This window comes from Leifsonia sp. LS1 (genome assembly GCF_020521355.1).
Lineage (GTDB): Bacteria > Actinomycetota > Actinomycetes > Actinomycetales > Microbacteriaceae > Leifsonia.
The window spans coordinates 617,267-674,937 of the sequence record NZ_BPER01000001.1; the positions used below are offsets into that span (position 1 = coordinate 617,267).

Below are 57,671 nucleotides of genomic sequence, written 5' to 3' on the forward strand. Positions count from 1 at the left end.
GGCCGCGGCATCCCGGCCAGCGCTCCGGTCGCCGCCGCGAACAGCAGCGACGACAGCGGCGTGACCAGCCGGGGGAGGACGACCTGCGTCTCCGGGTCGCCAAAGCGCGCGTTGAACTCGATCACGCGGATGCCGCGCTCCGTCACGATGAGGCCGCAGTAAAGGAGCCCGATGAACGGCGTCTGCTCGACGGCCAGCCGGCGCACGGTCGGCAGCGCGACGGTGTCGATGACCTCGTCGACGAAGGTCTCCGGGAGCCAGGGGAGCGGCGAGTAGGCGCCCATCCCCCCGGTGTTGGGGCCGGCGTCGCCGTCGAGGAGGCGCTTGTAGTCCTGGGCCGGGCTGAGCGGGAGCACGGTGTGGCCGTCGCTGACGAGGAAGAGCGAGACCTCCTGGCCGTCGAGGAACTCCTCGATCAGTACACCGCCCTGCGTCAGGTAGTGCTCGGCGTGCGCGAGCGCGGCGGCGCGGTCCTCGGTGACGAGCACGCCCTTGCCCGCGGCCAGCCCGTCGGCCTTGATGACGTACGGGGCTCCGAGATCGTCGAGCGCGGATTCGACGTCGGCGAGGGTGGCCGCGCGCACGGCGCGGCCGGTCGGCACCCCGGCGGCCTCCATGACGCGCTTCGCGAAGGTCTTCGACCCCTCCAGCTGCGCCGCCGCCTTGCCCGGACCGAAGACCGGGATGCCGCGGGTGCGCAGCGGGTCGGCCACCCCGGCGACCAGCGGGGCCTCGGGACCGATCACCACGAGCTCGATGCCGTTCTCGATCGCGTACTCCGCCACCGCCGCACCGTCGAGCATGTCGAGGCCGGTCTCGACCGGCACATCCGCGGCGATGCCGGCGTTGCCGGGGGCGGCGACGATGTGGTGGCCCGCCTCCTCCGCGAGGAGCGCGGTGATGATGGCGTGCTCGCGGGCACCGGAACCGAGGACGAGAATCTTCACGCGACCATGCTAGAGGGCCGGGAGGGGCGTTACGGCCCGGCCGTGCTCCGGGGCCGCTTCCGCCGGCTCCCGGATGCGCACGGTGGGAGGATGGGGTCATGGCCCGAGCGAAGATCCCCGACTCCGAGGGCGGTCCCGCCGTGCGCGCCGCGCTCGCCGAGGGCGCCGACCGCAACACCACCGCGACCGCCGTCCGCTACCTTCTTCAGCTGCTGGCCGAGCGCGCCCCGGGCAACACCGTCGAGGTGCGCGTCCCGCCCTTCGGCGCGACCCAGTGCATCCCGGGCCCGCGGCACACGCGCGGCACCCCGCCCAACGTGATCGAGACCGACCCGCGCACGTGGCTCGCCCTCGCCTCCGGTGCGCTGAGCTGGGACGAGGGCCTCGCCTCCGGAGCCGTGCACGCCTCCGGCCAGCGCGCCTCCCTCGAGGGCCTGCTCCCGCTCCGGTACTGACCGCGCCCCGTATCCCGGTGCCGACGACGGGCGTTCGCCCAGGCGGGGTAGGGGAGAATGGGGGGATGAGCGTTGATCCGGAGGAGCAGGCGTCCGTCACCGAGGCGGAGGTGCGGGTGCACCGGTCGCCGCGGTACTTCCGCTTCATGCTCACCGGCGCCGTCCTGTTCGCGATCGTCGCCCTCGTCCTCACCTTCTCGTTCCCCGAGAACCCGACCTACGACCGCGGGAGCGTCTTCGGCTTCCTGCTGGCGATCGGCGTGGCCGTCGGCGTCGCGGTCGGCAGCGTCGTCTCGCTGATCGTCGACCGCTCCACCTCCCGGCGCGCGCGCAGCGTCCAGGCGGATAGAATCGACGTGCACATCCCCGTGGAGGAGCCCGAGGACGCCGAGCCCGGCGAGACCCCGCGCACCGGTGTCGAGCCCGACGGTGAACGCCCCGCCTCCCACCCCGAGAGCTGAACACACGACACACCTCGAGAAAGGGGTCCGCTGTGGCCGGAGGCGACGGTCTTCTCAGTCATGATCTGCTGCCCGGTGAGAAGGGCCCGCAGGACGCGTGCGGCGTCTTCGGCGTCTGGGCCCCCGGCGAGGAGGTCGCCAAGCTCAGCTACTTCGGCCTCTATGCGCTGCAGCACCGCGGGCAGGAGTCGGCGGGCATCGCGACGAGCGACGGCGACAAGATCCTCATCTACAAAGACATGGGCCTGGTCTCTCAGGTGTTCAACGAGAACGCGCTGAACTCGCTCCCCGGCCACATCGCCGTCGGTCACACGCGCTACTCCACGACCGGAGCCTCCAGCTGGCAGAACGCGCAGCCGACGCTCGGCCGCACGACCAGCGGCACCGTCGCGCTCGGCCACAACGGCAACCTGACCAACACCGCCGAGCTGATGCAGCTCGTCCACGAGCGCTACCCCGAGCTCGACGGCGAGCTCACCCGCGGCAACACGACCGACACGGCCGTCGTGACCGCACTGCTCACGGGCGACCTCGACCACACGCTCGAGGCCACTGCCCTGGAGGTGCTCCCGCGTCTGCGGGGCGCCTTCTGCCTCGTCTTCATGGACGAGCACACGCTCTACGCCGCCCGCGACCCGCAGGGCGTGCGCCCGCTGGTGCTCGGCCGCCTCGACCGCGGCTGGGTCGTCGCCTCCGAGACCGCAGCCCTCGACATCGTCGGCGCCAGTTTCGTGCGCGAGGTGGAGCCCGGCGAGCTCGTCGTGATCGACGAGAACGGACTGCGCACCGCGCGGTTCGCCGCCGAGAAGCGCGCCGGCTGCGTCTTCGAGTACGTCTACCTGGCCCGTCCCGACACCACGATCGCCGGTCGCGGCGTCTACGAGGCCCGGGTCGAGATGGGGCGCCAGCTCGCCCGCGAGCACGAGGTCGAGGCCGACCTCGTCATCCCGACCCCCGAGTCCGGCACACCGGCGGCGATCGGCTACGCGCAGGCGTCCGGCATCCCGTTCGGGCAGGGCCTGGTCAAGAACTCCTACGTCGGCCGCACCTTCATCCAGCCCTCGCAGACCATCCGCCAGCGCGGCATCAAGCTCAAGCTGAATCCGCTCAAGGAGGTCATCAAGGGCAAGCGCCTCGTGGTGGTCGACGACTCGATCGTGCGCGGCAACACGCAGCGCGCGCTCGTCTCGATGCTGCGGGAGGCCGGCGCGGCCGAGGTGCACGTGCGCATCTCCAGCCCGCCCATCACCTGGCCGTGCTTCTACGGCATCGACTTCGCCTCCCGTGCCGAGCTCATCGCCACCGGCCTCGGCGTCGAGGAGGTGCGCCAGTCCATCGGCGCCGACAGCCTCGGCTACCTGTCGGAGGACGGCATGATCGACGCGACCGAGCAGCCGCGCGAGCGCCTCTGCACCGCCTGCTTCACCGGCCAGTACCCGATCGAGCTCCCGGACGCGCACCACCTCGGCAAGAACCTCCTCGAGCGCACCGAGCAGGCAGCGCCCGCCGTCGCGATCGCCGAGACGGACACCGGCGCGGACGCCGCCTCCGACGGCTGCGAGCCCGGCCCGGACTCCGAGTACGAGCGCCTGCTCTCGTTCGGCGATCCGGGGCGCCAGGAGTAGCGCACCCGGGCGACCGGGGTGACCGGGGAGCCGCCGCACCCCGGGTACGATTGGCGGGTGACCGACTCCACCGCATCCTCGTCCTCCTCCTACGCCGCCGCCGGCGTCGACACGGCCGCCGGGGACCGCGCGGTCGAGCTCATGAAGACCGCCGTCGCGCGCACGCACGGTCCCGAGGTCTTCGGGGGAGTGGGCGGTTTCGCCGGGCTCTTCGACGTGTCGTTCCTGAAGGACTTCCGCCGCCCGCTGCTGGCGACCTCCACGGACGGCGTCGGCACCAAGGTCGCGATCGCCCAGGCGATCGACAAGCACGACACCATCGGGCAGGACCTCGTCGGCATGGTCGTCGACGACATCGTCGTGGTCGGTGCGCGCCCGCTGTTCATGACCGACTACATCGCGTGCGGCACGGTCGTGCCCGAGCGCATCGCCGCGATCGTCGCCGGCATCGCCGGGGCGTGCGAGGCGACCGGCACGGCGCTGGTGGGCGGCGAGACCGCCGAGCACCCGGGCCTGCTCGGCCCCGACGACTACGACGTGGCCGGAGCCGCCGTCGGCGCGGTGGAGGCCGACGAGCTGCTCGGAGCCGATCGCGTGCGCGACGGCGACGTGGTGCTCGCGCTGGAATCGTCGGGACTGCACTCCAACGGGTACTCGCTGGTGCGGCACATCCTCGCGCAGCGGAACATCGGCTTCACCGACCACTCGGAGGACTTCGGCGGCTCGGTGGGCGAGGCGCTCCTCGAGCCGACGCGCCTCTACACCTCGCCGCTGCTGCGCGTGCTCCAGGAGCCGTCGCTCCGCGGGGCCGTGCACGCGCTGAGCCATGTCACGGGCGGCGGCATCGCCGCCAATCTGGCTCGCGTGCTGCCCGTCGGCTCGTGGGTCGAGGTGGATCGTTCGACGTGGTCGCCGAGCCCGGTGTTCCGCATCCTGAGCGACCTCGCCGGAAGCACGCTCGAGTCGTCCGAGGGCACCTGGAACCTCGGCATCGGGATGTTCGCGGTCGTGGCGTCGGAGGCCGCCGACGCGGTCGCTGCGGCACTCGCCGCCGACGGGATCCCGACCTGGCGTGCGGGCACGGTCTCGACCTCCGCCCGGGACCTCGCCGGGTTCGAGCAGGGAACGAAGGGCGTCGACGGCGGCGCGGTCCGCCTGGTCGGCTCGTACGCGGGATGACCCCTCGCCCGCCCGGGAGGCGGGCCTTCCGCGCTGCCCGGCGTGCCCTGTTCTGGTCGGAGCGGCGCTTACGGGCCAGCGGATAGAGTGGCCGGGTGACCCGCTCGTCTGCCCACCTTCGCGTGGCGTGCGGAGTCGGGGTCGCCGTGCTGGCCCTCCTGCTCGGCGCGGCCCCCGCCGCTCTCGCGGAGCCCGCTGCGAGTGCGCCCGCCGCAGACGGAGCGATCGTCCCTGTCGTCGACTGCGTGCAGGATGCGCCCCTCGGCGCGGTCGTGTCGCGCACGGTCGTCCTGGGCTACCGGTCCACAGCCGATCGGCCCGTCACCATCCCCGCCGGCGGCGGCCAGAACGATCTGACCTCCGGCGCCCCCGATCGTGGGCAGCCGAGCACGTTCCTTCCCGGTGAGCACCACGGCGTCGCCCTCCTCACGATCGACGCGCAGTCCGAGCCGACGGTCGGCTGGCGGGTGCGCGATGCCGTCGCCCCCATCGATGCCGCCGCCCCGGCCTGCACGGCCGCGACCGCCGTCACGCTGAGCGCGCCCGCCACCGTGGAGCCGGGCCGGGCCGTCGTCGTCACGGCGGCCGTCACGCGCCTGCTGCTCGGACCGGCCGACGGCGGCGCGGTCGCCTTCTCCCTCGATGACGGGGACGAGACCGTCATCCCCGTCGCGGGAGGATCGGCGCGCGCGACGCTGGTGGCTCCCCCTGCGGGCGTGCACACGCTCACCGCCCGCTACGTGCCCGCGGAGGGATCCGCGCTCCGCCCGTCGTCCGCCTCGACCGCGCTCGCCAGCGCGAGCGCGGTCGGCCCGTTGACGGTCGCCGCGAACAGCGTCGTCGCGGGCAGCACCTCCGCGATCGTCGTGGTGTCCCGGGGCTCCGCCGCAGGCGAAGCCACTGTCGACTACACGACGGCCGACGGCACCGCCCGCGCCGGCCTCGACTACGCCGCCGCCTCCGGCACCGTCGTCCTGGCGGACGGCATGCGCGAGGCGACGGTGCGCATCCCGCTCCCGGCGCGTGTCGCCGGGGCGCCCGCGGTGTCGTTCTTCGTCCTCCTGCAGCGGGCCTCCACGACCGTGTCCACCGCCTCCGCCGTGGTGCTGCTCCCCGCGGTCCCGGCCGCGCCGGCGCTCGCCGTGGCCGATCAGCCCGGCGGCTCTTCCGGCGCGTCCGGCGCGCGTCCGGCCACCGGCGACCGCGGCGGCCCCGCCTCCGCCCTTCCCCTGGCGGACCCCACCGCCCGAGTCGACGGCGGTGCCGGCCAGGATCTCCTGCTCCTCATCGTCGGCGCCCTGCTCACGGCCGGAGGTATCGTCGGGGTCGTCAGCGTCATCCGCGGGATGACGATGGAGCGGGCGCGGGCCTGACGCGCCGTTCCTGTCGTTGTCCATTTGGACCGAATGTGGGGAAAGCCGCGGACATACGCGACATTTGGGCTGAATGTCCGGCCGCTTCGCGGACGGCGGCGCGTGCCGTGACATTCGTCACGTCGAGCTCCTGACACCCGCTCTGCACACCGCGACCCGCTCGGCGCGACGCTGAGAAGGTGAATCAGACACCCGCCATCCGCCTCGACGGGCTGCGCAAGTCCTTCGGCCCGCTCACCGCCGTCGACGGCGTCGACCTCACCATACGCCCCGGCGAGGTGGTCGCGCTGCTGGGCCCGAACGGGGCAGGCAAGTCGACGACCATCGACCTCGCCCTCGGCCTCGCACGGCCCAGCTCAGGAACCGCGGAGCTGTTCGGTGCCGAGCCGATCCGCGCGATCCGCGACGGACGCGTCGGCGCCATGCTGCAGGGTGGCGCGCTGTTGCCGACCCTGACCGTGGGGGAGTGCGTCGCGCTCGTCGCCTCCGCCCATCGGCAGCCCCTGAGCGTCGCCGAGGCCCTCGATCGCGCCCGCTGCACCGAGATCGCCACGCAGCGGGTCTCCAAGCTGTCCGGCGGTCAGATGCAGCGCGCCCGGTTCGCCGTCGCCGTCGTCTCCGACCCGGACCTGCTGTTCCTCGACGAGCCCACCGCCGCCATGGACGTGGAGGCACGACGCACGTTCTGGCAGTCGATGCGGGAGTTCACCGAGGAGGGCCGCACCGTCGTCTTCGCCACGCACTACCTCGACGAGGCGGACACCTATGCCGATCGCATCGTCATGCTGGCCCGCGGCCGGGTCGTCGCCGACGGCACGCCCGCCGAGGTGAAGGCGGTGGTGTCGGGTCGCCGCATCCGGGCGAATGTGGACTTCCCCTGGAGCCCCACGGTCGAGGCCGCACTCGCCGGATTGCCCGGAGTGCGCAGTGTCGAGCACCGCGCGGGGACCGTCGCGCTCGTCAGCGACGACTCCGACGCCACCCTCCGTGCGCTCCTCGCGGCGCACGACGACATCCACGACATCGAAGTGACCGCGCACACGATGGACGAGGCCTTCCTCGCCCTGACCGAGGCGCACGAGACGGACGGAGCGACGCGATGAGCATCGCCTACCTGGGGCGCGAGTCGCTCCGCCAGCTGAAGAACATGCGGTCGATGGTGTTCACCCTCGCCGTCCCGCTCGTCATGCTGATCGCCTTCGGCGGCACCTTCGGGGGCCGCGGCCAGGTGGACACGGTCACGCACCTCCCCTGGATCGTGGTCACCACCATCCAGGTCGCGGCCTACGGCGGCATGATGGCGGCGCTCTCGCAGGCGTTCGGGATCGTCACCGAGCGGTCGATCGGCTGGAACCGCCAGCTGCGGGTCACCCCGCTCTCCGGCACCGGCTACCTCGTGTCGAAGCTGGTCGCCGCCCTCGCCCTCGCGCTGGTCAGCATCGTGGTCATCATCGGTGTCTCGTTGGCGCTCTACCACCCGGTGCTCTCGGCGGGGAGCTGGATGCTTGCGGCACTCGGGATCTGGTGCGGCGTCATCCCGTTCGCCCTGCTCGGCATCCTGATCGGACAGTTCGCGAAGCCCGAGTTCGCCCAGCCGCTCTTCATGGCGGTGTTCATGGGGATGGCCGTGCTCGGTGGCCTGTGGATCCCGCTCCAGATCTTCCCCGCCTGGGTCGCGAATGTCGCGCAAGCGGTTCCCTCCTACTGGCTCAACCGCGTCGGGCAGCTCGGCGCCCTGCAGAGCGGCGACGCGCTGACCCCGGCGCTCGTGCTCACCGCGTGGACCGTCGCTCTCGGGGCGCTGATCGTCTGGCGCTACCGCCGCGACGCAGCACGCGGCTGACCGGCCGCTGATTAGGGTAGGGACGTGTTCAGCAACGAGCTCGACGCGCGGCGGCCGGTCGGCCTCGGCGCCCGGTTGGCGCACGCGGCGGCGCTGCGCTGGTACCCCGGGGCCGTGATCGGCCTCGTGTACCAGGTGTCGGTCCTGTTCGGACTCTGGGGTTCCGACGGGTCGACCGCGTCGAAGGTCGTGGCCACTCTGCTCCTCGCGCTCGTCTATGCGGGCTTCCTCGCCCTCCCGCCGCTGCTGTGGTGGGAGGGCGAGCGCACGCGGTTCGTCGCGATCGCGGCGTACTTCGCGCTGACCCTGCTGCTCGTCCCGTTCCTCGGCATCATCACCTGCTGGACCTGGGTCTTCGTCGCGTGCGTCATCGGGATGGTCGTCGCGCGCCCCGTCCTGTCGACCGCTCTGATCGTGGGGCTCGGGCTCCTGCAGCTGGTGGTCTTCCTGATCGCGGGCGGGTTCGACGATTACTGGTACATCGCCCTCATCACGGTGTCGATCGGCGTCATGATGAGCGCCTTCGCCCGCCAGATCCACGCGCTGCGCCGGCTGCGGGCCGCCCAGGGCGAGATCGCGCGGCTGGCGGTGGTCGAGGAGCGCTCGCGCTTCTCCCGCGACATGCACGACGTGCTCGGCCACTCGCTCACGGTCGTGACCGTGAAGTCGGAGCTCGCGCGCCGACTCGTCCCGGTGGACCCGGCGCGCGCGGAGGCGGAGCTCGCGGACATCGAGCGCCTCGCCCGCTCGGCGCTCGCCGACCTGCGCGCCGCCGTCGCCGGCTACCGAGAGATGAGCATCTCCACCGAGCTCGCCGCCGTGCAGGCGAGCCTCGCCGCCGCGGACATCACCGCGCACCTGCCACGCAACGGCGAGGAGGTGGCGCCTGACCTGCGCGAGCTCTTCGGCTGGGTGCTGCGGGAAGGGATCACCAACGTCATCCGGCACTCCGGATCCCGCAACTGCTGGGTCACCGTCGGGCCGGAGACGCTCGCCATCGAGGACGACGGGCAAGGCCCCGCGCCCGTCGGGTCGGCGCCGGCGGCCGCCGCCGTCCGCGGATCCGGCCTCGCCGGTCTGTCCGAGCGGGCGCGCGACGCGGGCGCTGTGCTGGAGATCTCCGCGGGCACCCGCGGGGGCACCCTGCTGACCGTCCGGAGGACCGCATGACCATCCGCCTCTTGCTCGCCGACGACCAGGCGCTCGTGCGGGGCGCGCTCGCCGCGCTGCTCGACCTCGAAGCCGACCTGCAGGTGGTCGCGCAGGTCGGCCGTGGCGACGAGGTCGTCGAGGCTGCGCTCGCATCCGCGGCCGACGTCGCCCTGCTCGACGTCGAGATGCCCGGTCTCGATGGCATCCAGGTCGCCGCAGCGCTCCGCGTGACGGTGCCGGAGTGCCGGTCGCTCATCGTCACGACCTTCGGGCGCCCCGGCTATCTGCGGCGGGCGATGGAGGCCGGCGCGTCCGGCTTCATCGTCAAGGACACGCCGTCGGGTCAGCTCGCCGACGCGGTGCGCCGAGTCGCGTCCGGCCTGCGCGTGGTCGACCCGACGCTCGCTGCCGAGTCGCTCGCCTCCGGAGTCTCTCCGCTGACCGCACGGGAGGCGGAGGTGCTGGCGCTCGCGGGCGACGGAGGGACGATCGCCGACATCGCTGGACGGCTCCACCTCAGCGAGGGAACGGTGCGCAATCACCTGTCGAGCGCGATCGGCAAGACCGCCGCGCGCAATCGTTCGGACGCGGTGCTCATCGCCACCCGCCAGGGGTGGCTGTAGGCGCCGAGCCCCGGCCGCCGCGACGTCGGCGGAAAGCTCTGTCCAGCGTGGTCGTTCTGGTGCACCGAGTTGGGATACCAAAGTGGTGTACCATCCTGGTATCCCAATTCTGTTGGGGGTCGATGCCTGGCCCGACGAGCTCTGTCATCGCCCGCCACCGCCCGCGTCCCGCGAGACCTCGAGTAGGAGGACCACGAATGACAGCCATGACGCTGATCGACAAAGTCTGGAACGAGCACGTCCTCCACCAGGCGGAGGGCGACCTGCTCTATGTCGACATGCATCTCATCCACGAAGTGACCTCACCGCAGCCGTTCGAGGGGCTCCGGCAGGCCGGGCGACGGGTTCGCCGCCCCGACCTCACGGTGGGCACGGCCGACCACGACGTTCCCACCAGCGGCCTCGATCTGCCCCTGGCGGACGCGCTCGCCGCCGAGCAACTGCGGCTCCAGCGTGAGAACTGTGCCGAGTTCGGCGTGGAACTGCACCCGATGGGATCGGCGGGGCAGGGAATCGTGCACGTGATCGGTCCCGAGATGGGTCTGACCCAACCGGGCATGACGATCGTGTGCGGGGACAGCCACACGGCGACCCACGGAGCCTTCGGGGCCATCGCCTTCGGCATCGGCACGAGCCAGGTCGAACACGTGCTCGCAACCCAGACGGTCCGCGTCGACCGGCCGAAGACGATGTCGGTGACGCTGGTGGGCGCACCCCACGCGGACGCCACCGCCAAGGACCTGGCCCTGCCGATCATCGCCCGGATCGGCCATGGCGGGGCGACCGGTCATCTGATCGAGTTCCGGGGCGACCCCGTGACCGCGCTGACCATGGAGGGGAGGATGACACTCTGCAACATGGCCATCGAGGCCGGCGCACGCTCCGGCCTGGTCGCACCCGACGAGACCACGTTCGCGTATCTGAAGGGCCGCGACCGGTCCCCGCGCGGAGAGCTGTGGGAGCAGGCGGTCGCCTACTGGCGCTCCGTGCGGACGGATGACGGAGCGGCATTCGACCGAGAGGTCGTCGTCGACGTGACCGGCGTCGGTCCGATGGTCAGCTGGGGCACCAACCCGGGACAGTCCGTCTCCGTCGGTGGCGCGATCCCCTCCGAGTTCCCCGACGCGCAGCAGCGCGCCGCTGCGGAATCGGCGCTGGCCTACATGGGCCTGCGACCGGGGCAGGCGATCTCCGACATCCCGATCCACACCGTCTTCATCGGCTCCTGTACCAACGGCAGGATCGACGACCTGAGATCGGCGGCCCGAATCGTCGACGGGCGCTCGATCGCCGAGAGCATCCGTGCGATCGTCGTCCCCGGTTCCGCGCAGACCAAACGGAGGGCCGAAGAGGAAGGTCTCGACCGGATCTTCCTCGACGCAGGCTTCGAATGGAGATCCCCGGGCTGCTCGATGTGTGTCGGGATGAACGGCGACACCGTTCCGACCGGGATGCACTCCGCCTCGACCTCCAACCGCAACTTCGAGTCACGGCAGGGGCCCGGCGCCCGCACCCATCTCGTCTCCCCCGAGACCGCGGCCGCCACGGCCATCGCCGGGCACCTCACCACGCCGAGCACCCTGTCACCCATCGGAACGCACTAGGAGCCGCGACGATGCACCCCGTCACCACCGTCACCGGGACAGCCGTCGTGCTGCGCCGTGAGAACATCGACACCGACCAGATCATCCCCGCACCGTGGATGAAACGGATCCACCGCGACGGCTATGGGCCAGGGCTCTTCCAGAACTGGCGAAAGGATCCCGACTTCCCCCTCAACGACCCCGCCCGCGCCGGCGCCAGCATCCTCGTCGCCGGGCCCAACTTCGGCTGCGGTTCCTCGCGTCAACACGCCGTCTGGGCGCTCCGCGATGGTGGTTTCCGAGCGGTGATCAGTTCACGCATCGCCGACATCCACCGCACGAACCTTCCGCAAGAAGGGCTCGTCCCCGTCGAAGTCGAGCCCGACGTCCTCGATCGGATCATGGATGCGGTGGAGGCCGACGCGGCAGCGCCCGTGCGCATCGATGTCGTCACGCGAACTGTGACCTGCGAACCAGCCGGCATCAGAGACGCCCCGTTCCGCCTCGATGACGCACCGCACCACAACCTCGTGAACGGACTGGACCCGATCGCCGTCACGCTCACGCTCGACGACATCATCCGCCGCCATGAGACCCGCAGGCACGCCTGGCTGCCCGCCGGACGCCCAGAACGATCACCGCGACAAGGAGACCATCGATGACCTGGGAACGCACCCGCCCACCGCACCCCTACGACTTCATGCCGAGGCGACCGGAGTTCACGGTCACCACCACCGCGGGGCGCGACGGCGACCCCATGCCGCTCCCGCAGAAGGCCGCGGGGATCGGCGGTGCCGACTCCAGCCCGGCTCTGACCTGGCGTGGCGCCCCGCCGGAAACGCAGTCCTTCGCCATCAGCTGCTTCGACATCGACGCGCCGACCCCGTCTGGGGTCTGGCACTGGATCGTGACCGACATCCCTGCAGAGACGGATGCGCTGCCCGAGAATGCCGCCGCCCTCCCCGACCTCGGCGTGGGAGCTCGCACGCTGCGGAACGACCTCGGCAGCGAGACCTACGACGGCGCCGCGCCCCCGGAGGGAGATCACCCTCATCGCTACCTCTTCACCGTCCACGCTCTCGCCGTGCCGCGACTCGAGATCCCTCCGAGCGCTTCGGCCGCGGTCGCGACGTTCATCATCGGCGCGAACACGATCGCACGGGCACACACCACGCTCGTCGCATAGCTCACGCCGGGGGCGCGCCACTCGGCGGAGCGGGCGCCCTCACGCGCCCGCTCGCTGTGTCGCCGTGTCGACTACGTGCTCGACCCGGGGAGTTCGCGAAGCTGCGGCGTCCGCCGCGTCATCGGCAGGTGATCCGGGCATGCGCCCGCGGGTGGAGCCGCTGTTGCCCGGTCGTTGCCGGCCCGCACAGCAGGCGTTGCCGTCATGCACGGCAGCGCAGGGGATCGATCAAGCGCGCTTCGGCGTCTCGGTCTCTTCGTCCTCGTATTCGTCGCCGGCGTCTTCCGGCTCGTAGTCGGCCCACGCGGCGTACTGGTCGTCCTCGTGGTGTGAATGTCCGGTCAGCTCGCGCTCGAGAGCGTCGTAGTTGACAGTCGGGCTGAACGACTTCAACTCACGTGCGATCTTGGTGTGCTTTGCCTTCTGACGGCCGCGCCCCATGCGTGACCCCCTTTTGGTCCCAGCCCGGGGGCTGGGCTCCCGGGGATCCGAACAGAAACAATAAAAACTAGCATCGAGTTTAGCATGCGGGACCTCCGGGACCCGGAGTATGCGCACAGCGCGACATGATGGGATGGCAGTGTGACCACGACCAGGACCGAGACCCAGGTGGTCATCATCGGTGCCGGCCAGGCGGGCCTTGCAGTGGCCTACTATCTCCGCCGTTTCGAGCTGGTTCCCGGTGAGGATTTCGTGATCTTCGACCGCGGCCCCCACACCGGCGGAGCGTGGCAGCACCGCTGGGACGCGCTCAAGCTCGGCAGCGCCCATCACGTCAACGACCTTCCCGGTATGGCCGAGATCGGGCTCAGTTTCGAGACCGCCGACCGCTCCCTGCCTGCGAAGGACATCGTCGCCGGCTACTACCGCCGCTATGAGGAGCATTTCGGCCTGCGGGTGCAGCGGCCGGTCGCGGTCGCGAGCGTCTTCGATCGCGGTGCCGACCTGGTCGTCGCGCATTCCGTGGGGGAGACGGCGACCCGGGTCGTGGTGAACGCCTCTGGGACCTGGGGCGCGCCGTTCGTCCCGTGGTACCCCGGGATGAACACATTCTCAGGACGGCATGTGCATACGTCCGGCTATGTGTCGGCCGACGAGTTCGCCGGCCAATCGGTCGTCGTCGTCGGCGGAGGCACCAGCGCCATCGGCTTCCTCCTCGAGCTGGAGGGCGTCGCGGCCGACCTGGCCTGGGCGACCCGACGTCCGGTCGACTTCCGGGACGAGTCGGAGCTCACCATCGAGGGAGGGGTGGCCGCCGTGCAGCAGCAGGATGCCGCCGCACGGGCCGGCGCGGCCCTCCCGAGCATCGTCAGCGGCACCGGGGTGCCGCGCACGCGCCGCATCGCCGCCGGCATCGACCGCGGCCTGCTGGTGGAGCGGCCGATGTTCAGCGCCATCGAGGCCGACGGTGTCCGCTGGCCGGACGGCACGTTCACCAGAGCCGATGCGATCATCTGGGCAACGGGCTTCCGTCCGGAGCTGCGGCATCTTGCGCCGCTCAAGCTCCGCGAGAAGGCGGGGGGCCTCACGGTCGCCTCAGGCGCTTCCTGGCAGGACAGCCGCATATTCCTCGCCGGCTATGGCCCGCAGGCGAGCACGATCGGCGCCAACCGTGCCGGCCGCGTCATCGCCCGCCAGATCATGGCCCAGCTCTAGCCCAGCCCGCCCAGCCCTAGCCCAGCCCGCCGAAGTTCACGTCGTTGCGCCCATTCGCGCGAAATGGCGACAACGACGTGAACCTCGCCGTCCGTGCAGTGCCTAGGCGACCTCGATGTCGCTCGGCTCGCCGGCGAACCGGATGCCGTGGACGCGCGTGTTCGCTGCGGCGGAGCCGGGCGTGACGTCGAGGCGGCCTGCAGGAGCGTCCGCGGTCAACCCGAGACGTGCCGTCAGGACCGCGACGGCAGCGGCCGCCGACCACGCCTGCGGTCGGCACGCGGCCGGGTAGGGGATGGGCGCTGCCGTCTCGGCGCTGCTGTCGCCGGAGTGCAGCTCGGGCATGCGGTAGCCGAAGCCGTCCGCTGCGGCGAGCAGGCCGTCCGAGAGCTGCTCGGCCTCGGCGGCGAAGCCCTCGCGGGCGAGGCCTGTGATGGCGATCGCGGTGTCGTGCGCCCAGACGCTTCCGCCGTGGTAGCTGAGCGGCCAGTACCCGCCGGCGGCGCTCGACATGGTGCGCAGGCCGTAGCCGGACGACAGCTCGGGGGAGGCGAGGCGGCGGGCGATCAGCTCGGCCTGTCCATCCTGCAGGATGCCCGTGCCGAGCAGGTGCCCGATGTTGCTGGTCACGGTGTCGACCCTGCGTTTGGCGGCGTCGAGCGCGATCGCGGGGTAGGCGCCCGCCGGGTCGTCGATCCAGAAGGAGGCGGCGAAGCGATCCTTCAGATCGGCGGCCCACGTGCGCCACTCGTCGGCGCCGGTGCGCCCGAAGGCCTCGAGGAGCTCGGCGCCGCCGATGGCGGCCTCGTAGGCGTAGCCCTGCACCTCGCAGAGTGCGATCGGACCGTCGGCGAGAGTGCCGTCGTTCCACTGGATCGAGTCGCCCGAGTCCTTCCAGCCCTGGTTCGCGAGCCCGTGACCGGTCGTGTCCCGATACTCCAGGAAGCCGTCGCCGTCGCTGTCGCCGTGGTCGCGCATCCAGACCAGGGCGGCCTCGAGCGCCGGGAGCAACTCCTCGACCTCGGCGGCGGGCATGCCCCAGCGCCAGGCGTCGTGCAGGAGGGCGATCCAGAGGGCGGTGGCGTCGACGGTGCCGTAATAGAGCGGGGGGAGCACGACGCCCTCGCCCGGGATGGTCAGGGCGGAGGGACGCAGCTCGTGCATGATCTTGCCGGGCTGCTCAGCGGTCTCCCCGACGGTATCCGTGCCCTGCAGAGCGGCGAGGACGCGCAGCGTCGAGGCCGCGATCTCGGTCCCGAGGGGCAGCAGCATGCGGGCGGCCCAGATCGAGTCGCGGCCGAACAGGGTGAAGAACCACGGGGCACCTGCGGCGAGGAAGACATCGTCGGGGCGCGCGGTGGTGGTCATCCGCAGCGATTGGAGGTCGGCGAGGGCGCGCTCGAGCCAGGAGGCGAGCCGCGAGTCGCCGGTCGAGATCGTGAACGCCTCCCACTGGGCCGACGGACCTGCCCCGGCGACCACAGCGGTCGGGTCGTCGACGGAGATCTCCCACGAGAGGGTCGCGGCGGAGGCACCGGCGAGCTCCACGTCCCAGTCGAGCGTCGCGGCGGCTCCGTCCGTGGCGATGCGTGCGCCCCCGGCACGGAGCACGGCCGTGACCGGACCGGAGGTGTACGTCAGGGTGGATCCGTCGACAGCGGCCTCGACCGGGTGCTCCGCCCCGGTCATCCCGGCCTTGACGACCTGCATCGGCGTGAAATCGCCGCGGACGGAGATCGAGACGGTCGTCGAGATCGGCTGCTTCAGCGCGTTGCGGACGACGATGGTCTCGCGGAGCACGCCCGCGCGCACCTCGCGGGTGCGCTCGACCCGCACACGCGGGTCGGCAGTGGTGTCGTCCAGCCCGCGCGCGAGCGCGGTGAACACGGCGGTCGCCGCATCCGTCCCGGCCGTGGCGAGGTGTTCGAGGGCGGACCCCGCGACGGTGAGGCCGACGCGGTCGAGCACGCGCAGGTCGGAGTGGAAGAACCCGTGGATGCCGACACCGTCGATGTCGCCGTCGGCGGTCGACCAGGCCTGACTGGGCGCGGTCAGGACTACGACGCTGTCGTGCAGCAGGGGTTGGAGCGGATGGGTCATCGCGGTTGTCGCGCCTCCTCGATAGGGGGTGTGAGTGTGGTTCGGTCGGAGGGGTCGGTGGGGGCCGAGCTGTGCCCGACGACCCGCGGAGTCACGCGCGTCTCGGTCACCTCGCCCGCGGAGGCGGTCAGGCGCCAGGCCGCGGCGCCGTGGCGTTCGGACACGACATCGACGACGTCGGTGCCGCGGTAGACGAGGCCGACACCCTCCTCGAGAGCGTGACCGTCGCCGAGGGTGCCGGCGGCCATCGCCGCGAGGTGGGCGGGCCGGCGCTGCGGGTCGGAGTCCCAGTGGACGCCCAGCGAGCCGGGCAGCAGGCGGAGACCGTCGGGCACCGCGCTGATGCCCGGGCCGAAGGAGGCGGTGGTGCCGCCCTCGTGCCAGCAGAGTGCCCCTGCGGATCCGCCGGCGAGTACGACGCCCGCCTGCCAGGCCTCGGCGAGCAGACGGTCGAGGCCGTGCGCGCGCCAGACGGCGAGCAGGTTGATCAGGCTCCCCCCGCTCACCCAGACGACGTCCTGGTGCAGCAGGTGCGCGCGCAGGTCGGGGATGTTCGGGTGCGGGAAGAACCGCACATGGCTGGCGTCGACTCCCGCGAGACGGGCGGCCTCGAGCTCGGCGCCCTCGACGTGGCGCTGGTCGCCGCCGGCGGTGTTGATGTGCGTGAGCCGGGGCGCTCGTCCCTTCACCCGGGCGAGCTCGATCGCGTGCAGCAGCAGTGGCCCGTACACGGAGTCGGACCAGTCGCCGCCGTTCAGGCCGCCGCAGGTGGCGACGATCGTGGGGGCGTCGGCGGTCACTCCTTCACCGCTCCCTCGCTCGAGTTCATGATGCGGCGCTGGAAGATGAAGAACATCACGGCGACGGGGATCGTCATGAGGGCCGCGGCGGCGAGCTTGAGCGGGAACTGGTTGCCCTGGCTCAGCTGGCCGCTGGCGAGACCTGCCACACCCTTGGTCAGGGTGGTGAGGGCCGGATCCTGTGTGGAGACGATGAAGTGCGCCAGCTCGTTCCACGATCCCTGGAACGACAGGATGACGATGGTCACCAGCGCGGGGCGCGCCATCGGCAGCACGATCGACCAGAACACGCGGAAGGTGCCGGCGCCGTCGATACGGGCCTGCTCCTCCACGCTGGCGGGGATCGACTCGAAGAAGTTCTTCATGATGAAGACACCGGCGGCGTCGGTCAGCAGGGGCAGGATCATGCCGGCGTAGGAGTCGTAGATGCCCAGCTGGTTGATCACCAGGAACTTGGGGATGAGCAGCACGACCATGGGCACCGACATCACGGCGACCAGCCCGGCGAAGATGACGCCGCGGCCGCGGAAGTGCAGGCGGGCCAGCGCGTATCCGGCGAGCGAGTTGAAGAACACGCGCCCGAGCGTCACGAAGACCGTCACGATCACCGAGTTCGCGAACCATGTCGGGAAGTCGGAGTTGAGGAAGAGCTTCGTGTAGGCGGCCGTCGTCCACACCTGCGGGATGAGCGAGACCGGGTGCGCGGTGGCGTCGGCGTCGGTCTTGAACGAGGTGGCCACCTGGATCAGGAACGGCAGGATGTAGACGACCGCGAGGACGATCAGGACGGCGTAGCTGACGGACGTGGCGGCGATCGTGCCGGTGGAGTGCCGGCGCGGCGGCCGAGCCGGGCGCACGGAAGCAGGGGAGGCCGAGGCGGCCTCGGCTCCCGAGGGGGCGGTGGGGGCGGTCGCGGTCATCGCTTCGACTCCTTCTCGGCCGGGGCGGTCGCACCGGCCGGCACGGAGCCGCTCGCGGCGACGGCGGCCGTGTACAGGCGCATGCGGCGCTTCGACACCGAGCGCTCGCGCAGCACCCAGCGCTGGAAGATGGTGAACAGCACGATGATGACGAACAGGATGAACGCGATCGCCGCGCCCTGACCCCAGTTCTGGTCGACGAACGAGGTCTTGTACGACTGGTAGGCGGGCGTGAGCGTCGTCTTGCCCGGGGCTCCCTTGGTGCCCGTGTAGATCGCGTCGAAGACCTGCCAGCAGCCGATGAGGCCGAGCGTGAGAACGGTGAACAGGGTGGGGCGCAGCTGCGGCAGCGTGATGCGCCAGAAGCGCTGCCAGCCGTTGGCGCCGTCCATCATGGCGGCCTCGGTGACGTCGCCGCCGAGGTTCTGGAGGGCCGCGATGAAGAGCAGCATGAAGGTGCCGCTGGTGGTGAACACGGCCATCACGATGTACGCGCTCATGGCGACGGAGGGACCGCCGAGCCAATCCCACCAGGAGACGCCGAGGAGCGTGTTCTGGGTGAGTGCGGCCGGCCCCTGCTTCACCCCGAAGACGCCGAGCAGGTTGTGGACGAGGCCGTCGGGGTCGTTGAACCAGTTGGGGCCGTTGATCCCGATCCAGGACAGCATCTGATTGACGGCGCCCGTGGTGCTGAAGAGGAAGAGCCAGAGCACGGTGATCGCGACCGAGCTGGTGACCGACGGGAAGTAGAAGGCGGTGCGGAAGAATCCGCGGCCGCGCAGGACGGCGCGGTTGACGAGAACCGCGAGGCCGAGGGCGACCGCGGTCTGGATCGGGACGACGAGCACGACGTACCAGGCGTTGTTCTTGAGGGAGATGCCGAAGTCCTGTTCGGCCAGGCCGCCACCCGCGAGGATCGACGTGTAGTTCTTCAGTCCGACGAAGTTGACATCGCTGGAGAAGGGGCTGCCGCGCCCGCCCCAGTCCGAGAAGCTCACCCACAGCGCCATGAGCACCGGGACGACCAGGAACACGCCGAGCAGGATGATGACCGGGGCGGTGAACAACCACCCCGAGGCGGCCTCGCCGCGCCGGATTCCGGAACGGCGAGACCGACTCGTGGTTTGCGACATGGGAGTGATCGCTCCTACTTCAGCAGTGCTTCGAGGTTCTTCTGGGTCGCGTCCAGGATGGCCTTCGGGTCACCCGTGGCCAGCGACTCCAGCTTGCTGTTGAGGTCGGTGACGACATCGGCCGAGCCCTTCGCGGTCGGCACGCCCTTGGCGTAGTCGGCGGCGGAGAGGAACGGAACGAGCTCGGGGTTGGCCGACTTCCACTCGTCGGCGGCCGACTTGATGGACGGCATCGGGCCGAACGCCTTCGAGAAGGCGAGCTGGTCGTCCTTGCTGGTCAGCTTCTCGACGAGCTTGAGCGCGGCAGCCTGGTTGGGGCTGTCGGCGGCGATGCCCCAGCAGTTGGTGAACTGCAGAGTGCCCTGGCCGGCGGGGCCGGCGGGCAGCTCGGCCACCTGGTACTTGATGCCGGGGTAGTCGGCGGTCATCGCACCGGTGATCCAGTTGCCCTCGATGGTCATGGCCGCGAGGCCCTTGCCGAAGGCCTCGCCGCCCCAGCCCGCGCCGAGGTCCTTGGCGTACTTGAGCTCGCCGCCGTCGAGCAGCGTCTTGACGTAGTCGAGCGCCTTCACGTTCGCGTCGCTGTTCGCGGTCGCCTTGGTGGAGTCGTCGTTCATGAGGTTGCCGCCGGCCTGGACCATGAAGGACCCGATGCGGGCGTACTCGCCGGAGATGCCGAGGCCGACGTGGTCGGCGGTGGTCAGCTTCTTGCTCACGGACTCGAGCTGGTCCCACGTCTTCGGGATGTCGGCGTCGGTCAGGCCGGCCGCCTTCCACATGTCCGTGTTGATGATGAGCTGGAGGGTCGAGAAGTCCTTCGGCGCGCAGTAGAACTTGCCGTCGTAGGTGAAGGACGTGACCAGGCTTGGGTAGAAGTCGTCCTTGTTGCTCAGCTGGTCGCCGTAGGCGAGCAGCGAGCCGTTGGACGCGTAGCCGGCCAGGGCGTCGGTCGAGAGGTAGAAGACGTCCGCCGGCTTCTTCGCCGCGAAGCCCTGCGAGAGCTGCTGGTTGAGGTCGGTCGCCGCCACGACGGACGCCTTGGTCCCGGAGCTCTTCGACCAGTCGGAGACCGCGGACTTGACCGCGGTCGTCTCCGCGTCGCCGGACGAGCCGATCATGACGGTGAGCGCCTTATCGGACGACGTGAGCTTGCCCGAGTCGCTGCTGCTGCTGCCGCTGAAGCCGGACCCGCAGGCCGTCAGCGCCAAGGCGGTCGCGACGGCGACGGCGCCGCTCGCGATCCACCGGTTGGTGTTCTTGCGCATGTGTTTTCTCTCCTTGGTGTGAGCGTGCCAGCCAGGCGGGCACGCAGAGGGTGGGGTCGGGAAAGTGTGGAGGGGTCAGGTCGGCGACGGGGCTGTGGAGCACGCCGTGCCAGAGGGCGCGGCGCCGCCGACAGTAGCCCAGCGGACCCGCGAAGAATCCGGCGGCATGGATGCGGCCAGTGTGTGTGCCAGGGGAGGGACGCTGCGCCTCGGTGCGGGCATCCGACCTCCTCTGGTCCGTGGTGCAATCGTCCTTGAACGATCAAATCTCGTCGTGCTAGCGTCCATTTGAACGATCAAATTGGAGTGTTGTCACCATAACCATGGGCCTCCTGACCTGTCAAGCGGGCGGACGGTAGGGTCTAGGACAGCCAGCACCGAGCCGAGAGGAGGCCGCCATGGGGTCCCAGCCCACCGTCAGCGATGTCGCCGACGCGGCAGGCGTCTCCCGTCAGACGGTCTCGAACGTGCTCAACGCGCCCGAGGTCGTCCGCCCGGCGACCCGGGAGCGCGTGCAGGACGCGATCGTGCGCCTCGGCTACCGCCCGCACGCCTCTGCCCGCCGCCTGCGCACCCAGAAGAGCTCGACGATCGGGATCCGCCTCGATCCGATCACGCAGGACGGCATCTCGGGCAGCATCCTCGACCGCTTCCTGCACGCGCTCACCGAGCAGGCGGACCGCAAGGGCCTGCGCGTCCTGCTGTTCACGGCCGACAGTCCCGACGACGAGATCAGGCAATTCCGCCGCCTCTCCGACGCGGCGGACGTCGACGGCTTCGTGCTCACCTCCACCTTCCATGGCGATCCGCGCACCGAATGGCTGATCGAGCACGGCCAGCCCTTCGTCACGTTCGGGCGCCCGTGGGGCATCGACGACATGACCGATCCGGAGCACCTCTGGGTCGACGTCGACGGACGCTCCGGCCTCCGGGATGCGACGGCGCACCTCCTCCAGCACGGCGCGCGCCGCGTCGGCTTCCTCGGCTGGCCGGACGGCTCGGGCACCGGTGACGACCGTCGGGCCGGATGGCTCGAGGCGATGCGCGACGCAGGCACCGTACCGGAGGCGGACCTCCCCGCTCTCCAGGCGATCGCGGAGGACGGCGTGACCTTCGGCGCGGAAGCCATGCGACGGCTGGAGGTCGCCGCGGGCGCCGAAGGCGTCGACGCGGTCGTCTGCACCTCCGACTCCCTCGCCCTCGGGGCGCTGACGGTGGTCGGCACCCGTGTCCCCGTCGTCGGGTACGACAACACGCCCGTCGCCGCATCGCTCGGCTACTCCAGCGTCGAGCAGCCGCTCGAGGAGGTCGCCGGCGGCGTGCTCGAACTGCTGACGGGTGTGCACGGAGGCCGCGTCACCGCCGGCAGCGATCTCTCGGATCCCCGCCACCGGCTCGTGGCCCCGCGCCTCGTGGTCCGCGATGGCCCCGCTCTCATCGCTCCGCGCTGAGCAGCGCCGCACCGCGCTCGTCCACTCCCCGAAACACCGGTGTAACGCGCGGCGGAGACAATGGAGGCATGTCTCCACAAGAGTCGCTGCGGGATGCGCCACAAGCGCACCGCCTCCCGATCACCGTGTCCATCACCCGTCGCGTGGACGGCAATCGCCTGCCCGAGGTCACCCGGTGGGTGCAGTCGGGCGTGAACCTGGCCAACACCTACGACGGCTTCCTCGGTTCGGGATGGGTGCGCGCGCACGCCGACTCCGACGAGTGGCACATGCTCTACCGTTTCGCCGATGCGGAGACGCTCGAGGCCTGGGAGGCATCCGACGACCGCACGTCCTGGCTCTACGACGGCCGTGAGCTGGTCGAGGTCTCGCGCGTCGAGCGCCGCACCGGGATCGAGGGATGGTTCGACGCGCCCCAGCCGGGTGTGCCCGCGGCGCCTCCCCGCTGGAAGCAGGCCGTGACGATCTGGCTCGGCTTCTTCCCGCTGTCGCTCCTCTTCACCTGGCTGACTGTCACGTTCGTCCCGGGCTGGCATTCGCTGTGGCCGCTCGCGACCGTGCTGATCAGCACGCTGTGTCTCACTCCGACGATGACCTACCTCCTCCTGCCGTTCGTCACCCGGCTGCTGCAGCCCTGGCTGCGACGCGAGCCGCGCGCCTAGGCCGGCCGGCGTCCTCCGCGGGCCCAGCGGTCAGCGGGGTCGCATTCCGCCGTTTTCCCTCCGACATTCCGGCCATGTGCGACCCCTGGAAGGCGCAAGCACCGCCGCTGGCGCGACCCTGAGCGAACCCTGATCCGACCCCGAATCCCTGCGCCGGGGTTGCAGGAGACGCGAGTCGCGATATATCGTGAGTCTCGTCAACATCGCGATATATCGCGAGTCACCGAGGGCCCGGGAGATCCGGCCGGACCCTCCTCAGCACCGCCGCGTGGCAGCGGCACAACGGAGAGGTCAGGACGATGGCACAGGAGAAGTGGCTGGTTCAGCCGGGCGAGAGCCGCACGATCGACGTGGAGCTGGTCCGCGCGCTGAAGGTCGGGTTCATCGGCGGGCAGATCGACGTGATCGGGCACGACGAGCCGGGAGCGCGCATCGAGGTGCACTCGGTGCAGGGACGGGATCTGAAGATCTCGATCGACGGCGACCGGCTGGAGGTGGACCACCCGCAGCTGCGCTGGGACAACTTCATCGAGGTCTTCAAGTCGATGCGGTCCAACGCCAAGGCCGACGTCAGCGTGCTGGTGCCGCGCGACGTCGCACTCAAGTTCGGCGTGGTCTCGGCGACGGCACTCGTCTCGGGCCTGCGGACGGACGCGCGCCTCAGCACGGTCTCGGGCGACGTGGTCGCGGATGGGCTGGTGGGGGACATCGAGCTCAACTCGGTGAGCGGTGAGCTCTCCGTGCGTGACCACACCGGCCGCATCAACGCGCACACGGTCTCGGGCGACGTGACCGTGAGCGGCGCCATCCGCAAGCTCGCGGTCGACGGCGTCTCCGGCGACGTGATGGCGGACATCTCGGGCACGCCGGACGAGATCGCGATCAACACGGTCTCGGGCGACTCGACCATCCGCATCCCGGAAGCCGTCGGCGCGCGCTACCGCGCCAACACGGTCTCCGGCCGTGTGCAGCTGGACGACGTGGTCGTCGTCGGATACGGCGGCAAGGGATACACCGGCACCTCCGGCACGCTCGACGGCACCTGGGTCGACATCAACGTCAACTCGGTCTCCGGCGGCGTCTCGGTGCTCCGCAGCCCACGGGAGGCTCAGGAGGGTGCGGGCCGCAACGGCGAGGCGGCGTCCGCGTGACCCCCGTCTTCGCCCACGGCAGCCTCCGCTTGTATCTGCTCAGCCTCCTCGCGGAGTCCCCGCGGCACGGGTACGAGCTGATCCAGGCGCTCTCCGACCGATTCGGCGGCACGTACACCCCGAGCGCCGGCACGATCTACCCGCGCCTCGCCAAGCTCGAGGAGGAGGGGCTGGTCACCAAGCAGGCGGACGGCCGCAAGACCGTCTACGCCATCACCGACGCGGGCCGGCGCGAGCTCGCCTCCCGGGAGCACGAGCTCGACGCGATCGAGGACGAGGTCACCGACTCGGTGCGCCGGCTGGCCGACGAGGTGCGCGCGGGCGTCGATGACGCCATGCGCACGCTGCGGGCCGAGCTGGCCTCCGCCGCCCGGCAGAATCGGCGGGACGCCACGCGAGTTGACCCGCGACGGGAGGCACGCGACGCCGCCCGCGAGGCCACGCGCGATGCCCGGATGGCGGCCGGCGCGGCCGTCCGCGAGGCCGACGTCGCCTTGAACGACTTCCGGCAGGAGCTTCGCACCGAGCTGCGGCTGCAGGCCTCGCGCGGCACGCTGCCGGATGACGTGGTCGCGCTGCTGAAGGACGAGCTGGTGCGCGTTCGCCGCTCCGTCCTGGAGGCGCTCGCGCGCCGCTGACGGGGGACGCGATGTCGTCGCTGAGGTTCTACCTGCGCGGAAGCGTGCCCGTGAGCGGATGCACAGCAACTCCCGGCGAACATTCTGAGAGGTCTCAGAGAGAGTGCCGGGCCCCCGTTCCGCCGCGTTTTTCCGCCGATCCGGAGAGGACGGGGAGGCGAAGCCCGAGCCTTGCGGAATCGCAAGCCGACGCCGCCCCGACGCGCCGACTTGACAGGGTATTGGCAGCGAGTAATCTCGTCCCTCGTGACAAATGAGGGGAGATCCCCGAAGCGCTGGTTGATCGGCGACCCGCTTCCGAGTGAGAAACTCGAAGGACAGCTGCTCCCGAAGCACCTCGCCCTACCCATCTTCGCCTCCGACGCCCTGTCGAGCGTGGCCTACGCTCCGCAGGAACTGCTGATGATCCTGCTGCTGGGCGGGCTCTCGTTCCTGACCTTCGCCCCGTGGGTCGCCGCGGCCGTCGTCGTGCTCCTCGTCACCGTCGTCCTCAGCTACCGCCAGCTGGTCAAGGCCTACCCGTCGGGAGGCGGCGACTACGAGGTCGCGCACAAGAACCTCGGCGAGAAGGCCGGCCTCATCGTCGCCTCCGCGCTCCTGGTCGACTACGTGCTCACCGTGGCCGTCTCGGTCGCGTCGGGCGTCGACAACGTCATCTCGGCATTGCCGTTCCTCGCACCGTGGCGGGCGGAGCTCGCGGTGCTGTGCGTGGTGCTCATCGCCGCGGTGAACCTGCGCGGCGTCCGCGAGTCGAGCAAGGCGTTCGCGCTGCCCACCTACATCTTCATCGGCAGCGTCTTCCTCATGATCGTGACGGCGCTCGTCCGCACCGTGCTCGGCGACGCCCCCGTGGCCGAGTCCGCCGGCTTCCAGGTGCACGCCAGCAGCCTGACGCAGGCCGCGATGGTGCTCCTCCTGCTCCGCGCGTTCTCCAGCGGCTGCTCCGCCCTCACCGGTGTGGAGGCCGTCGCCAACGGGGTGCCCGCCTTCCGCACCCCGAAGATCCGCAACGCCCGCGTGACTCTCGGGCTCATGGGCGGCATCGCGATCGTCCTGTTCGCCGGGCTCACCGCGACCGCGCTGATCAGCGGCGTGCACTACGCCGAGAACCCGTGCGACCTGCAAGGCTGGGCGCAGTGCGCCACCTCCCCGCAGCGCAGCCTCATCGCGCAGATCGCCGCCGCGACCTTCGGCAACAACACCTTCTTCTTCTTCCTCATCCAGGCCGCCACTGCGATCGTCCTGCTGCTCGCCGCCAACACGGCCTTCAACGGCTTCCCGTTGCTGGGTTCGGTGCTCGCCCGCGACTCCTACGCCCCCAAGGCGCTCAACACCCGCGGCGACCGCCTCGTCTACTCGAACGGCATGATCCTCCTCGCGCTCGCCGCGACGGCCCTGCTGCTCGTCTACCAGGCGAACCTGACCCAGCTCATCCAGCTGTACATCATCGGGGTGTTCGTCTCGTTCACCCTCGGGCAGTCCGGGATGGTGAAGCACTGGATCACGCTGCTCCGAGAGGGCGGCCAGACCGCCCGCGAGCGCAGCAGCATCGTCCGCTCGCTGTGCATCAACGCGTTCGGAGCCTGCCTGACGGCGATCGTGCTGATCGTCGTCACGATCACGAAGTTCACGCACGGCGCGTACCTCGTCTTCATCTTCATGCCGATCCTGTGGTTCCTCATGCTCGGCGTGAACCGCTACTACCGCGACGTGGAGAAGGAGATCGAGGTCGACCCGATCACGACCTTCGGCTCCGTGGGCGACCACGCCATCGTGCTGGTCGGCAAGATGCAGAAGCCGGCCCTCAAAGCGCTCGACTACGCCATCGCCGCCCGCCACGACTCGATCGAGGCGATCCACGTCTCGATCGAGGAGGAGGCGACGGAGCTGCTGCAGAAGCAGTGGGTCGAGCAGAACATCCACGTGCCGCTCACGATCATCGAGTCGCCGTACCGCGAGTTCGGCGTCCCGTTGGTGAAGTACCTCAAGCACCGTCGCGAGGAGCACGGCTCGGAGGTCACGACCGTCTACCTGCCCCAGTACATCGTCGGGCACTGGTGGGAAGGGCTGCTCCACAACCACCGCGCCCGCCGGCTCGCCAAGATGCTGATGCTCTGCCACGGTGTGACCGTCGCGCTCGTGCCCTGGCTGCTCGACTCGTCGTCGCTGATCTACGGCCGCCGGTCCCGCCCGCTCCCCGGGCAGGACCGCCGCGGCGAACCGGTGCGCGCCATCGCCCGCCGCCCTCTGGTGCCGGCCTCGAAGCCGCACGCGCGCGTCCACATCCACTCCACGCCGCTCGCGGTCGGGCAGCCGGATAACGACGCCCCCGCGCCTCCCGCGCCGCACGACTCACCGGGACCCGCTCCCGCGGCGTCCCCCTCCGGCCCGGAGCCCGCCGCGAAGGTGCCCGCCCGCGCCAAGCGCTGACCCGTTCCCGCTCTGTACACTGTGTCGGTCTGAGCCCTCGGACTCGGACGCGGTGTCGAGGCGATCCTCGCGGATCCCGCGTAGGGTCGCTAGAGGGCCGCAGGCCATTCATCGGAGAAGAGGAGCGCCATGAACTACGCCGTGACCAATCCCGCCACCGGCGAGACCGTGAAGACCTACGAGCCGATCGGCGACGCCGAGCTCGAGGCTGCCATCACCGCCGCCAGCGACGCCTACCGCGGCTGGTCGAAGTCGTCCACGGTCGAGGAGCGCGCCGCCCTCATCCGCCGCGTGGGCGAGTTGCACGTCGAGCGCCGGCAGGAGCTGGCCGACATCATCGTGCGCGAGATGGGCAAGCCCGTGGAACAGGCGCTGGGCGAGGTCGACTTCTCCGGCGCGATCTACGAGTACTACGCGGACCACGCGAGCGAGTTCCTCACGGACGAGCCGATCACGCTCCTCGACGGCGACGGGTCGGCCGTCGTGCGCCGCTCGGCCCTCGGCGTGCTGCTGGGCATCATGCCCTGGAACTTCCCGTACTACCAGGTCGCCCGCTTCGCCGGACCGAACCTGGTCATCGGCAACACCATCCTCCTGAAGCACGCGGAGCAGTGCCCGGAGTCGGCGGCGGCCATCGAGAAGATCTTCCTCGACGCGGGCTTCCCGGTCGGCGCGTACGTGAACATCTACGCCGGTCACGACCAGATCGAGAAGGTCATCGCCGATCCGCGCGTCCAGGGCGTCTCGCTTACCGGCTCCGAGCGCGCCGGCGCGGCGGTCGCCGAGATCGCCGGGCGCAACCTCAAGAAGGTCGTGCTCGAGCTGGGCGGCTCCGATCCGTTCATCCTGCTCTCCACCGACGATCTCGACGCGACCGTGCAGAACGCGGTGGACGCCCGCCTCGACAACAGCGGCCAGTCCTGCAACGCGGCGAAGCGATTCGTCATCGCGGACGAGCTCTACGACGCCTTCCTCGAGAAGTTCACCGCGAAGCTGGCCGAGGTGGAGGCCACCGACCCCACCAGCACCGACTCCGCCCTCGGCCCGCTCTCGTCGCTCAAGGCCGCCGAGAACCTCGACGAGCAGGTCAAGCGCGCCGTCGAGAACGGCGCCACCCTGGTGCGCGGCGGCGGCCGCAACGGCGCTTTCTTCGAGACGACCGTCCTGACCGACGTCACGCCCGAGAACCCCGCGTCGAAGGAGGAGTTCTTCGGCCCGGTCGCCCAGGTGTTCCGCGCGAAGGACGAGGCCGACGCCGTCCGCATCGCCAACGACACCCCGTTCGGTCTCGGCTCCTACCTCTTCACCACCGACGAGGAGCAGGCGAACCGCGTCGCGGACCAGATCGAGGCCGGCATGGTCTTCGTCAACCTCGTCCTCGCCGACGGCGCCGAGCTGCCGTTCGGCGGCGTGAAGCGCTCCGGCTCGGGCCGTGAGCTCGGCCGTTTCGGCGCCGACGAGTTCGTGAACAAGAAGCTCATCCGCATCGGCTGACCCGCCGCGCATACGAACGGCCGTCCCGGGATTCCGGGACGGCCGTTCGTGTTTCCCCCGGGCAGCTCGGCGGCTCGGGATCGGCCGACGCCCGCAGCCCGCGGCTCGCCATCCTGTCGATCCGCGGCCTCCCGATTCGACACCATGTCGACCACCCTCCCGCCCGGGTCTCCGTACCGTGGCTAGCACACGAGAGCTTGAGGAGGAGCCGTGGCCCTGACGTTGGATCGGACGGAAGCGAACCCGCTGGAGGAGGCGATCGCCCAGCTGGACGGGGCCATCGCGACCCTCGGCTACGACCAGGGGATCCGCGACATGCTCGCCACCCCACGTCGCGAGATGACCGTGGCCGTGCCGTTGCGCGCCGACGACGGGTCCGTGACGGTGTTCACGGGCCACCGTGTGCAGCACAACTTCTCCCGCGGGCCCGCCAAGGGCGGCCTCCGCTACAGCCCGAACGTCACGCTCGAAGAGGTGCGCGCACTGGCGATGTGGATGACGTGGAAGTGCGCGCTCGTCGACATCCCGTACGGCGGCGCCAAGGGCGGCGTACGGATCGACCCGCGTCTGCACTCCGAGGCGGAGCTCGAGCGCGTCACCCGCCGCTACACCAGCGAGATCCTGCCCATCCTCGGGCCGGAGCGCGACATCCCGGCGCCCGACATCGGGACGTCGGAGAAGACCATGGCGTGGATCATGGACACCTACTCGGTCGTCTCGGGCTACACCGTGCCCGGCGTCGTCACGGGCAAGCCGCTCAGCCTCGGCGGATCCCTCGGCCGCGCCAGCGCCACCTCCCGGGGCGTGGTACACATCGCGCTCGCCGCGCTGCGACACCGCGGCATCGCCCCGGCCGGCGCCACCGCCGTCGTGCAGGGCTTCGGCAAGGTCGGCCGCGACGCCGTCTTCTTCCTGCACGAGGCCGGCGTGCGGGTCGTCGCGGTCGCCGACCAGTACGGTGCGGTGCACAACCCCGCCGGGCTCGACCCCGAGCGCCTGGCCGCTCACGTGGATGCCACCGGCTCGGTCGTCGGCTACATCGGCGCCGACGCCGCCGACAGCGGCCGGGTGCTGGAACTGGACATCGACCTCCTGGTCCCCGCCGCGGTCGAGGGTGTGCTCACGGAGGAGAACGCGCCGCGCGTCACCGCTCGTGTCATCGTCGAAGGCGCCAACGGCCCCACCACCGCCGCCGCCGACGCGGTCTTCGCCGCCAACGGTCAGCTCGTCGTCCCCGACATCGTCGCCAACTCGGGTGGCGTCATCGTCTCGTACTTCGAATGGGTGCAGGCGAACCAGGCGTACTGGTGGCGCGTCGACGAGGTGGAGGCCCGCCTCGAGGAGCGCATGCTCGCGACCTGGCGCGACGTGCTGGAATCCGCCCGTTCGCGCGATCTCACGCTGCGCGCGGCCGCCACGGCGCTCGCCGTGGAGCGGGTGGCGGAGGCCCACCGCCTACGCGGTCTCTACCCCTGAGCGTGTTGCGCGCCGCATCCCCTGACAGGTGCGGCGCGCGGCGCCCCGTCGTCAGACCTCGCGCGCGAAGAGATGGACCACGATCTCGTGGTCGTCGTCGTGGATGCGGATGTCCCGGTCGGGGTCCGACACGAATCCGAGTCCCCGGTACAGCGCGTGCGCGCCGGTCATGTGCTCGCCGCTGTTGAGCACGACCACGCGGTAACCGCGTCGCCGGGCCTCGTCGAGGGTGAAGGTCGTCAGCCGGGCGCCGATCCCGCGCCGCCGGGCGTCCGGGCTCACGGCGAGGAGCCGGAAGTACAGCTCCCCCTCCCGCAGTGCGCCGCCGAGGTCGAAGCCGGCGCGCAGGATGGACACGGTCCCGAGCAGCGTGCCGTCGGCCTCCGCGGCGACCCAGACTTCGTACTCGTCGGTGCGGCCCGCGGTGTCGACCAATTGGGCGCGGTAGCCGTCGCTGATCGTGTAGTCGTTGCGGTAGGCGGCATAGCTGAGCGCACCGACGGCCTCGTACTCGTCCGGCTCCGCGAGCCGGATGACGAGGTCCTCACCCGGCGTCGTGGGGGAGGTCGGGGGTGTCTCGGTCGTGCTCATCGCTGCCGTGGTGCCTCTCTCATCGCCGTCGCGTGACGTCCTCCTCCGCAACCGTCGCACGGCCCGCTTTCTTCCCGCGCGGACGTGAGCCGTCGCGGGTGGGACGGCGTGCACACCCGCAACGACTCACGTCTCTCGGAGGCTCAGCGGTAGAGCGGGGCTCCGTCGGGACCGGCGGGGACGGGGGTGCCGTCCACGTGCAGCGGCCAGCCGAGCTGCTTCCCCGCCGGGACGGCGTGGAAGTCGGGCCGGCCGTCCGGACCGGCGGCGAGCGGAGTGCCGTCGGTCAGGCGCGGCCAGGCGAGCGGCTGGGACGGGGTGGCCGCGGGGGCGGGTGCCGAGGAGGCGGGTGCCGCGGGGGCGGGTGCCGAGGAGGCGGGTGCCGCGGGGGCGGGTGCCACGGGGGCGGGCGCCGCCGGGGAGGTCGGAGCGGGGCCAGCCGGGGAGGCGGGCGTTGCGGGGGCTGCCGCGGGAGCCGCCGGAGCCGCGGCAGCCGCCGGAGCACCGGGGGCGGGGATCGGAGCGGCCGCGCTGGCGGCCTGCCCGTACGGTGCCTGTCCGTAGGGTGCCTGTCCGTAGGGTGCCTGTCCGTAGGGTGCCTGTCCGTAGGGGGCGCCCGCGGAGGGGGCCTGCCCGTATCCGGACCGAGCCGCGGCCTGCGCCTGCGCGGCGGCGACGCGCTGGTCGCGGGAGCCGAGGAGGCCCCACAACGGCACGAGGACGAAGCACACCGCGGCGACGATGCTGACGGCGCCGATGACGCGGCCGTAGAACTCGTAATCCCACAGGTCGTTGAGCGAGTGCGGCGCCGGAAGCGTCACGAGCACGGCGACGACGGCGATGGCGACGAGCGCGATGACGGCGAAGATGTCCGTCGGGCGGCTGCGCCAGCGGTTCCAGATGAGGCGCAGCAGGTCGCCGAGGCCCAGCATGGCGCGCACCCACAGCAGCGTGCCGATCGCGAGGAAGAACGAGGCGAACTGGTCGCCGACGGTGAAGGGTCCGAGCCAGATGATCCCGATCCAGAGGAGGAGCAGGTAGGCGTCCGCTGCGAGCGACGCGAACTCGAACCAGGAGGGGCGGAACCGGCCGATGAGCGAGTCCACCCACACGAGCAGGGCGAACACGACCAGGGTGATGTTGGTCGCGATCACGCGTCCCAGGGTCTCGCCGCTCACGCCGAAGAGCACGAACCCGATCGACAGGAGCGCCGCCAGGATCACCGCCCCGATGAGCACGCGCGGGGCCCACCCGCCGATCGCACTGTTCCGGATGCCAGGTGTCGTCACGTCGTACGCCTTTCCACGGTTGGCGGAGGCCCGTCGCCCCCGCCAGTCACGCTAACAGAACGCGGCCCACGCGCATCCGGGCCTGCACCGAATACCGTGCAGCGGCGACTTGAGATTGACGTTACGTCAAGTTATAGCGTGGCAGCGAACGAGAGGAGGGTCGCCATGGACTGGTCCATCCAGGACATCGCCCGTATCGCCGGCACCACCAGCAGGACGCTGCGCCACTACGACGCCATCGGCCTGCTGCGACCGAGCCGCGTCGGCTCGAACGGGTACCGGCACTACGACCGGGATGCACTGGTGCGGCTCCAGCGCATCCTGCTGCTGCGGGAGCTCGGGTTGAGCCTCCCGGCCGTCGCCCGCGTGCTCGCCGACCGTGACGACGCGGTGCCCGCGCTGCGCGACCACCTCGGGTGGTTGCGGGGCGAGCAGGCACGACTGGCGCGGCAGATCGCGTCGGTCGAGACGACCATCCACGCCGTGGAGAGAGGAGAAGAGATCATGGCGGAAGACATGTTCGACGGGTTCGACCACACCCGGTACAAGGAGGAGGTCGAGCAACGCTGGGGGAGCGAGGCGTACGCCGCGTCGGATCGCTGGTGGCGGGGGATGACCCCGGAGCAGCGTCAGGGGTGCAAGGAGCGCCAGGAGCTGCTCGCCGCCGACTGGACGGACGCGGCCTCCCGCGGGCTCGCGCCCGACTCGGACGAGGCCCAGGCGCTCGCCCGGCGTCACGCGGAATGGCTGGCCGACATCCCCGGAACCCCGGGCTACGGCACCGGCACGCCGCCGGCGGGCTACTTGACGGGCCTCGGCGACATGTACGTCGCCGACGCGCGCTTCGCCGCGAACTACGGCGGCGCCTCCGGTGCCGAGTTCGTCCGCGACGCCCTGCGAGCCTACGTGGCTGCCCGCCCCGCGTAGGCGCGCACGCCGGGTGCCCGCGCCGTCGAGGCGGCCCACAGTGGGCCGTCTCGACGCGATTCGTGCGATTTCGAGCCGTCTCGGCGAGAGCGCCGGAGGCGGCGCGGGTCAGGCGCGGCGCGCGCGGGCGCGGCCGGTGAGGCGGTCGTCGAGCCAGTGGGCGGCGACGAGGCGGGAGGGGCGGCGGTCGGAGTCGGCAGGGGGAGTGGACTCTCCGGCGTCCGCGGAGCGGGCGGCGGGCGTCGCGTCCGCCGGCGCCCGGTCGGGCTGCGCCCGGCGCACGAGCGGGCTGCGCGCGTGGTCGGCGAAGCGATGGCGTGCGGCGGCGTCCGATTCGAGCAGGATGCCGTCGCGCACGTCGACACGCGCGGCATCCTGCTCGTCGCGAAGGCCGGCCGACTGCTCGGCCGTGCCCTCGAGTTCGCTCTCCAGCGGCGCAGTCGTTGCAGCGTCCTGCGGCAGCCGGATGGCGAAGAAGGGGATCGTGATGGCGCAGAGCGGCCCGATCAGGAGGGCCTCGGCGAGGGTGCCGACGCCGACGTTGCCGCCGAGGATCCAGCCGATCACGAGGACGACGATCTCGATACCGGTGCGGACGGCCCAGATCGGCCATCCCGTCCGCGCGTGCAGGCCGGTCATGAGGCCGTCTCGGGGACCGGGGCCCAGTTGGGCTCCGATGTAGAGGCCGGTCGCGACGGCGAGCAGGGCCAGCCCGGCGAGGAAGAGCAGCACCTGCAGCCACAGCTCGGTCTGCTGGGGAATGATCCACAGCCCGAACTGCGCGCTGGGCCCGACGAGCAGCACGTTGAGCACCGTGCCGAGACCCGGGCGCTGTCGCAGTGGGATCCAGAGGAGGAGCACGGCGAGGCCGACCACGTTCGTGATGAGGCCGAACGCCCAGCCGCTGTGGATGGAGAGACCCTGGGCGAGCACATCCCACGGCGACACCCCGATGGCAGCGCGCACCATCAGTGCGATGGCCATCCCGTAGAGGAAGAGGCCGATCAGCAACTGGACGAGGCGCCGGGTCAGGAGGAGTCGAGTGGTCACCTTCACAATCCAATCGTCCGATTGGCCTTCCATCAAGATGCCAATTCAGTTAAGGTGGCTTGCATGTCGGATGCGCATCTCACGGCCCGCTCCCTGGAGGCCCTGCTCGGGCAGTGGCGGGGGAACGGCTCGCAGTACCAGGACCTCGCCGACCGGGTGCGCCTCCTGGTGCTCGACGGCCGCATCCCGATCGGCACACGCCTGCCGGCCGAGCGTGATCTCGCCGCCCGCCTGGCCCTGAGCCGCACGACGGTCGCCGCGGCGTACCGCCACCTGCGCGAGGGCGGCTTCGTCGACAGCGTGCGCGGGTCCGGCAGCGTGACCCGCCTCCCCGGACCCGCGCTCGCCCTGCCGATCGGCGGCGGCGAAGGGATGCTCGACTTCACGAAAGCCGCACTGCCGGCGGCGGCGTCGCTCCCGGCTGCCGCGCGCGCGGCCGCCGAAGAGCTGCCCCACTTCCTCCCCGACTCCGGCTACGACCCGGTCGGTCTGCCGCACCTCCGGCAGGCGATCGCCGACCGCTACACCGAACGCGGGCTCCCGACCGATCCGGACCAGGTGCTGGTGACCCTCGGCGCGCAGCAGGCCATCGCCCTGATCGCCCGCACCTTCCTCGGCCGCGGCGACCGGGCGCTGGTCGAGATGCCGACCTATCCCCACGCCACGGAGGCGCTCCGGCTGGCGGGCGCGCGGCTCGTCCCGATCACGGTGACGCCGCCGGAGGAGGGGCCGCATCCCCTCGGCGCGGAGAACGACGGGTGGGACGTGGACGCGATCGAGCAGACGATCCGCCGGGCGAACCCCGCCCTCGCCTACCTCATCCCCGACTTCCACAACCCGACGGGCGCGTCCATGTCGCCCACCACGCGCGAGCGGGTGCTGGCCGCGGCCGCGGCCCAGGGGACGATCGTCGTGGCGGATGAGACGACGGGCGAGCTCGACATCGACCGCCTCGGTGCGCACCTCCCGCTGCCGCACTATGCGGAGCCCCACGCGGGAGGGGCCCCCGTGCTGCTGATCGGCTCGGCCAGCAAGAGCCTGTGGGGTGGTCTGCGGATCGGCTGGATCCGCGCCGACCGACCGCTCGTGCAGCGGATGATCGCCGCCAAACCCGCCACGGACCTCGGAACGCCGATGCTCGAGCAGCTCGTCGTCGCCCGCATGCTGCCGCAGACGGCGGAGATCGTGGAGGAGCGTCGGGTGCAGCTGCGGGAGGGGCGCGCGACCGTGCAGCGCCTGATCGCCTCCACCTTCCCCGACTGGACGATGCCGCGCCTCCACGGAGGACTCGCGGCCTGGGTCGGCATCGGTGCGCCGGTCAGCTCGGCGCTCGCTCTCGCCGCCCGCAACCACGGCCTCCTGATCGCCGCCGGCCCGCGCTTCGGACTCGACGGGGCCTTCGAGCGTTCGCTGCGCATCCCGATCACCTACTCGGTCGAGGAGACGGAGCGCGCCTTCGCGGCCCTGCAGCGCGCATGGGCCGTGGCGGCGAACGAGCCCGCGCCATACTATGACGCCCCGGCGCTGCCCAACGTGGTCTGAGCCGCCGGCGTCCGCGCCGCTGCCCTTCCCGCCGAGGGGTCGCATCTTGCCGCTACGGCGCAACCAATCCGGCGTTTCGCGACCCCGTCGTTCGACCCGGCGCCGGGCGCCGGAGGGGATGTAGTACCACGGCATGAGGATTGTGCAGTCGCTGCAATGCGATACTCGGCATGCGCCGTCGCTGTCGCACGTCCAGTAACAACCACCCGCTGAGGGGAACATCCGTGCACTTTCTCGCTGTGCTCAGCATGAAGAATCGCGCGCTGATCGCGCTCGTCACGATCGTGGCGGCCGTGTTCGGCGGCCTCGCGCTCGCGAACCTGAAGCAGGAGCTCGTCCCGTCGATCTCGTTCCCGCAGCTCGCGATCGTGTCGACCTACCCCGGGGCGTCGCCGGAGGTCGTGAACAACGACGTGAGCACGCCCGTGGAGGCCGCGATCCAGGGCGTCCCGGACCTCGAGAGCACGTCGGCGGTCAGCAGCACGAACCAGTCGATCATCACGGCGAAGTTCACCTACGGCACCGACCTGGCGACGGCCGAGCAGAAGATCGACCGTGCCATCAACCAGATCTCGTCGACGCTCCCGTCGGGGGTCGAGCCGCAGGTCGTCTCCGGCAGCATCGACGATCTCCCCGTCATCCAGCTCGCCGTCAGCAGCAGCGGCGACCAGCGCACGCTCGCCGACGACATCACCAAGGTCGCCCTCCCGGACATCAAGGACGTCACCGGCGTCAACGACGCACAGCTCGTCGGCGAGGTCGGCCGCCGCATCACGATCACCCCTGATGCGGCCAAGCTCGCCGCCGCGGGCGTCAGCAGCTCGGCGGTCAAGGATGCGCTGCAGCAGAACGGCGTACTGCTTCCGGGCGGCTCGATCACCGAGGACGGCAAGACTCTCTCGATCCAGTCGGGCAAGCAGCTCGCCTCGGTCGACGACATCGCGGCGCTGCCGCTGGTCCGCAGCGCGACATCCGCGAGCGGCGCGTCGGGTGCGAGCGGATCGAGCAGCGGCGCGGGTGCGGGTGCCGCGGGTGCGGGCGCCGCGGGCGCTGGTGCCGCGGGTGCCGGTGCCGCGGGTGCCGGCTCCTCAGCGTCCGCCGCTGCCGCCGCGGCCGACGCGGCGGCCACCCCGCCCACCATCGGCGACGTCGCCACGGTGGCGGAGACCGACGACCCGATCACCTCCCTCTCCCGCGTCGACGGCAAGCCCGCCCTGACGATCGCGGTGACCAAGCTCCCGTCGGCCAACACGGTCGAGGTCTCGCACGGCGTGACGGCGCTCATCTCCGACCTCGAGAAGAAGCTCGGCTCCGACGCGAAGATCACCGTCGTGTTCGACCAGGCTCCCTTCATCACGCAGTCGATCAACTCGCTCACCGAGGAGGGTCTGCTCGGCCTCGTGATGGCGGTCATCGTCATCCTGGTGTTCCTGCTGTCGGTGCGCTCGACCCTGGTGACGGCGATCTCCATCCCGACCAGCGTGCTCATCACCTTCGTCGTGATGTGGGCGACCGGCTACACGCTCAACATCATCACTCTCGGTGCGCTCACGATCGCGATCGGGCGCGTGGTCGACGACTCCATCGTGGTCATCGAGAACATCAAGAGACAGCTGGTGCCCGGCGCGGACCGGGCGGTCACCATCGTGCGCGCGGTCCGCGAGGTCGCCGGCGCGATCACCGCGTCCACCATCACGACCGTCGCGGTGTTCCTGCCCCTCGCGTTCGTGGGCGACGTGACGGGCGAGCTGTTCCGGCCGTTCGCGCTGACCGTCACGATCGCGCTGCTGTCGTCGCTGCTCGTGGCGCTGACGATCGTGCCGGTGCTCGCCTACTGGTTCCTGCGCGCTCCGAAGGCGCGCAAGCACGAGGGCGGCGCCCACGACGACGATGCCGCGCACCTGACGGTCGAGGAGGCCGCCGCGTCCGGTCACGACGAGCTCGAGCATCCCTCGCGACTGCAGAAGGGCTACCTGCCGATCATCCGGTGGACGCTCAAGCACTCGGCGATCACGGTGATCCTCTCGATCCTCGTGCTGATCGGCACTCTCGCGCTCGCCCCGCTGATGAAGACGAACTTCCTCGGTTCGAGCGGCCAGAACTCGCTGACGATCACGCAGACGCTCGAGGCGGGCGCGAGCCTCCAGGCCAAGGACGACGCGGCGAAGGCGGTCGAGCAGAAGCTGCTCGACACGAAGGGCGTCGAGACCGTGCAGGTCTCCATCGGCTCCAGCGGCTCTGCGCTGCGCGACGCCTTCGCGGGCGGCGGCGGAGGCGGCACCACCTTCTCCATCACGACCGACCCGGACGCCGACCAGGAGAAGCTGCAGAACACGATCGAGAGCGAACTCGGCTCGATCAGCGGCGCGGGCACCATCCAGGTGTCGTCGCAGAGCGGGTTCGGCGCCTCCAGCGACATCGAGGTGGACATCTCGGCGACGTCCAGCGCCGATCTGCAGACCGCGACCGACTCCGTCGTCGCCGAGCTGAAGAAGCACGACTCGCTCAAGCAGGTCACCGACAACCTGAGCGCCTCGCTGCCCTACATCGCCGTGACCGTCGACCGCACCAAGGCGGCGGAGGCCGGGCTGAGCGAGGTCGCGGTCGGCACGATCGTCTCCCAGGCGATGCAGCCGACCCAGGCCGGCACCGTCGCGATCGACGACACCAGCCTGAAGATCTACATCCAGAACGCCAACCCGCCGACGACCGTCGCCGGGCTCGCGGACCTGCAGATCCCGACGGCCGCCGGCATCGTGCCGCTCAGCTCCCTCGCGACCGTCGAGGAGGCCAAGGGCCCGGCGACGGTCACCACGGCGCGCGGCCTGCGCACGTCCACGGTGACGGCGACACCCGCGACGGACAACCTCACGGTCGCCAATGCGGACGTGACGAAGGCGCTCAAGGCTGCCGACCTCCCGAACGGCGCGACCGCCGTGATCGGCGGTGTCTCGTCGAGCCAGACCGACGCGTTCGCGCAGCTGGGGCTCGCGCTGCTCGCAGCCATCCTGATCGTGTACATCGTGATGGTGGCGACGTTCCGTTCGCTGCGTCAGCCGCTCCTCCTGCTCGTCTCGGTGCCGTTCGCGGCCACCGGCGCGATCCTGCTGCAGCTCGCCTCGGGCATCCCGCTCGGCGTCGCCTCGCTCATCGGTGTGCTGATGCTGATCGGCATCGTCGTGACGAACGCCATCGTGCTCATCGACCTGGTGAACCAGTACCGGAGGCGAGGGCTCTCGGTCGCGGAGGCGGTCGTCCACGGCGCCTCCCGCCGTCTGCGCCCCATCCTGATGACCGCGCTGGCGACCATCGCAGCGCTGACCCCGATGGCGATCGGACTCACCGGCCACGGCGGCTTCATCTCGCAGCCGCTCGCGATCGTGGTGATCGGCGGCCTGATCTCGTCCACCGTGCTCACGCTCGTCGTGCTGCCGACGCTCTACAACCTCGTCGAGGGGGCGCGGGAGCGCCGGCAGGCGAAGAAGGCGGCGAAGGGCGGCGGCGCGTCCGGGGACGCTGGGCCGGGCGACGGCGGCCCGGGCGGCGGCGGCCCGGGCGACGGCGGGGCTCCCCGCGGTCCCGGCGGCACCGGAGAGGTCGACGCGAGCACCCCGCAGCCGCCCGTGTTCACCTCCCCGGTCGGGGGCAAGCAGCTCTGACGATGTCCCGGGCGATCGACACGTCGTCCGGGATCCCAGACGGGGGATGCGTGGCCGCTCCGGTCCGCGCATCCCCCGCTCGGTATCGTCGCGCTATGAGCACCGCAGCGCTGTCCGTCGATCCGCTCTGGCCGCGGGCCGGTGACTGGCCCGCGCTCGAGACGCTCGGGGACGGCGCGCATGCGGACCTCGCCCTGCTCGGACTCCCGACCTGGCGCACCTCCCTCTCGCCGACCGGGGCGCACGCGACGCCTGCCGCGGTGCGATCCGCGCTGAGACGCTATTCGACCCACACCGCAGGCGCGGCGGTCGACCGCCTGCGGCTCGTCGACGAGGGCGATGTCGTGGAGCCGGACGGCCCGGAGGGCGAGGCACGCGCTATCGCGGCGATGCGGGCCGCCGCGGCCCGGTCGACCGTCACGGTGGCGGTCGGCGGCGACAACTCCCTGACCGTTCCCGCCGCTCTCGGCGCATTCGGCGATGACCTGCCGACGGCGGGGCTCATCACCCTCGACGCCCACCACGACCTCCGAGACGGCGTCTCGAACGGCTCGCCCGTCCGCCGGCTCGTGGAGGCGGGGCTCGCCGGCACCCGGATCGTCCAGATCGGGATCGCCGACTTCGCGAACTCGGCCGCCTACACGCGCCGGGCCGAGGAGCTCGGCATCACGGTGGTCCCGCGTGACGCGCTCCACGGCCGTCCGCTCGACGATGTCATGGCGGAGGCGCTCGACATCGCCGGGGCATCCGCAGGCCCGGTCCACGTCGACCTCGACGTGGACGTGTGCGACCGTTCCGTCGCTCCCGGCTGCCCGGCCTCTGTCCCCGGTGGCCTCGCGGCGTGGGAGCTGCGCCGCTTCGCACGCCTCGCCGCGGCCTCCCCGCGCGTCCGGTCGCTCGACATCGCGGAGGTGGACGCGACCGCCGACGCCGCCGACCAGCGCACGGTGCGGCTGGCCGCGCTCCTGGTGCTGGAGGCTGCGGCTGGGCTCGCGTCCCGCGCATCCTGACGCGATCGGCGCCGCGCAACAGCGGGGTCGCATTCTGCCGCTGTGGGGTGGTCTTTCCGGCGGTTTGCGTCCCCTGGGGTCGCGGTGCGTGCGCGGCTTGCAGGGTGTGAGTGGCGTGAGCGGTGTGAGCGTGAGAGGGGTCGCGCTCTGCCGCTTTGGTGCCCTAATACCGGCGGTTTGCGACCCCTGAGTGGCCGGCGGGCGGCGCGCGCGGGCGCGCGGCTACGCGCCGCCGATGACCGTCTGCGCGACGAGGGGGACGCCGGGGCGGTAGGCGAGGTGGACGTACGAGGGCGCGTCCAGGACGACGTAGTCGGCCCGGGCGCCGCGGCGGAGGTGACCGACGTCGTCGCGGCGGAGGGACTCGGCGCCGCCGAGAGTGGCCGCCCGCAGCGCCTCCGCGACGGTCATGCCCATGTCGCGCACCGCGACGGCGATACAGAACGCCAGGGACGAGGTGAACGACGACCCAGGGTTGCAGTCGCTCGCGAGGGCGACCCGGACGCCGGCGTCGAGGAGCCGGCGGGCGTCGGGGTAGGGGCGCCGCGTCGAGAACTCGACGCCGGGAAGGAGCCCGGCCACCGTGCCGGAAGCGGCGAGGGCCTCCACATCGGTGTCCGTGAGGTAGGTGCAGTGGTCGACGGCGGCGGCGTCGAGCTCGACGGCCAGGAGGATGCCCTCGCCGGGACCCAGCTGGCTTGCGTGTACCCGCACGCCCAGCCCGCGCGCCGCGCCCGCCGTCAGAATGCGGCGCGACTGCTCCGGATCGAAGGCGCCGGTCTCGCAGAACACGTCGATCCAGCGGGCGTGCGGCGCGCACGCGTCGAGCATGGGGCCGACGACCAGGTCGACATAGGCGGCAGCGTCGTCCGCGTACTCGGCGGGGACGACATGCGCGCCGAGGAATGTGGTCTCCGTGGTGACCTCCCCCGCGACGCGCAGTGCGCGTTCCTCGTCGGCGACCGTGAGGCCGTAGCCGCTCTTGACCTCGAAGGTCGTGGTCCCCTGGGCGCGCAACTCGGCCGTGAACCGGGTGAGGCGGTTACGCAACTCGTCGTCCGAAGCCGCGCGCGTCGCCGCGACCGTGCTGCGTATTCCGCCGGCGGAATACGGCTGCCCCGCCATGCGCGCCTCGAACTCGGCGGAGCGGTCACCGCCGAAGACGAGATGAGTGTGGCTGTCGACGAACCCCGGGATGACGGCTGCGCCGCCCGCGTCCACCTCGCGGTCCGCGTCTCCCCGGGGTGCGCGCGATGCCGGGCCCGTCCACTCGATCCGGCCGTCGACGGTGAGCAGGGCCGCATCCCGGACGAGTCCGAGGGGCCCGTCGTGCTGCGGGTCGAAAGTGACCAGTTCACCGATCCCGGTGAGGAGCGTCGGGGAAGACGGCTGCCGTGACATCAGCCGCGGGACCCCTCCCGGGCCGCGTGCTCCCGCATCGGGACGCGCAGGCCGCGCTCGTCGGCGACCTCCACCGCGCGCTCATAGCCCGCGTCCACGTGCCGCATGACCCCGGTGCCCGGGTCGTTGACGAGCACGCGCTCGATCTTCTCCGCGGCGAGCGGCGTACCGTCGGCGACGATCACCTGTCCGGCGTGGATGCTGCGACCGATGCCGACACCGCCGCCGTGGTGGAGCGAGACCCAGGTGGCGCCCGACGCGGTGTTGAGCAGGGCGTTCAGCAGCGGCCAGTCGGCGATGGCGTCCGAGCCGTCGGCCATCGACTCGGTCTCGCGGTACGGCGAGGCGACCGAACCGGAGTCCAGATGGTCGCGGCCGATGACGATCGGGGCGCTGAGCTCGCCGCTCGCGACCATCTCGTTGAACCTCAGGCCGGCGAGGTGGCGCTCCTTGTAGCCGAGCCAGCAGATCCGCGCCGGGAGGCCCTCGAACGGCACCTTCTCGCCCGCCTGGGTGATCCAGCGGCGCAGGTGCTGGTCCTCGGGGAAGAGGTCCAGGATGGCGCGGTCGGTCGCGGCGATGTCCGCCGGGTCGCCGGAGAGCGCCGCCCAGCGGAACGGCCCCTTGCCCTCGGCGAAGAGCGGCCGGATGTACGCCGGCACGAATCCGGGGAAGGCGAAGGCGCGGTCGTACCCGCCCAGCTGCGCCTCGGTACGGAGGGAGTTGCCGTAGTCGAAGACCTCGGCGCCGGCATCGAGGAAGCCGACCATGGCCTCCACCTGGGCCGCCATGGAGGCGCGTGCGGCCTGCGTGAACGCCTCGGGGTCGGCGGCGGCGCGGTCGTGCCACTCGTCGACGGAGACGCCGACGGGGAGATAGCTGAGCGGGTCGTGCGCGCTCGTCTGATCGGTCACGATGTCGATCGGAACGGCCCGGCGCAGCAGCTCGGGGAAGACCTCGGCGGCGTTGCCGACCACGCCGACGGAGAGCGCGCGGCCCTCCTCCTTCGCCGCGACCGCGCGGGCGACGGCGTCGTCCAGGTCGTCGGCGAGCTCGTCGAGGTAGCCGTGGTCGACGCGGCGCTCGAGGCGGCTGCGGTCCACATCGACGATGAGCACGGCACCACCGTTCAGCGTGACGGCGAGGGGCTGGGCGCCGCCCATCCCGCCGCAGCCGCCGGTCAGCGTGAGCGTCCCCGCGAGGCTGCCCCCGAACCTGTTGCGGGCGACGGCGCCGAAGGTCTCGTACGTGCCCTGGAGGATGCCCTGCGAGCCGATGTAGATCCATGAGCCGGCCGTCATCTGGCCGTACATCGTGAGGCCGAGGGCCTCGAGGCGGCGGAACTCGGGCCAGGTCGCCCAGTCGCCGACGAGGTTCGAGTTGGCGATGAGCACGCGCGGCGCCCACTCGTGCGTGCGGAAGACGCCGACCGGCTTGCCCGACTGCACCAGCAGGGTCTCGTCGGGCTCCAGGTCGCGGAGGGTCTCGACGATCGCGTCGAACGCCTCCCAGCTGCGGGCTGCGCGGCCGGTGCCTCCGTAGACGACCAGGTCGTCGGGACGCTCCGCGACCTCCGGGTCGAGGTTGTTCATCAGCATCCGGAGGGGTGCCTCCGTCTGCCAGCTCTTCGCGGTCAGCCGGGTGCCGCGCGGGGCGCGCACTGCTCTCGCTCCATCCATGGTGTCGGCTCCTTCGTCGTGGTCGTGGTCGTGGGCTCAGGTCAGCGGAGGGGGTGGCCGAGGGCGCTCTCGGCGGCGTCGGCGAGGGTGCCGGAGGCGACGAGCGCGACCGCGGCCTCGATCTCGGGGGAGAGGTAGCGGTCCGGCCCGGGACCGGCGACGGCCTTCCGCAGTGCCGCGGTGACCGCACCGGTGGCGGGAGCCTGACCGAGGGGCGCCCGGAGGTCGGCGCCGCGCGAGGCCGTGAGCAGCTCGATCGCGAGCACCCGCGTGAGCCCGTCGACGGCCCGGCGGAGCTTGCGGCCCGCGGCCCATCCCATCGACACGTGATCCTCCTGCATGGCGGACGACGGGATGGAGTCGGCCGAAGCCGGGGCCGCGAGCCGCTTCAACTCCGAGACGATGCCCGCTGCGGTGTACTGCGCGATCATCAGGCCGGAGTCGACCCCCACCTCGTGGGCGAGGAACGGTGGGAGGCCCTGGTTGCGGGCCGGGTCGAGGAAGCGGTCGGTGCGCCGTTCGGACATACTCGCGACGTCCGCCACGACGATGGCGAGGAAGTCGAGCACGTAGGCCACGGGCGCGCCGTGGAAGTTGCCGTTCGACTCCACCCGGCCGTCGAGCGTCAGGACGGGGTTGTCGATAGCGGAGGCCAGTTCGCGCTCGGCGACGGTCGTGGCGTGTGCTGCGGTGTCACGGGCTCCGCCGTGGACCTGCGGGGCGCAGCGCAGAGAATAGGCGTCCTGGACGCGCGTGCACTCGGGGCCTTTGTGGCTGGCGACCAGCGGCGAGCCGGCGAGCAGGTCGCGCAGATTGCCGGCCGAGACGGCCTGCCCGGTCTGCGGGCGCAGCCGCTGCAGGTCGTCCGCGAAGACCGCGTCGGTGCCGAGGAGCGCCTCGACGCTGAGGGCGGCCGCGATGTCGGCGGTGGTGAGGAGGCGCTGGAGGTCGTGGAGGGCGAGAGACAGCATTCCGAGCATCCCGTCGGTGCCGTTGATGAGCGCCAGGCCCTCCTTCTCGGCGAGAACGACCGGCTCGATGCCGGCGGCGGCCAGGGCATCCGCGGCGTCGACGAGCTCGCCCTCGACCCTGACCTGCCCCTCGCCCATCGCCGCCAGCGCGCAGTGGGCGAGCGGCGCGAGGTCTCCCGAGCAGCCGAGCGAGCCGTACTCGCGGACGATCGGCGTGATGCCCGCGTTGAGCACGGCGGCGTAGGTCTCGACCGTGCGCGGGGTGGCGCCGGTGCGGCCGGTCGCGAGGGTCGCGAGGCGCAGCAGCATGAGCGCGCGGACGACTTCCCGCTCGACCTCCGGTCCGCTGCCCGCGGCGTGCGAGCGCACGAGGCTCGCCTGCAGCTGCGCGCGCCGCTCGGCCGGGATGAACGTGGTCGCGAGCGCGCCGAAGCCGGTCGAGATGCCGTAGTGCGGCTCCGTGTCGTCGGCCAGCGCTTCCACGATCGCGCGGGAGGCGGCGACGGTCTCGAGCGCATTCGGGTCGAGCTCGATGCGGGCATCATGGCGGGCGACGGCGACGACGTCCGCGATCGTGAGCGGTGCGCCGCCCACGGTCACGGCGCTGATGTCGGTGGAGGTGGTGACGAGCATGCTCCGATCCTCGCCGCGGGGGCATGCGCTCGGGCCGGCTGTACACTCATCCGTGTCCGGGATCCCAGACGGCGCCCGGGAGGCAGGGCCGCCTCCCCCGCCGCTCGCCCGCGAGAGGATGGGTCGATGAGCAAGGTCCCCGCTGCAGAGAACACCCTCCGCATCCTCGGCCACCTCGCCGCACAGCGGGGACCGGTTCCGGCGGCGAGCATCGCGACGGCGCTCGCTCTGCCGCGCTCCACCGTCTACCACCTGCTCACCGTGCTCGGAGACCACGGGTTCGTCCTCCACTTCCCGGAGGCGCGCCGCTACGGTCTCGGCGTCGCCGCCTACGAGCTCTCGAGCGCCTTCTCACGCCAGCAGCCGCTGAGCAGGCTCGGCCGCCCGATCGTCGCCGGTCTGGTCGACGCGATCGGCGAATCCGGACACGTGGCCGTGCTGCACGGGCGCGACGTCGTGTACATCGTGGAGGAGCGTGCGCCCCGCCGGCCGCGGCTCGTGACGGATGTGGGGGTGCGCCTTCCGGCTCACCTGACCGCCAGCGGCCGGGCGCTGCTCGCGACCCTCCCTGCCGGGCAGCTGCGCGCCCTGTACCCCGACCGAGACGCCTTCGAGGAGCGCACCGGCGCCGGGCCGCACACCTACGGCGAGCTGCGCCGGGTGCTGGCGGAGGTGCGCGAACGCGGGTTCGCGACGGAGGACGGAGACGTCACGCCCGGCTTCGCGTCCGTCGCCGTGTCGGTGCGCGACCACGCCGGCTGGCCGGCTGCGGGGATCGCGGTGACCTTCCCGCGCGAGAACGTGCCTCACACGGAATGGGAGACGCTCGCCGCGCGGGTGCGGGATGCGGCGGCGGAGCTGTCGCGGCGCATCCGCGGGAGCTGAGGGCGGGAGGCGTCCGGCGACACGGCGCTCCGCTGCCGCACAGGGGTCGCACTCTGCCGCATTGCGCCGATCAGAGCGGCGGAGTGGGACCCCTGTGGCGGGAGGTGGGGCCGTTCAGCCCTCGGCGAGGGTGAGGGTCGTGTCGTGCGAGCGGCCTCCGCGCACGAAGGTGACCGCGACCTCGTCGCCGGGCCGGGAGGTGATCTGCACTGCCGTGAGGACGTCGACGCTGCTGGCGGGCGTCCCGTTCAGGGCGGTGACGACATCCCCGGCCTGCAGCCCGGCGTCGGCCGCCGGGCCTCCCGCGTCGATGGACTGCACGAAGAGGCCGTCGGCGATGCCGTAGGCGGCGGCGACGCCGGGCGGGATCGGGAGGACGGAGAGGCCCGCCGTGGGGTACGAGACCTTTCCCTTGTCGATGAGCTCGTGCGCGATCCGCATCGCCGAGGACTCCGGCACGGCGAAGCCGATGCCCACACTGCCCGTGCTGCTCTGGCCTCCACTGCCCGGCACGGTCGCGATCGCGGTGTTCACGCCGACGAGACGCCCGCGGCAATCGACGAGCGCGCCTCCCGAGTTGCCCGGGTTGATGGAGGCGTCGGTCTGGATGGCGCCGACCAGCACCGCATTGCGGTCGTCGTCGCTCGGGACGGGGACGGTGCGGCCGAGCGCGCTGACGATGCCGGCGGTGACGGTGCTCGACAGCCCCAGCGGCGCGCCGAGGGCGACCACGGGCTGCCCGACGGACAGGGCGCCCGAGTCGCCGATCGAGATGACCGGCAGCGGCTCGTCGTCGTCGACCTTCACCACCGCGAGGTCGGTCTTCGGGTCGCGGCCGACGAGCCGGGCGTCGAGGTCGTGCCCGTCGCTGAGGCGCACCGAGAGGGAGCCTCCGGAGGCCGCGGGCGAGATGACGTGGTTGTTCGTGAGGATGTAGCCGTCGTCCGTGATGATCTGACCGCTGCCGTTACTGCGGCCGCCCGAGGAGGAGGTGACGGAGATCGTGACGATCGTGGGCAGGACGCCGTTCGCGACCGAGGAGGCGTCGCAGGCTCCGGACGCACCCGCCGTAAGCGCGGTCGTCGTGATGGTGCCCGCGATGAATCCGCCGGCGATGAGGGCGAGGGCCGAACCGGTGACGAGGAGGGCGGTGGCCCGGGAGGCGCGGGATGCAGGGGTCGGCGCGAGGTCGGCCGGGGTCGTGGTCGTCGGCGCGGTGCTCACCCCGTCCGGTGTCGACCCGGTCGGCGCGTCGGCGCCGTCCTTCGGAGCGTTCTCCGACTGCTCGTCGCGGTCTGTCACGGCGCCTCCCTGGTCGATCGTGCGCAAGGCTAGCGGCGCCAGAGCGCGGGGCGCTACTGTCCTGGCATGGTCAGGTTCCTCATCCGTGCGGCGATCTTCGTCGTGACCGCCGCTCTCGGGCTGCTGGTGGCCATGTGGCTGCTGCCCGGGTTCCATCTCGAGTGGGCCGGCGGTCTCGTCGCCATCGTGGTCTTCGCCATCGCGCAGAGCGTGCTGGCGCCGTTCATCTTCAACCTGGCGCGCAAGTACGCGTCGGCGGTGCTCGGCGGGATCGGGCTCGTGTCGACGCTCGTGGCGCTGATCATCGCGTCGCTGTTCCCCGGCGGTATCCGCGTCGACGACTTCGTGACATGGATCCTCGCGGCCCTGGTGGTGTGGCTCGTCACGGCGCTCGGCACCTGGTTGCTGCCGCTGATCTTCCTGAAGAAGAAGGTCACCGCCTCCCGCGCCTGAGGCGGCGCTTCGCAACGCCGCTACGCCGCCGAGCACGCCCGAAAGTGCCGACCGTGGCGTGGTGCGAGCCTTGCGATGTGGACCAAATGTGGAGAATGGCGGCGCCAGAGTGCACATTCGGTCCAAATGCGGGGCAGGACACCTCTCCGCTGCCTGCGCGTCACGGGGTGGCCCCCTCCTTTCCATCTTCAGTGGAATCCGGCAACGATGCTCGTCGCCTGGCTCGCCTCCGGCGGGCTGAGCTTCTCCACCGGGCGTCTACGACGTCAGCGGGGGCGCGCGACGTACTGAGCGCCTGGCCGCGTCAGGCCCCCACGTAGCGCGCCAGGTGCTCGCCCGTCAGGGTCGAGCGCGCTGCGACCAGCTCGGCAGGCGTGCCCTCGAAGACCACGCGGCCGCCGTCGTGCCCCGCGCCCGGGCCGAGGTCGACGATCCAGTCGGCGTGGGCCATGACGGCCTGGTGGTGCTCGATCACGATGACCGACTTGCCGGAGTCGACGAGCCGGTCCAGGAGGCCGAGGAGCTGCTCGACGTCGGCCAGGTGCAGGCCCGTGGTCGGCTCGTCGAGCACGTAGACGCCGCCCTTCTCGCCGAGGTGGGTGGCCAGCTTGAGCCGCTGGCGCTCGCCGCCGGAGAGGGTGGTGAGCGGCTGGCCGAGGGCGAGGTAGCCGAGGCCGACATCCTCCAGGCGGTCCAGGATGGCGCTCGCCGCCGGGGTGCGCGCCTCGCCCTCGCGGAAGTACTCGCGCGCCTCCGTGACCGGCATCGCCAGCACCTCGCTGATGTCCTTGCCGCCGAGAGTGTGTTCGAGCACCGAGGCCTGGAACCGTTTGCCCCCGCACTCCTCGCAGACGGTGGCGACGCTCGCCATGACCCCGAGATCCGTGTAGATCATCCCGGCGCCGTTGCAGGTCGGGCACGCGCCCTCGGAGTTGGCGCTGAACAGGGCGGGCTTCACGCCGTTCGCTTTTGCGAACGCCTTGCGGATCGGCTCCAGCAGGCCGGTGTAGGTGGCGGGGTTGCTGCGTCGTGAGCCGCGGATCGCACCCTGGTCGATCGAGACGACGTCGTCGTGCGACGACACCGAGCCGTGGATGAGGGAGCTCTTGCCCGAGCCCGCCACCCCGGTCACGACGACGAGCACTCCGAGCGGGATGTCCACGTCGACGTCGTGCAGGTTGTTGGCGGTCGCCCCGCGCACGGGCAGGGCGCCGGAGGGGGTGCGAACCGCATCCTTGACCGCGGCGCGGTCGTCGAGATGGCGGCCCGTGAGGGTGCCGCTCGCCCGCAACCCCTCCACGGTGCCCTCGAAGCAGATGGTGCCTCCCGCGGTCCCCGCGCCCGGACCGAGATCGACGACGTGGTCGGCGATCGCGATCGCCTCGGGCTTGTGCTCCACCACGAGCACCGTGTTGCCCTTGTCGCGCAGCCGCAGCAGCAGTTCGTTCATCTTCTGGATGTCGTGCGGGTGGAGCCCGATGGTCGGCTCGTCGAACACGTAGGTGACGTCGGTGAGCGACGATCCGAGGTGCCGGATCATCTTGGTGCGCTGCGCCTCCCCGCCCGACAGCGTGCCGGAGGGCCGGTCGAGGGAGAGGTAGCCGAGCCCGATCTCGACGAACGAGTCGAGCGTGTGCCGCAGGTTCGCGAGGAGGGGCGCGACCGACGGCTCGCCGATCCCGCGTACCCACTCCGCGAGGTCGCTGATCTGCATCGCGCACGCGTCGGCGATGTTCACGCCGTCGATGCGGGAGGAGCGGGCTCCCTCGTTGAGGCGCGTGCCGCCGCAGTCCGGGCAGGTCGTGAACGCGACGGCGCGGTCGACGAACGCGCGGATGTGCGGCTGGAGGGCGTCGCGGTCCTTCGACAGGAAGGACTTCTGGATCTTCGGCACCAGCCCCTCGTAGGTCATGTTGATGCCGGAGATCTTGACTTTCGTCGGCTCCTTGTAGAGGAAGTCCTTCAGCTCGGCGTCCGTGTAGTCGTCGATCGGCTTCGCCGCGTCGAGGAACCCGGACTCGGCGTACTGCCGCACCGCCCAGCCGTCGGCCGTGTAGCCCGGGACCGTGATCGCACCCTCGGAGAGCGATCGGGTGCCGTCGTACAGCTGCGCGAGGTCGATCTCGTTGACCATCCCCATCCCCTCGCAGCGCGGGCACATCCCACCGGTGATGGTGAAGCTGCCGGCCTCCGCCTTGCCGGAGCCGCGCTCGATCGTCACGGCCCGGTCGCCGTGCACCGACGCCACGTTGAAGGAGAACGCCTGCGGTGACCCCACCTGCGGCTGCCCGAGCCGGCTGAACAGGATGCGCAGCATCGCGTTCACGTCCGTCGCCGTTCCCACGGTCGACCGCACGTTCGCGCCGAGCCGCTCCTGGTCGACGATGATCGCGGTCGTCAACCCCTCGAGCACGTCGACGTCCGGTCGGGCCAGCGCGGGCATGAAGCCCTGCACGAACGCGCTGTAGGTCTCGTTGATCATCCGCTGCGACTCGGCGGCGATCGTCCCGAACACCAGGGAGCTCTTGCCCGAGCCGGAGACCCCCGTGAACACGGTGAGCCGCCGCTTGGGCAGCTCGACGCTGATGTCCTTCAGGTTGTTCTCGCGGGCGCCCTGCACCCGCAGCAAGTCGTGCGTGTCGGCGACGTGAGTGGTGGGCGTGCTCATCGGTCTCTCCCTCGGTCCGGCGCTCCCACGCTAGCGGGTGGCGCCCACGGCGCGGAGAGCTACACCTGGGCGAAGCGCTGCGCCGACCGCGCCTTCGCCTTCTCCGCCTCGACCTCGCGGTTCTTCGGCGGGGCGGAGGTCGTCAGGTGATCGAGGAGGTGCTGGGTCGCGTGGGCGATCTCCGCGACCGCCTGGTCGAACGCCGCGGCGTTCGCCTGGGAGGGCGTGGTCGACCCGGACACCTTGCGCACGTACTGCAGCGCGGCGGCGCGCACCTCGTCAGAGGTGGCCGCGGGCTCGAAGTTGTGGAGGACGTGGATGTTGCGGCACATACCGGGAGGGTACGCCGGGCGCGGCGGCGTCGCCATGCCCGTCGGGCCGCGACGGTGCTACGCCCGTCCGCGCGCCGCCCACTCCAGTCTGCGCAACGACTCGGCGTTGCGCACGTGCAGCACGAGGTCGGCGATCGGGCGCGGGATGAGGCGCGCCGGCCCTGCGACCGGATGCTCCTCCATCCGCACCACGCATCCCGCGCCGCGTGGGCGGACGTCGATCACGACACGCTCCTCGCCGAAGGGACGCGTCTTGGCCTGCAGCACCATCCGTCGTGGCGGGTCCCATTCGTCGACGCGGGTCTCGTCGTTCAGCACGAACGGCCACACCCCGATGGAGTGGTGCAGCCGCGAACCCGCGGCAGGGTATCCGTCGTCCGCCGCCCGCATGCGGGACGCCCCGACGACCCAGCTGGGGTAGACCCACGGGTCCGCGAGCACGGCGAAGACCTGCTCCGGTGTGCAGTTGAGACGGCGGACGGTGACGGACATGCTCACTCCTTCGGTGCCAGCGATGGCATGCGGCTCATGCCGAACTCGTGGCGGAGGGCGCTGCGGGCGGCGTAGTAGCCGCCGAGACCGTGCACGCCGGGGCCCGGGGCGGCGGAGGCGGAGGCGAGGTAGAGGCCGCGGCCGGGCATCCGCCACGGGTCGGGGGAGGCTACAGGGCGGGCGATGAGCTGGCGGAAATCGGGCATCCCCGTCGAGATGTCGCCGCCGACGTAGTTGGGGTTGTACTGCTCCATCTGCACGGCGGTGCGGGACGTGCTGGCGAGCACGAGGTCGCGGAAGCCCGGGGCGAACCGTTCGATCTGCCGGATGACGGCCTCGGTGCGGTCGGCGGAGGAGCCCCGCGGGACGTGCGTGTACGCCCAGAGGACATGTTTGCCGGACGGTGCCCGGGATCCGTCGAAGAGGGAGGGCTGCGAGACGAGCACGTACGGATCGTCACCGAGCCGCCCGGCCGCGACCGCACGCTCCGCGCGGGCGACCGCGGGCCGCGAGCCCCCGAGGTGGACGGTCGCGGTCTCGTTCAGCTCAGGGTTCGTCCACGGCACCGGGCCGGACAGGGCGAAGTCGACCTTGCACACGCCGTTGCCGTCGCGGAATCGCGAGACCCGGCGCAGGTACCCGGCGGCGAGGCGGTCCTCGCCGAGGCGCGCGGCCGCACGGACGTGGGTGTCGAACACGATGGCGCGCGCGTCGGGGAGGTCGCCCAGGCTGGTGATCTCGGCCCCGGTCACGACCTCGCCGCCGTGCGCTTCTAGATCGGCGACGAGGGCGTTCGCGATGCTCTGCGACCCGCCGATCGGTACAGGCCAGCCCCGGGCGTGCGCATAGCTGACGAGGGTCAGTCCGGCGGCGGCGCCCGCGACGCTCGGGAGGGCGACCGTCGTGTGCGCGAAGGCGCCGGCCAGCAGGGCGCCCGGTTCCTCGGTGCGGAAGGGGAGGTTCCACCAGGGGCCGCCCTGCAGCAGAGCCGTCGCACCGAGACGGGCGGCGACGAGCGGATGTCGCGGGAGCTGGATCACCGCGGAGCCGGTGAACTGCGCCACCTCGTCCGCGTGCCGCGCGAGCGGGCCGATCAGCGCGCGCCAGGCGGCTCCATCGGGGCCGAGCGCGTCGGCCGTGCGCTCCAGGTCGCGATAGGCGAGGGCCGCGCGTCCACCGTCGAGCGGGTGACCGTACGAGGCGGTCGGTGTGATGAACCGCACCCGGTCCGCCAATCCGAACCGGCGGAAGAAGCCCGACGCGAAGGCCAGGGGGTGCACGGCGGAGCACAGGTCGTGGCGGAAGCCGGGGAGGGTGACCTCCTCGGTCCGCATCCCGCCTCCGGCCGTCGCGTTGCGTTCGTACACGCGGACGGCGAGACCGGCGCGGGCCAGCGTCACGGCCGCGGCGAGCCCGTTGGGGCCGGAGCCGATCACGACGGCGTCGACGGAGGAGTCGGAGGACATGACTCCTGTATACCCCGGAGGTCGCCCGCGGTCGTGAGGATCGGCAGCCCGCTCCCAGCATCCATCCTGTATCGTTGGACGGTCGGCTCTTGGCACCGCGCATGTGGCGCGCGGATGGGTTTGTAAGTCAAGCGGGCCGGTTCCGCACCCGATCGGTGGTGCGGACAATCACGATGTGAACGGCCCCGGACGATGTTCGTCGGGGAATCCCCGGTGCGCTTCAGCGCGCCGCCGCGCACTTGAACTCAACCCAGGAAGAACGACGCATGCCCCCGTACAAGAAGAACGACCGGCCCAAGCAGGCCGGCAGCAAGAGCCCCAAGCACCGCGGTTATCGCCCCGAGGAGCAGACCGCGGGCAAGAAGGCCCGCTGGTCCGCCGACGACCGGGCCAAGCGCGGCGCGAGCGCCGAGCGCGGCCGTTCCGTCTACGGCACCCGTGACGCCTCCGACAGCGCCGGCGGCCGTGGTCGCGGAGAGCGCCCGAACTGGGAGCCCCGCGGCAAGGACGCCCGCCGCACCGAGCGCGAGTGGGACAACCGCGGTCGCGCCGGCCGCGATGACCGGCCGCGCCGCGACGACGACCGACCGCGTCGGTCGTTCGACGACCGGGGCGACCGGGCCCCGCGTCGCGAATACGACGACCGCCCGCGTCGTTCCTTCGACGACCGGGGCGACCGTGCTCCGCGTCGCGAGTACGACGACCGTCCGCGCCGCACGGCGGACGACCGTACCGACCGCATGCGCCGCTCGTTCGACGACCGCGCCGAGCGGCCGCGTCGCGAGTACGACGACCGTCCGCGTCGGTCGTTCGACGACCGCGCCGAGCGGCCGCGCCGCGAGTACGACGACCGTCCGCGTCGTTCGTCCGACGACCGGGGCGACCGTGCTCCGCGTCGCGAGTACGAGGACCGTCCGCGTCGCGACTTCTCCGACCGTCCGCGTCGGTCGTTCGACGACCGCGCCGAGCGGCCGCGTCGCGACTACGACGACCGTCCGCGTCGTTCGTCCGACGACCGCGGCGACCGTGCTCCGCGCCGCGACTCCTCCTTCTTCCCGTCCCGCGACGGCAAGTCCGCGTACAACGCGCAGGACGACGTCGTGCTCGAGCGGCTCGAGGCCGACGCCATCCAGGCGGAGGACGTCGACGGCGTGACCTTCGCCGACCTGGGCTTCGGCGGCAACGTCGTGCGCGCCCTCGCCGAGCTCGGTGCCGAGAGGCCGTTCCCGATCCAGGCCGCGACGGCCCCCGATGTGATGTCCGGCAAGGACGTGCTCGGCCGCGGCCGCACCGGCTCCGGCAAGACGATCGCCTTCGGCGCCCCTCTGGTCGAGCGCCTCATGCAGCTCTGGGCGGAGTCGGGCAAGTCGGGCGGCAAGCGCCAGATCGGACGCGCCCCGCGCGCCCTGATCCTCGCCCCCACCCGCGAGCTGGCCCTCCAGATCGACCGCACGGTGCAGCCGATCGCCCGCAGCGTCGGCCTCTTCACCACCCAGATCTACGGCGGCGTGCCGCAGGGCCGTCAGGTCGGCGCCCTTCAGCGCGGCGTCGACATCGTGATCGGCACCCCGGGCCGCATCGAGGACCTCGTGGAGCAGGGTCGTCTCGACCTCAGCCAGGTCGTCATCAGCGTCCTCGACGAGGCCGACCACATGTGCGACCTCGGCTTCCTCGAGCCGGTGCAGCGCATCCTGCGCGAGACCGCCGAGGGCGGCCAGAAGCTGCTCTTCTCGGCGACCCTCGACACCGGGGTCGCCCAGCTCGTCGACGAGTTCCTCGTCGAGCCCGCCGTGCACGAGGTCGCGGGGGAGGACCAGGCGTCCTCCACCATCGATCACCGCGTGCTCGTGATCGAGCACCGTGACAAGCCGGCCATCATCGAGCAGCTCGCCGACCGCGAGGGCAAGACGCTGATCTTCGCCCGTACCCGCGCCTTCGCCGAGATGCTGGCGGACCAGCTGGACGACGCGGGGATCCCCGCGGTCAGCCTCCACGGCGACCTCAACCAGTCGCGGCGCACCCGCAACCTGCAGCAGCTGACGAGCGGCCGCGTCAACGTGCTCGTCGCGACGGACGTCGCCGCCCGCGGCATCCACGTGGACGACATCGACCTGGTCATCCAGGCCGATGCGCCGGACGAGTACAAGACCTATCTGCACCGCTCCGGCCGCACCGGCCGCGCCGGCAAGCAGGGCACGGTCGTGACGCTCATCCCGCGCCAGCGCCAGCGCCGCATGAACGACCTGCTCGACCGTGCCGAGATCGAGGCAGAGTTCGTCCCGGTCATCCCGGGCGACCAGCTGGTCACCGACCTCGCGCAGGCGTCCGCGCTCGCCGGGGCCGACGCGTAAGCGGGAGTCGAAGCGCGGAGCCCCCGCCCGTCGCGCAGCGTCTGCTGCGCGGTGGGCGGGGGCTCCTGCGTTGCGCGCCGCCGTCGGGCGGCCGGCGGTCAGCCGGTCAGCTGTGCCAGCGCGTGCCGGCCGAGGGACGCCATGCGTGGGCTGTCGTCGGAGTTCGCCGCCAGCGCCGTGCCCATGATGACCGCCCAGCCGCGTGCGCGTCGCCACGTCGCCTCGTCGACGGAGCCGTCCAGCGTCTCCCGGAACACGGCGCGGGCCGGCGCGTCGAAGGTGAGCCAGGCCGTCGCGAGATCGGTCGCCGGGTCGCCGGCGGTCACGTCCCCGAAGTCGATCACTGCGGCGAGCCCATCCACTGCGCCACTGGCGTCGGTGCGGAGCAGGAGATTGCCGGGGTGGGGGTCGCCATGCAGCCAGAGTGCCGGACCGCCCCACACCGGGGTGGCCAGCGCGTCCTCCCACACGGCGAGCAGGGCGTCGGTGGAGGCCACGGTGTCCGGGCGGGCGGCGAGCATCGCGAGGCGCTCGCGGACGGCGATGTCGCGCGTCGCGAGCGGAACGCCGCGGACCGGGTTGACCGGCGCATCGGCGGGCGCGGGGATGTGCACAGCGCGCAGGAAGCCCGCCAGCGGCTCCGCGATCACGGCGCGGGCGGAGGCGTCGACCGATGCGCCGTCGACCCCCTCCAGCCAGCGGACGATGCTCCACGGCCAGGGGAAGGTCACGCTCGGCACGCCGACGCGCACGGGGGCGGGGACGGGGATGGCGACGCGTTCGGCGATCGCGGCGAGGACGCGTTGCTCGTGCTCGATGAGGTGGGCGGCGGCCTCCCGCCGCGGCACGCGGACCGCGAGGTCGTCGCCGAGCCGGAAGATGCGGTTGTCCCACCCGTCGGACACCAGCCGCAACGGGCCGGCGAGATCGGGGTGCTGCTCGGCGATCATGCGCGCGACGAGCGTGGCGTCGGCGGCGATGTCCGCCGTCGGAGTGGATCCTGAGTGCACCCGCTCGACGCTAACAGACCGGCCGCCGAGACGTGAGCCGTTGCGGGTGAGGACGCGCCTCCACCCGCAACGACTCACGTCTCGCGAGACCGATCAGGACCGGGCGAGGAGGGTGAGGGTGTCGACGACGCGGTTGGAGAAGCCCCACTCGTTGTCGTACCAGGCGACGACCTTCACGTGCTTGCCGTCCACGCGGGTGAGCGCGGAGTCGAAGATGGAGGACGCGGGCTGCCCCGTGATGTCGCTGGAGACCAGCGGGTCCTCCGAGTACTCCAGGATGCCGGCCAGCGAACCCTCGGCGGCGGCACGGTAGGCGGCGAGCACCTCGTCGCGGGTGACCTCGCGGGCGACCGTCGTGTTGAGCTCGACGATCGAGCCGACCGGGACGGGCACGCGGATGGAGTCGCCCGACAGCTTGCCGTCGAGGCCCGGGAGCACCAGGCCGATCGCCTTGGCGGCTCCGGTCGTGGTGGGCACGATGTTGACGCCGGCGGCGCGGGCGCGGCGCGGGTCGCGGTGCGGGCCGTCCTGGAGGTTCTGCTCCTGCGTGTAGGCGTGCACGGTCGTCATGAAGCCGTGCTCGATGCCCGCGAGGTCGTCCAGCACCTTCGCCAGCGGCGCGAGGGCGTTCGTGGTGCAGGAGGCGTTGGAGACGATGGTGTGCGCGGCCGGGTCGTACGCGTCCGTGTTCACGCCGTAGGCGAGGGTGACGTCGGCGCCGTCGGACGGGGCGCTCACCAGCACGCGCTCGGCGCCCGCGCGCAGGTGGGCGCGGGCGGCCTCGGCGGACGTGAAGCGGCCCGTGGCCTCCAGCACGATCTCGACGCCGAGCTCCGCCCACGGCAGGTTCTCGGGGTCGCGCTCGGCGAGCACCTCGATGCGGCGGCCGTCGACGACGAGGGCGCTGCCGTCGACCTCGACCGGGCGGCCGAGGCGGCCGAGCGAGCTGTCGAAGCGGAGGAGCTGGGCGAGGGCGTCGGGCGCGGTCAGGTCGTTGACGGCGACGACCTCGAGGTCGGTGTCGCGCTCGAGGAGGGCGCGGAGGGTGTTTCGTCCGATGCGGCCGAAGCCGTTGACGGCGATGCGGGTCATGGGGAGTCCTTTCGTTGCGCCTTCCATCGTCAGCACTCCGCGTGCGCCACGAAAGTGGCTGCGTGGACACCTCCCGCAAGCATCCCGCCATGGTCCTCGCCACTGCGCCCAAGCATCCCGCCACCCATCCGCACCCTGCGACGTCGAGGCGGCGAATTGTGCGCCGCCTCGGAGCTTTTCGTGCGATTTCGAGCCGCCTCGGTGTGCCGTCCGGGGTGGGGGAGGGGGGTTAGGCGGAGAAGGTGTGGCGGTAGTCGGTGGGGGAGGTGCCGAGGATGCGGTGGAAGTGCAGGCGGAGGTTGGCGCCGGTGCCGAGGCCGACCCGGTGGGCGATCTGCTCCACGCCGAGGTCGCTGCGCTCGAGCAGTTCGCGCGCGAGGTCCACGCGGGCGCGCAGCACCCACTGCATCGGCGTGTAGCCGGTGTCTTCGACGAAGCGGCGCGAGAAGGTGCGCTCCGAGACGTTGGCGTTGCGGGCGAGATCGGCCAGCGCGATCGGCTCCGCGAGCCGGCCGAGCGCCCACTCCCGTGTCTCCGCGAACAGGTCGCCCAGGGGCTCGGGGACGCTGCGCGGAACGTACTGCGCCTGGCCTCCACTGCGGTACGGCGCGGCGACGAGGCGGCGTGCGACACGGTTGGACAGGGCGACGCCGTGGTCGCGTCGCACGAGGTGCAGGCACAGGTCGATCCCGGAGGCGGCGCCCGCCGAGGTCAGGACGTCGCCCTCGTCGACGAAGAGCACGTTCTCGTCGACCCGGATCGAGGGGTGCCGTTCGGCGAGGGCGCGCGTGTAATGCCAGTGCGTGGTGGCGCGGCGGCCGTCGAGCAGCCCCGTCGCGGCCAGCGCGAACGCGCCGGTCGAGATGGCGGCCAGGCGGGCGCCGCGGTCGTGGGCTCGGCGCAGCGCCTCGACGACGGCGGCGGGAGGCTCGGTGCGCGCGGGCTCGCGGTAGCCGGGCACGAAGACGGTGTCGGCCCACTCCAGCGCGCCGAGCCCGTCGGCGACGTGGTACGAGAGTCCGTCGCCGCCGGTGACGAGGCCCGGTTCGGCGCCGCACACGTGCACCTCGTACGGCATGCTCGGCCGGTGGGCGAACACTTGGGACGGGATTCCGACGTCGAGCGGCTTCGCGCCCTCGAGCACGAGGACGGCGACGCGATGGTCCCGGGCGGTCATCCGAGCTCCTTCCGCGGGCAGGAGACGCCCGCGCGCCGGAGTCTAGCCGAGGTCAGGCTGCGGGTCCGCGCCGGAGGACGAGGGAGCG

49 protein-coding genes (2 of these 49 running past the window's edge) are annotated in these 57,671 nt (G+C 71.6%); 27 read left to right on the forward strand and 22 right to left on the reverse strand.

Translation table 11 applies throughout. The annotated features are described in order from the left end of the window. A protein-coding gene (gene purD / locus LLS1_RS02975; RefSeq protein ID WP_226653532.1) for a phosphoribosylamine--glycine ligase crosses the window boundary here: on the reverse strand, positions 1-947 show its 5' portion. Its footprint begins 307 nt before the window's first position; 947 of the gene's 1,254 nt are visible here — the first part of the coding sequence; the start codon lies at positions 945-947; its stop codon lies beyond the left edge, outside the window. A 98-nt stretch (positions 948-1,045) separates the two neighbouring features. Here purD and LLS1_RS02980 point away from each other — a divergent pair, with 98 nt between their 5' ends. From LLS1_RS02980 to LLS1_RS03035, 12 genes are all read left to right on the forward strand, one after another. Further along, positions 1,046-1,402 (forward strand): sterol carrier family protein, encoded by a 357-nt coding sequence (locus tag LLS1_RS02980; protein ID WP_226653533.1) that lies wholly within the window; start codon positions 1,046-1,048, stop codon positions 1,400-1,402. Between the two features lie 65 nt (positions 1,403-1,467). Next, positions 1,468-1,863 (forward strand): hypothetical protein, encoded by a 396-nt coding sequence (locus LLS1_RS02985; protein ID WP_226653534.1) that lies wholly within the window; start codon positions 1,468-1,470, stop codon positions 1,861-1,863. Between the two features lie 32 nt (positions 1,864-1,895). Beyond that, positions 1,896-3,488 (forward strand): amidophosphoribosyltransferase, encoded by a 1,593-nt coding sequence (purF, locus tag LLS1_RS02990; RefSeq protein WP_223358241.1) that lies wholly within the window; start codon positions 1,896-1,898, stop codon positions 3,486-3,488. Positions 3,489-3,545: 57 nt separating this feature from the next. Continuing rightward, entirely contained in the window at positions 3,546-4,667 is a 1,122-nt protein-coding gene (gene purM / locus LLS1_RS02995; RefSeq protein ID WP_223358240.1) for a phosphoribosylformylglycinamidine cyclo-ligase, read from the forward strand. A gap of 95 nt (positions 4,668-4,762) precedes the next feature. Next, complete coding sequence (locus tag LLS1_RS03000) at positions 4,763-6,040, forward strand: Calx-beta domain-containing protein (protein ID WP_226653535.1); 1,278 nt, start codon at positions 4,763-4,765, stop codon at positions 6,038-6,040. A gap of 179 nt (positions 6,041-6,219) precedes the next feature. Beyond that, positions 6,220-7,143 (forward strand): ABC transporter ATP-binding protein, encoded by a 924-nt coding sequence (locus LLS1_RS03005; protein WP_226653536.1) that lies wholly within the window; start codon positions 6,220-6,222, stop codon positions 7,141-7,143. Beyond that, positions 7,140-7,883: an ABC transporter permease gene (locus tag LLS1_RS03010; protein ID WP_223358236.1), complete on the forward strand. Its 744-nt coding sequence runs from the start codon at positions 7,140-7,142 to the stop codon at positions 7,881-7,883. Before LLS1_RS03005 ends, LLS1_RS03010 begins: the two co-directional genes overlap by 4 nt. A 24-nt stretch (positions 7,884-7,907) precedes the next feature. After that, the gene (locus LLS1_RS03015; RefSeq protein WP_226653537.1) at positions 7,908-9,053 is read left to right on the forward strand and encodes a sensor histidine kinase; all 1,146 of its coding nucleotides are present in this window, start codon (positions 7,908-7,910) and stop codon (positions 9,051-9,053) included. Continuing rightward, positions 9,050-9,658: a response regulator transcription factor gene (locus tag LLS1_RS03020; protein WP_226653538.1), complete on the forward strand. Its 609-nt coding sequence runs from the start codon at positions 9,050-9,052 to the stop codon at positions 9,656-9,658. Before LLS1_RS03015 ends, LLS1_RS03020 begins: the two co-directional genes overlap by 4 nt. 197 nt (positions 9,659-9,855) lie before the next feature. Continuing rightward, a complete protein-coding gene (gene leuC, locus LLS1_RS03025) occupies positions 9,856-11,262 on the forward strand; it encodes a 3-isopropylmalate dehydratase large subunit (protein ID WP_226653539.1) in 1,407 nt (468 codons plus the stop codon). Positions 11,263-11,273: 11 nt separating this feature from the next. Next, a complete protein-coding gene (leuD, locus tag LLS1_RS03030; RefSeq protein WP_226653540.1) occupies positions 11,274-11,903 on the forward strand; it encodes a 3-isopropylmalate dehydratase small subunit in 630 nt (209 codons plus the stop codon). Next, positions 11,900-12,427, forward strand: a complete 528-nt coding sequence (locus LLS1_RS03035) for a YbhB/YbcL family Raf kinase inhibitor-like protein (protein ID WP_226653541.1) — start codon at positions 11,900-11,902, stop codon at positions 12,425-12,427. The genes leuD and LLS1_RS03035 overlap by 4 nt, the downstream gene beginning before the upstream one ends. A gap of 228 nt (positions 12,428-12,655) precedes the next feature. Here LLS1_RS03035 and LLS1_RS03040 read toward each other — a convergent pair whose 3' ends face one another. Continuing rightward, positions 12,656-12,868: a DUF3073 domain-containing protein gene (locus LLS1_RS03040; protein ID WP_223358230.1), complete on the reverse strand. Its 213-nt coding sequence runs from the start codon at positions 12,866-12,868 to the stop codon at positions 12,656-12,658. A gap of 141 nt (positions 12,869-13,009) precedes the next feature. On the opposite strand from LLS1_RS03040, the gene LLS1_RS03045 reads away from it, so the two are divergent. Next, positions 13,010-14,083 (forward strand): NAD(P)-binding domain-containing protein, encoded by a 1,074-nt coding sequence (locus tag LLS1_RS03045; protein ID WP_226653542.1) that lies wholly within the window; start codon positions 13,010-13,012, stop codon positions 14,081-14,083. A gap of 102 nt (positions 14,084-14,185) precedes the next feature. On the opposite strand, the gene LLS1_RS03050 is transcribed toward LLS1_RS03045, so the two are convergent. From LLS1_RS03050 to LLS1_RS03070, 5 genes are read right to left on the reverse strand one after another with little or no spacing between them, the layout of a single operon-like run. Next, complete coding sequence (locus LLS1_RS03050; RefSeq protein ID WP_226653543.1) at positions 14,186-16,183, reverse strand: glycogen debranching N-terminal domain-containing protein; 1,998 nt, start codon at positions 16,181-16,183, stop codon at positions 14,186-14,188. Further along, on the reverse strand, positions 16,180-16,983 hold the full coding sequence (locus tag LLS1_RS03055; RefSeq protein ID WP_226653544.1) for a peptidase E: 804 nt from the start codon (positions 16,981-16,983) through the stop codon (positions 16,180-16,182). Before LLS1_RS03055 ends, LLS1_RS03050 begins: the two co-directional genes overlap by 4 nt. Next, complete coding sequence (locus LLS1_RS03060; RefSeq protein ID WP_226653545.1) at positions 16,980-17,903, reverse strand: carbohydrate ABC transporter permease; 924 nt, start codon at positions 17,901-17,903, stop codon at positions 16,980-16,982. Before LLS1_RS03060 ends, LLS1_RS03055 begins: the two co-directional genes overlap by 4 nt. After that, a complete protein-coding gene (locus tag LLS1_RS03065; RefSeq protein WP_226653546.1) occupies positions 17,900-19,036 on the reverse strand; it encodes a carbohydrate ABC transporter permease in 1,137 nt (378 codons plus the stop codon). Before LLS1_RS03065 ends, LLS1_RS03060 begins: the two co-directional genes overlap by 4 nt. A 14-nt stretch (positions 19,037-19,050) precedes the next feature. Beyond that, entirely contained in the window at positions 19,051-20,301 is a 1,251-nt protein-coding gene (locus LLS1_RS03070) for an extracellular solute-binding protein (RefSeq protein ID WP_226653547.1), read from the reverse strand. Positions 20,302-20,699: 398 nt separating this feature from the next. On the opposite strand from LLS1_RS03070, the gene LLS1_RS03075 reads away from it, so the two are divergent. The 7 genes from LLS1_RS03075 to LLS1_RS03105 all read left to right on the forward strand — a co-directional run bounded on the left by LLS1_RS03075 (position 20,700) and on the right by LLS1_RS03105 (position 29,603). After that, positions 20,700-21,752 carry a LacI family DNA-binding transcriptional regulator gene (locus tag LLS1_RS03075; protein ID WP_223358223.1) on the forward strand — a complete coding sequence of 351 codons (1,053 nt, stop codon included), beginning with the start codon at positions 20,700-20,702 and terminating at the stop codon, positions 21,750-21,752. A gap of 68 nt (positions 21,753-21,820) precedes the next feature. Next, complete coding sequence (locus LLS1_RS03080; protein WP_223358222.1) at positions 21,821-22,414, forward strand: antibiotic biosynthesis monooxygenase; 594 nt, start codon at positions 21,821-21,823, stop codon at positions 22,412-22,414. A gap of 299 nt (positions 22,415-22,713) precedes the next feature. Further along, a complete protein-coding gene (locus LLS1_RS03085) occupies positions 22,714-23,565 on the forward strand; it encodes a DUF4097 family beta strand repeat-containing protein (RefSeq protein WP_223358221.1) in 852 nt (283 codons plus the stop codon). Next, positions 23,562-24,203, forward strand: a complete 642-nt coding sequence (locus LLS1_RS03090) for a PadR family transcriptional regulator (RefSeq protein WP_223358220.1) — start codon at positions 23,562-23,564, stop codon at positions 24,201-24,203. The genes LLS1_RS03085 and LLS1_RS03090 overlap by 4 nt, the downstream gene beginning before the upstream one ends. A gap of 279 nt (positions 24,204-24,482) precedes the next feature. Then, entirely contained in the window at positions 24,483-26,633 is a 2,151-nt protein-coding gene (locus tag LLS1_RS03095) for an APC family permease (RefSeq protein ID WP_226653599.1), read from the forward strand. 129 nt (positions 26,634-26,762) lie between these two features. After that, positions 26,763-28,127 (forward strand): NAD-dependent succinate-semialdehyde dehydrogenase, encoded by a 1,365-nt coding sequence (locus LLS1_RS03100; protein ID WP_226653548.1) that lies wholly within the window; start codon positions 26,763-26,765, stop codon positions 28,125-28,127. Between the two features lie 210 nt (positions 28,128-28,337). Further along, positions 28,338-29,603, forward strand: a complete 1,266-nt coding sequence (locus LLS1_RS03105; RefSeq protein ID WP_226653549.1) for a Glu/Leu/Phe/Val dehydrogenase — start codon at positions 28,338-28,340, stop codon at positions 29,601-29,603. 51 nt (positions 29,604-29,654) lie between these two features. On the opposite strand, the gene LLS1_RS03110 is transcribed toward LLS1_RS03105, so the two are convergent. Both LLS1_RS03110 and LLS1_RS03115 read right to left on the reverse strand, forming a co-directional pair. Next, positions 29,655-30,194, reverse strand: a complete 540-nt coding sequence (locus LLS1_RS03110; RefSeq protein WP_226653550.1) for a GNAT family N-acetyltransferase — start codon at positions 30,192-30,194, stop codon at positions 29,655-29,657. A gap of 143 nt (positions 30,195-30,337) precedes the next feature. Beyond that, complete coding sequence (locus LLS1_RS03115; protein WP_226653551.1) at positions 30,338-31,483, reverse strand: hypothetical protein; 1,146 nt, start codon at positions 31,481-31,483, stop codon at positions 30,338-30,340. Positions 31,484-31,648: 165 nt separating this feature from the next. Here LLS1_RS03115 and LLS1_RS03120 point away from each other — a divergent pair, with 165 nt between their 5' ends. Further along, positions 31,649-32,410, forward strand: coding sequence for a MerR family transcriptional regulator (locus LLS1_RS03120; protein WP_226653552.1), 762 nt, complete (start codon positions 31,649-31,651; stop codon positions 32,408-32,410). A gap of 108 nt (positions 32,411-32,518) precedes the next feature. Here the strand turns inward: LLS1_RS03120 and LLS1_RS19515 are convergent, their stop codons facing one another. Continuing rightward, entirely contained in the window at positions 32,519-33,460 is a 942-nt protein-coding gene (locus LLS1_RS19515; RefSeq protein WP_308443776.1) for a YitT family protein, read from the reverse strand. Positions 33,461-33,523: 63 nt separating this feature from the next. Between LLS1_RS19515 and LLS1_RS03130 the strand changes: the two genes are divergently transcribed. The 3 genes from LLS1_RS03130 to LLS1_RS03140 all read left to right on the forward strand — a co-directional run bounded on the left by LLS1_RS03130 (position 33,524) and on the right by LLS1_RS03140 (position 39,671). Then, positions 33,524-35,002 carry a PLP-dependent aminotransferase family protein gene (locus LLS1_RS03130; protein WP_226653553.1) on the forward strand — a complete coding sequence of 493 codons (1,479 nt, stop codon included), beginning with the start codon at positions 33,524-33,526 and terminating at the stop codon, positions 35,000-35,002. A 224-nt stretch (positions 35,003-35,226) separates the two neighbouring features. Then, positions 35,227-38,661, forward strand: a complete 3,435-nt coding sequence (locus tag LLS1_RS03135) for an efflux RND transporter permease subunit (RefSeq protein ID WP_226653554.1) — start codon at positions 35,227-35,229, stop codon at positions 38,659-38,661. Between the two features lie 95 nt (positions 38,662-38,756). Further along, positions 38,757-39,671 (forward strand): arginase family protein, encoded by a 915-nt coding sequence (locus LLS1_RS03140; protein ID WP_226653555.1) that lies wholly within the window; start codon positions 38,757-38,759, stop codon positions 39,669-39,671. A 222-nt stretch (positions 39,672-39,893) separates the two neighbouring features. Here the strand turns inward: LLS1_RS03140 and hutI are convergent, their stop codons facing one another. Genes hutI through hutH form a run of 3 tightly spaced genes read right to left on the reverse strand, consistent with a single transcriptional unit; the run spans position 39,894 to position 44,355 of the window. After that, positions 39,894-41,072, reverse strand: a complete 1,179-nt coding sequence (hutI, locus tag LLS1_RS03145) for an imidazolonepropionase (RefSeq protein WP_226653556.1) — start codon at positions 41,070-41,072, stop codon at positions 39,894-39,896. After that, complete coding sequence (gene hutU, locus LLS1_RS03150; protein WP_226653557.1) at positions 41,072-42,751, reverse strand: urocanate hydratase; 1,680 nt, start codon at positions 42,749-42,751, stop codon at positions 41,072-41,074. The genes hutI and hutU overlap by 1 nt, the downstream gene beginning before the upstream one ends. Before the next feature lie 41 nt (positions 42,752-42,792). Then, the gene (hutH, locus tag LLS1_RS03155; protein ID WP_226653558.1) at positions 42,793-44,355 is read right to left on the reverse strand and encodes a histidine ammonia-lyase; all 1,563 of its coding nucleotides are present in this window, start codon (positions 44,353-44,355) and stop codon (positions 42,793-42,795) included. 126 nt (positions 44,356-44,481) lie between these two features. Between hutH and LLS1_RS03160 the strand changes: the two genes are divergently transcribed. Further along, positions 44,482-45,240 carry an IclR family transcriptional regulator gene (locus LLS1_RS03160; RefSeq protein WP_223358208.1) on the forward strand — a complete coding sequence of 253 codons (759 nt, stop codon included), beginning with the start codon at positions 44,482-44,484 and terminating at the stop codon, positions 45,238-45,240. Between the two features lie 114 nt (positions 45,241-45,354). Here the strand turns inward: LLS1_RS03160 and LLS1_RS03165 are convergent, their stop codons facing one another. Beyond that, positions 45,355-46,542 carry a S1C family serine protease gene (locus LLS1_RS03165; protein ID WP_226653559.1) on the reverse strand — a complete coding sequence of 396 codons (1,188 nt, stop codon included), beginning with the start codon at positions 46,540-46,542 and terminating at the stop codon, positions 45,355-45,357. A 66-nt stretch (positions 46,543-46,608) separates the two neighbouring features. Between LLS1_RS03165 and LLS1_RS03170 the strand changes: the two genes are divergently transcribed. Continuing rightward, on the forward strand, positions 46,609-46,995 hold the full coding sequence (locus tag LLS1_RS03170) for a phage holin family protein (RefSeq protein ID WP_226653560.1): 387 nt from the start codon (positions 46,609-46,611) through the stop codon (positions 46,993-46,995). Positions 46,996-47,299: 304 nt separating this feature from the next. Here LLS1_RS03170 and LLS1_RS03175 read toward each other — a convergent pair whose 3' ends face one another. Genes LLS1_RS03175 through LLS1_RS03190 form a run of 4 tightly spaced genes read right to left on the reverse strand, consistent with a single transcriptional unit; the run spans position 47,300 to position 51,953 of the window. Further along, positions 47,300-49,663: an excinuclease ABC subunit UvrA gene (locus LLS1_RS03175; protein ID WP_226653561.1), complete on the reverse strand. Its 2,364-nt coding sequence runs from the start codon at positions 49,661-49,663 to the stop codon at positions 47,300-47,302. Between the two features lie 59 nt (positions 49,664-49,722). Continuing rightward, a complete protein-coding gene (locus LLS1_RS03180) occupies positions 49,723-49,995 on the reverse strand; it encodes a DUF2277 domain-containing protein (protein WP_226653562.1) in 273 nt (90 codons plus the stop codon). Positions 49,996-50,052: 57 nt separating this feature from the next. After that, positions 50,053-50,487 carry an SRPBCC family protein gene (locus tag LLS1_RS03185; RefSeq protein WP_226653563.1) on the reverse strand — a complete coding sequence of 145 codons (435 nt, stop codon included), beginning with the start codon at positions 50,485-50,487 and terminating at the stop codon, positions 50,053-50,055. Positions 50,488-50,489: 2 nt separating this feature from the next. Then, positions 50,490-51,953 (reverse strand): NAD(P)/FAD-dependent oxidoreductase, encoded by a 1,464-nt coding sequence (locus LLS1_RS03190; RefSeq protein WP_226653564.1) that lies wholly within the window; start codon positions 51,951-51,953, stop codon positions 50,490-50,492. Positions 51,954-52,219: 266 nt separating this feature from the next. Between LLS1_RS03190 and LLS1_RS03195 the strand changes: the two genes are divergently transcribed. Then, entirely contained in the window at positions 52,220-54,304 is a 2,085-nt protein-coding gene (locus LLS1_RS03195) for a DEAD/DEAH box helicase (protein WP_226653565.1), read from the forward strand. A 98-nt stretch (positions 54,305-54,402) separates the two neighbouring features. Here LLS1_RS03195 and LLS1_RS03200 read toward each other — a convergent pair whose 3' ends face one another. The 4 genes from LLS1_RS03200 to LLS1_RS03215 all read right to left on the reverse strand — a co-directional run. Then, positions 54,403-55,314, reverse strand: coding sequence for an aminoglycoside phosphotransferase family protein (locus LLS1_RS03200; protein WP_308443777.1), 912 nt, complete (start codon positions 55,312-55,314; stop codon positions 54,403-54,405). A 93-nt stretch (positions 55,315-55,407) separates the two neighbouring features. Beyond that, positions 55,408-56,406: a type I glyceraldehyde-3-phosphate dehydrogenase gene (gap, locus tag LLS1_RS03205; RefSeq protein ID WP_223358200.1), complete on the reverse strand. Its 999-nt coding sequence runs from the start codon at positions 56,404-56,406 to the stop codon at positions 55,408-55,410. Positions 56,407-56,635: 229 nt separating this feature from the next. Beyond that, complete coding sequence (locus LLS1_RS03210; RefSeq protein WP_223358199.1) at positions 56,636-57,583, reverse strand: GlxA family transcriptional regulator; 948 nt, start codon at positions 57,581-57,583, stop codon at positions 56,636-56,638. A 42-nt stretch (positions 57,584-57,625) separates the two neighbouring features. Continuing rightward, positions 57,626-57,671, reverse strand: the 3' end of a protein-coding gene (locus LLS1_RS03215; protein WP_226653566.1) for a DMT family transporter. The gene runs 920 nt beyond the window's last position; only the last 46 of its 966 coding nucleotides appear in the window; the start codon falls outside the window, past its right edge; it ends in the stop codon at positions 57,626-57,628.

Coding starts and splice junctions, on each gene's coding strand:
- LLS1_RS03065 (WP_226653546.1), bottom strand. CDS start 19,036: ATGTCGCAAACCACGAGTCGGTCTCGCCGTTCCGGAATCCGGCGCGGC.
- LLS1_RS03190 (WP_226653564.1), bottom strand. CDS start 51,953: ATGTCCTCCGACTCCTCCGTCGACGCCGTCGTGATCGGCTCCGGCCCC.
- LLS1_RS03160 (WP_223358208.1), top strand. CDS start 44,482: ATGAGCAAGGTCCCCGCTGCAGAGAACACCCTCCGCATCCTCGGCCAC.
- hutU (WP_226653557.1), bottom strand. CDS start 42,751: ATGGATGGAGCGAGAGCAGTGCGCGCCCCGCGCGGCACCCGGCTGACC.
- hutI (WP_226653556.1), bottom strand. CDS start 41,072: ATGTCACGGCAGCCGTCTTCCCCGACGCTCCTCACCGGGATCGGTGAA.
- LLS1_RS03140 (WP_226653555.1), top strand. CDS start 38,757: ATGAGCACCGCAGCGCTGTCCGTCGATCCGCTCTGGCCGCGGGCCGGT.
- LLS1_RS03035 (WP_226653541.1), top strand. CDS start 11,900: ATGACCTGGGAACGCACCCGCCCACCGCACCCCTACGACTTCATGCCG.
- leuD (WP_226653540.1), top strand. CDS start 11,274: ATGCACCCCGTCACCACCGTCACCGGGACAGCCGTCGTGCTGCGCCGT.
- LLS1_RS03110 (WP_226653550.1), bottom strand. CDS start 30,194: ATGAGCACGACCGAGACACCCCCGACCTCCCCCACGACGCCGGGTGAG.
- LLS1_RS03070 (WP_226653547.1), bottom strand. CDS start 20,301: ATGCGCAAGAACACCAACCGGTGGATCGCGAGCGGCGCCGTCGCCGTC.
- LLS1_RS03050 (WP_226653543.1), bottom strand. CDS start 16,183: ATGACCCATCCGCTCCAACCCCTGCTGCACGACAGCGTCGTAGTCCTG.
- gap (WP_223358200.1), bottom strand. CDS start 56,406: ATGACCCGCATCGCCGTCAACGGCTTCGGCCGCATCGGACGAAACACC.
- LLS1_RS03020 (WP_226653538.1), top strand. CDS start 9,050: ATGACCATCCGCCTCTTGCTCGCCGACGACCAGGCGCTCGTGCGGGGC.
- LLS1_RS02985 (WP_226653534.1), top strand. CDS start 1,468: ATGAGCGTTGATCCGGAGGAGCAGGCGTCCGTCACCGAGGCGGAGGTG.
- LLS1_RS02980 (WP_226653533.1), top strand. CDS start 1,046: ATGGCCCGAGCGAAGATCCCCGACTCCGAGGGCGGTCCCGCCGTGCGC.
- LLS1_RS03120 (WP_226653552.1), top strand. CDS start 31,649: ATGGACTGGTCCATCCAGGACATCGCCCGTATCGCCGGCACCACCAGC.
- LLS1_RS03075 (WP_223358223.1), top strand. CDS start 20,700: ATGGGGTCCCAGCCCACCGTCAGCGATGTCGCCGACGCGGCAGGCGTC.
- leuC (WP_226653539.1), top strand. CDS start 9,856: ATGACAGCCATGACGCTGATCGACAAAGTCTGGAACGAGCACGTCCTC.
- LLS1_RS03060 (WP_226653545.1), bottom strand. CDS start 17,903: ATGACCGCGACCGCCCCCACCGCCCCCTCGGGAGCCGAGGCCGCCTCG.
- LLS1_RS03195 (WP_226653565.1), top strand. CDS start 52,220: ATGCCCCCGTACAAGAAGAACGACCGGCCCAAGCAGGCCGGCAGCAAG.
- LLS1_RS03130 (WP_226653553.1), top strand. CDS start 33,524: ATGTCGGATGCGCATCTCACGGCCCGCTCCCTGGAGGCCCTGCTCGGG.
- LLS1_RS03175 (WP_226653561.1), bottom strand. CDS start 49,663: ATGAGCACGCCCACCACTCACGTCGCCGACACGCACGACTTGCTGCGG.
- hutH (WP_226653558.1), bottom strand. CDS start 44,355: ATGCTCGTCACCACCTCCACCGACATCAGCGCCGTGACCGTGGGCGGC.
- LLS1_RS03100 (WP_226653548.1), top strand. CDS start 26,763: ATGAACTACGCCGTGACCAATCCCGCCACCGGCGAGACCGTGAAGACC.
- LLS1_RS03170 (WP_226653560.1), top strand. CDS start 46,609: ATGGTCAGGTTCCTCATCCGTGCGGCGATCTTCGTCGTGACCGCCGCT.
- LLS1_RS03180 (WP_226653562.1), bottom strand. CDS start 49,995: ATGTGCCGCAACATCCACGTCCTCCACAACTTCGAGCCCGCGGCCACC.
- LLS1_RS03040 (WP_223358230.1), bottom strand. CDS start 12,868: ATGGGGCGCGGCCGTCAGAAGGCAAAGCACACCAAGATCGCACGTGAG.
- LLS1_RS03185 (WP_226653563.1), bottom strand. CDS start 50,487: ATGTCCGTCACCGTCCGCCGTCTCAACTGCACACCGGAGCAGGTCTTC.
- LLS1_RS03210 (WP_223358199.1), bottom strand. CDS start 57,583: ATGACCGCCCGGGACCATCGCGTCGCCGTCCTCGTGCTCGAGGGCGCG.
- LLS1_RS03010 (WP_223358236.1), top strand. CDS start 7,140: ATGAGCATCGCCTACCTGGGGCGCGAGTCGCTCCGCCAGCTGAAGAAC.
- LLS1_RS03080 (WP_223358222.1), top strand. CDS start 21,821: ATGTCTCCACAAGAGTCGCTGCGGGATGCGCCACAAGCGCACCGCCTC.
- LLS1_RS03085 (WP_223358221.1), top strand. CDS start 22,714: ATGGCACAGGAGAAGTGGCTGGTTCAGCCGGGCGAGAGCCGCACGATC.